We start from the raw sequence: 55,889 nt of genomic DNA on the forward strand, positions 1-55,889 counted from the left end.
TCGGTCTCTCCGTATGTGTTTCACCTTGCGAGCGGCGGCCCGGTCTTCGGGCCCGGAACCTCCACATCTGATTCCATTCCGGCGATGTTGTCGGATGGAGAGGGTGTACTTAGCGTGCGCGGTATGGCGGCGCTTGGCGGCACGCAGGTGCTGAATCGCCTCAACGAAGGCCAGTCTCTCATGGGCTGGCAACACTTCGCGACTGGCGGAGCAGTGGGGAAATCACAATCGATTGAAGTACCGCAGTCCAGCGCCGGGCCGCAGTTCAACATCACTTTCAGTGGGGCGGCGGCCGATAGCGTGTCGAGCGCCGACGTCACTGATCTCACGAAGATGCTGGACGGATGGTGGGAGCAGAAATTCGCCAAGCGAATGAGAGGGCAAGGCGGCGCGGCTTGGCAGCAGAAGTACGGGAGCGTGAGCTAATGGCTGATGTATTCGGGTGGGATCCCACTGTCGAAAACTACTCTGGCGATACGACTCTACGCACGAGATCTGCTCAGTTCGGTGACGGCTATCAGCAGAAAGTTGCCGACGGCATCAACAACCGGTCTACATCCTATTCGCTTCAGTTCAAAGGCGACGAAACAAAGATCTCCGCGATCCTTGCTTTCCTCGACGCACACGCGGGCGCCACATCCTTCTTGTGGTCGCCTCCGTTGCGCGGGCAACTGCTTTTCACCTGCGAGGCGTACACCGAGCCAACAAAAGACGGCGACGTGTACACCGTGACAGCGACGTTCAAACAAACCTTCGCACCGTAAATCTCGATGGCCTATACACCAATCAATCTAGGAACCGCTCCGAGCGGCTCCGACGGCGATCCCGTGCGCGCGGCATTCGTGAAGGTGAATTACCTTTTGAATGACATGACGTCGGGAAACGCGAGCACGCCAAACTTTGCATTGAGCGACGTGGCGGCGAACTGGCGAGGCATCAGGTGGGCTACGTCTGGTTCTACTCGTTTCGATATGGTGATAAGCGGAGGCACCGAAACAGGAAGTAATGCCAACAGCAACCTGTACCTTCGCCGATCCGACGACAAGGGTTCGTTCGTATCCGACGTATTCAACGTAAACCGCGCGACTGGTCTCATGACGTTTACGTCGCCGATAGCGCTGCTTGGGGCGCTCAACTCCTCTGCCAAGGTCAATGCTATCAATGCCGCGAATCAGGTGATCAATGGCAGCGGTGAGCTTGGAGATGCTGGCTGGAACACGGCGAATTTCGTAAGTCAAAGAATGGGCGGTTCTTTCGCCTACGATCAATTCTGCTTCAAAAACGCCGCGGCACTCTCCGCCGATACCTACGACTTTCAGCCAGTCGTGCCGTGCGCCGCTGGGGTATCTCTATATCTGCAAGCGGAGATGGCAACGTGGGGGATGACGAAAGGTAGCGTTGTGTGTGGGGTCAACTTCCTAAACTCTAGCGGTACGCAAGTGGGGAATTTGGTTGTCACATCGAACGGCTACGGAAACGATTTTGCCTATGCGACTGCCACCGGTGTCGCGCCAGCGGGCACAGTCTCCATTCAGCCTTTCAAAGGGGCATGGGGAACCCCTGCCGTCACAGCTGGAGGATGCGCGATTCGGCGCATGAAAGTTGAGAAAGGCACGCAGCCGTCCCTCTACTCGCAGGAGGCGAGCGCCGCCTATCTGGGTAGCGCGCTTCCACAAACGCTACTGCTAAGTGATCCGTCAAGCACGTCGTCTCCGGGGCCCGGAGCAACCGCAACGATTGCGCCTGCTGGATGGAATTTCACTACGAATCGGCCAAACGCAGCGGTTAGTTTGACTGCTTCAGCAACAATCGCGTCAGCTAATTCACCGCCCTCGTTCAATAACTATCTTGTTATCGATGTGCTTCTTGGGGCAACGGTTGTCCTATCTGGGCCAACCGCGGCGGCGCTTACCAACGTAGGTGCGAACAGCGCTTCGGCTGCGCCCGCAATTGCGCAAGTTGCTGGAATTCTCCCGACGCAGGGGGTCTACACCGTACGTCTTAGATGGGTCACTGGAGGTTCGGCGCCGGCGTCGGGAAGCGCGAACGCGACGGCACAAAACAAGACAGTTTCCGGTCTGGTGATGTGAGGTGAACGAATGACTATCACCGCAGACATCCAGCAGCTTGAGCCAGGTCGCCTAATCGAACTCTTCGAGGTGGACTGCACCACCATTGGCGGCGACATGATGCGCTTCCATCAGCACCTGCAGGCAGGATCGATCTGGTGGCAAGGCAACGAATATAAGCCGTGGCCAATTCAGGCGACTGGCTTTAAGCGCACGACGGACGCCCAGCAGCCCACGCCGACTCTGACCGTCAGCGACGTCAACAGCACGATCTCAGCGCTGTGCGTGTATCTCGCTGATCTGGTGGGCGCGACAGTGCGCCGGCGGCGGACGCTTGTGAAGTATCTCGACGCGGTTAATTTCGCGGGCGGGAATGCGACAGCAGACCCGACCGAGGAGATGGCGGCTGAGATCTGGCGTGTGGAACAGAAGAGCAACGAGCAGCCTGGTCTGTCGGTCGAATTCACGCTTGCGTCGCCGCTTGATTTCGGCGGCCAGCAATTGCCTGCGCGCCAGATTGTGAGCATATGCCAGTGGAAGTATCGCGACGCGAACTGTGGCTACACCGGCACCGCATATTTCGACGCGAATGATCAGCCTGTGAGCGACCCGGCGCTTGACCGCTGCAGCATGAAGACCAGTGGGTGCAATTGCCGTTTCGGCGTCAACAACGAACTCCCGTTCGGCGGGTTCCTCAGCGACACACTTTCCTGAATGAATGAATCGATCAAGGCCGCGATCGCAGCGCATGCGATCGCGGAGTACCCGCGCGAGGCGGTCGGATTCGTCACGTCTGTAGCTGGCGTCGAGACGTACATGCCGTGCGCGAACTGTGCGGCCACGCCGACCGAGCATTTTGTGATCACTGGCGAGGACTACGCGCGCGCTGAGGGCGCCGGAGACATCGTCGCGCTTGTGCATTCGCATCCGGGCGCGGCCGCTCGGCCTAGTGCTGCCGACAAGGCGATGTGCGAGCAGGGCGGAATCGCGCTCTGGGTGATCGTCTCGCTCGGCATGCAGGCCGATGGCTCGATCGCCGTGGACGACTGGTGCGAATTCGGCCCTAGCGGCTTTATCGCGCCGCTCATCGGACGGCAGTTCGCCCACGGCATCCATGATTGCTACGCGATTGTGCGCGACTGGTATCGGCTAGAGCGCGACGTCGTGCTGCCCGATTTCGAGCGGCGAGATGACTGGTGGGAAGACGGCCATTCGTCCCTCTATCTCGAAAACTACCGCGCCGCTGGCTTCGAGGACATCGGTGCGGAGGCGGACCTCGCAATCGGTGACGTGCTGCTCATGCAGATCCGCAGCCGCAACGGTGTGCCGAATCACGCGGGCATCTACATCGGTGACGGCCATTTCCTGCACCACATGCACGGGCGGCTCTCAGGGCGCGCCGTGTGGGGCGGCATGTGGGCGCAATGCCTGCGAACGGTGTTGCGCTATCGGGGTGACGAATGAACGAAAAGCTTCGAACTATCAAGCTTTATGGCGTGCTCGGTGCCCGCTTTGGGCGCGAGCATCGCCTCGCTGTCCGATCGCCGGCTGAAGCACTGCGAGCGCTTGGCGTCGTGCTGCCGGGCTTCCGTAAGTTCCTGGTGCGATCGCGCGAGCAGGGTTTGACGTTCGCAGTGTTCATCGGGAAGCAGAACCTCGCGCGCGACGAGCTCGAATACCCGTCCGGTGCGGACGAGATCCGCATTGCCCCCATGCTGGTCGGCAGCAAGCGCGGCGGTCTGTTTCAGACGATCCTGGGTGCGGCGCTCGTCGCCGTCGGCGTGTTCACGCAAATGCCAACGTTGATCGGTCTCGGTGCCTCGATGGCGCTAGGCGGCGTCGTGCAGATGTTGAGCCCGCAAACCGCTGGGCTGGCAGGCGTGGCCGACAACGGCACTTCGTACTACTTCAACGGGCCGGTCAACAGCGCAGCCCAAGGCGAGCCTGTGCCTATCGTGTACGGGCGAATGGTGGTGGGTTCGAAGGTGGTCAGTTCGGGCATATACGCAGAGGATCAAACCTGACATGCGAATTTCTGGGGCGAAGGGCAGTGGCAGCAGCACGCCGGCGGAGTCGCCGGATAGCCTGCGCTCGAATGCCTATGCGAAGCAGCTCCACGTTGTTTCAGAAGGCCCGATTTACGGGCTGGCCAACGGGCTGCAGTCAGTGCTCCTCGACGGCACGCCGATCCTGAATAGCGATGGGTCGAGCAACTTCGAAAACTACACGGTCGACACCCGCGTTGGCACGCAGGATCAGGCCTATCTTTCCGGCTTCCCGTCCGTCGAGAACGAGATTGCCGTTGGCGTGGCTCTTACGTCCGACACGCCTTGGGTGCATCAGATCGAGAACACGCAGCTTTCCGCTGTGCGGATCAGGTTCGGCCTGCCTCAGTTTCAGCAATCGAATGCGTCGACGGGCGACGTGACGGGGTATCGGGTCGAGTACGCAATCGATCTCGCTCCGGTGGGTGGCTCGTTTTCGCAGGCGGTGAGCGGCGCGTTTGATGGCAAGACCACGTCGCTCTACGAGCGTAGCGTCCGCGTTGATCTGCCCACGTCATCGACAGGCTGGGTGGTGCGCGTTCGCCGCATCACGCCGAATGCGCATAGCTCGCTGATCGCCGACACGGTCAACATCGAGGCGATCACAGAGGTAATCGATAGCAAACTGCGTTACCCGATGAGCGCGCTCGTTGGGATGACCTTTGATGCGCGCTCGTTCAGCTCCGTGCCGACGTGCTCGTTTGACATCATGGGGCGCATCATCAGCGTGCCGTCGAATTACGACCCGGTGCAACGTACGTACTCGGGCGTGTGGGACGGGACATTCAAGCAGGCATGGACAAATTGCCCGCCGTGGGTGCTGTACGACCTGGTGCTGAATGATCGCTATGGCGCAGGCAAGTTCGTTGACGCGTCGTCTCTCGACAAGTGGGCACTGTACGAAATCGCACAGTACTGCGATGTGATGGTTCCCGACGGCAAGGGCGGAACGGAGCCGCGTTTCACGTGCAATTGCGTGATCCAGTCGCAATCCGATGCGTTCAAGGTGCTGCAGGACATCGCGGGCATCTTTCGCGGGCAGGCATATTGGGGTGCTGGCCAAGTCCTCATCACTGCCGATATGCCGTTCGAAGGCCCGTACGTCTATACGCAGGCGAATGTGGTCGACGGCAAGTTTTCGTATGCCGGGTCGGAGCGGAAGTCGCGTTACACGGTCGCGCAGATCAGCTGGAACGATCCTGCGAACCAGTACAAGCAGGCAATCGAGTACGTCCCCGATGATGATGGCCTCGCGCGCTACGGCGTCGTGAAAGCCCAGATCACGGCATTCGGCACGACGTCTCAGGGGCAGGCGCATCGGCTTGGCCTTTGGACGCTGCTCACGAGCCGCTACGAGACGAACACCGTTACGTTTCAGGTCGGCCTGGACGCTCAACTTTCCGCGCCCGGTGAAGTGATTGCGGTCGCAGATTCGAACAAGGCCGGGCGTCGCATGGGCGGCCGCATTCGCTCAATGAACGGCCGAGCCGTCGTGCTTGACAAAGCACCGACTGCGTCGGCGGGCGACACGTTAACGGTGATCATGCCGTCGGGCATCGCGCAATCGCGCACGGTGCAAATGCTGGACGGCGACACGATCACGGTATCGGATGCGTTCGACGACAACGCCGTGCCCGGCGCGGTCTGGATGCTCGAGAGTGCGGACCTGGTTGCTCAGTTGTTCCGCGTCACGAGCATTGAGGAAAACGACGACAACGGCCAGATCACCTACACGGTCACGGCCGTGCAGCACGAGCCCGGCAAGTATGCCGCGATCGATACTGGTGCGCAGATCCAGCAGCGTCCGGTCACCGTCGTGCCGCCGTCGGCGCAGGTGCTTCCGACGAATGTGCGCGTCTCGACGTATTCGTACACTGATCAGGGTATCGCCAAGACGAACATGGTGATCGCGTGGGACTCGGCGTCGAGCGCGGTCAACTACATCCCGGAGTGGAGGAAGGATAACGGCGACTGGGTGCCGGCCAATCAGACGGGCGGTCTGCAGGTTGAAGTGGCTGGCATCTATCAGGGCACGTATCTGGCGCGCGTGCGCGCCGAAAACGCGATGGGCGTGACGTCTATCCCGGCATACGGCACAGACACCGTGCTCACCGGCAAGACGAGCCCGCCGCCGGCGCTCGCTTCGCTGACGGCGACGACGCAGGTGTTTGCGATCCAGCTCGACTGGACGTTCCCGGCAGATGGCTCGGCAAACGACACGCAGTATGTCGATGTCTGGTACAGCAAGACTAACGACCTCAGCACGGCGGCGCGCCTCTCGCTCTATCCGTATCCGCAGGCGCGCGCGGTGCTTCAGGGCCTGGCTGCGGGCCAGTCGTTCTTTTTCTGGGCGCGGCTCACGGACACGTCTGGAAACATCGGGCCGTGGTATCCGACCGGCGCGGGCGTGAATGGCCAGAGCAGCAGCGATTCGACGCAGATCCTGTCGTATCTCACTGGCCAGATCACGAAGACGCAACTGGGCAGCGATGTGCTCACGCCGATCAACGCGATACCGGGCATCCAGCAGGGCGTCAGCGACAACGCGTCCGCGATTTCGAAGGAGACAAGCGATCGTATAGCCGCCATTACAGACGAGGCCACGGCGCGCGCGAAGGCGATCTCCGACGAGGCGACGGCGCGAGGCGCGGCGATCACGACGGAACAGCAGGCCCGGCAGGATGCCGACTCGTCGCTGAGCACGCGCATTGACACCGTCACCGCAGCAAACGGCACGAACGCTGCAGCCATCCAGACCGAGACGACGGCGCGCACGGATGCCGACACGGCGCTCGGCCAGCGCATCGATACGGTCGTGGCCACGGCGGGCGCGAACACGACGGCTATCAGCCAGGAGGTGACCGCACGAGCCAATGCCGACACCGCTCTCGGGCAGCGCATCGACACAGTGACCGCTTCGGCCAACGGGAACGCCACGGCGATCACGCAGGAGGCGACGGCGCGTGCGAACGCCGACACGGCGCTGGGGCAGCGCATCGATTCAGTCACCGCGACGGCGAGCGGCAACACGACGGCCATCACCCAGGAGCAAACGGCCCGTGCCAGCGCAGATACAGCGTTGGGTCAGCGCATCGACTCGGTGACGGCGACGGCGAACGGCAACACGACCGCGATCACCACCGAGTCGACGGCGCGCGCCAACGCGGATTCGGCGCTCGGCACGCAGATCAGCGCGCTTTCGGCGCAGATCAACGTGCCGATGGCGGGCGACAACGGGGGGTACGCGGGCGCTACGACGGTCTACGCCGGTGTGTGGTCTGAGCAGTCGGCGCGAGCCGAAGCCGACCTCGCGCAGGCGCAAAGGACCGACGCCGTCGCAGCCCAGTTGCAGAGCACGATCAACGACGTTGTAACGACGCTGAACGCGGCGGTGCAGACCGAGTCGCAGGCCCGTGCCGATGCGGACAGCGCGCAGGCATCGCAGATCACCACGGTGCAGGCGCAGGCCAACGCGAACGCGGCGGCAGTGCAGACGGTTGCACAGTCGTACGCGGATCTCAACGGGCGCGTGAGCGCGTCGTACACGATCAAGACGCAGGTCACGAGCGGCGGCCGGACGTACATCGCCAGCATCGGCGTGGGGGTCGACAACAGCAGCGGCGTGGTCGAGTCGTCAGTGCTCGTGGCGGCGCAGCGCTTCGCGATCCTCGACAACACCGGATCGACCGTGCAGTCGCCGTTCATCGTGCAGGGCGGCCAGGTGTTTCTGGCGCAGGCCTTCATCGGCACTGGCTGGATTCAAAGCGCGAATATCGCCGACGTCATCCAGTCGACTGCGGTGGGCGCGAACGGTCAGCCGCGGTGGAGGCTCGACAAGAACGGGACGCTCACGCTCAACGGCGCGAACACCGGCAGCGGGTATCTGACGCTGTCCGACTCGACGCTGCTGGTCTACGACAACAACAACGTGCTGCGCGTACGTTTGGGGCTCTGGTAATGACGGCTGGTCTTCAGATCTTTGACGCGAGCGGAAACATCGTTCTCGATGCAACGTATCGCGTGATGCGGCTGGCTGGATTCACACAGATCTATGGCGGCACGAACGGGAGTGTTGTCGACAGTCGGTTGGCGCAGGGTGGCTGGTTTGCGTTTCAGCCAAGTTGGACGCGCGGCGACGGGTATTTGTCAGGCGGCTGCATCGTTCCGCGCTTCACGTTGAGCGGAAACACACTCTTGTGGACGTGGAGCGCAAAAAACAGCACCTATGACATTTATCAAGACGGATACATCGTCTATGGGGGGGGTTGATGACCGCTGGATTCCAGGCGTGGACGGATAGCGGACTAGTGCAGATCGACGGCACTTCGCAAAACTTCGCGCTGCGCCAGACTCTCAGTGTCACGACGGGCGCTGGATCTGTGAACGTCGGAAAGTCGAATGCTGGCATTCAATACACACTCGCCGCCAACGTCGCGAATATAACCGTGTCGGCTGTCGCTCCGCTTATTGCTCTATATAGCCCGAATGCGTACGCAACCATCCTCAAGTGCTACAACAATACGAATGGCACGTGGTCCATTCAGATCTGGTCGAGTTCAGCAACCACGGTAACGGTCTATGTGTTTGATCAGTCCGTGGCGGCCGCGCCGTCTGGCGCAGGATACGGTCTGCAGGTGTTCGATGAGAGCGGCAACCTGATCGCCGACGCGCGCCAGCGGCTCGCGCGCGTGCTGGACGTCCAGAGCGGAAACATCATGGGCGCGGGGCCTGGGTGGGGTCAGTGGAATCAGGTAGACCTGAAACAGTACTCGTTCGGACCTTACACCGGCGTGAGCAAGATCGGCGTCGCTGCGATCGCAACAGCGTGGGTTTCTGCGCCGGCGGGCGGCAACAATAGCGGCTGGTACAACGTGAGCGCCCTACAAACAGTCGGCAACACCATCAATTTTCAATACGCCTATAACGCGGTCGGCAACACAACGCATCCGGGAAACAACACGTGCTTCGGGTCGCAATACGACTGGCAGTTTCTGGCAATCGATTTGAGCAATCTTTAACTGGAGAAACACGATGCCGATTAAAAAGGATTACGAAACGCCGTCGACCGGCGCAGTCGCTAGCTATCACGTTACGGGACTGGTGACGCTCGATGCCACGGCTAAGACGACCATGGCGATGGTGTATTCGTATCTGAGCGCTGACGCGCGCGCGGCGGGCAAGGCGCCTATGTACACGCAACAGATCCCGGTGACGGGACTGCCGCCCGATGGGCAGGATGCTTTCGCATACGCGGATCAGCAACTCATCGTCGCGCCCGCGAGCGACGACTCTGCCGCACTGAACCCGGCGCGTAGCGTTTTCGTTGGTGGCGATGTCGTTACCTAAGCATCCGCAGGACAGAAATCAACGCCGCCCGCGAGGCGGCCTTTTTATTTCCGGGGGGGATAGATGCGAGTGAGCCCGACAGAAGCCGCGAGCTACGCCGGTAGTGGTGTAGCGATGGCGTCGTCTTTGACGTTGACCGATGTCGGCGTGATTGTCGGTATCGGGACTGCAGTGCTGACGTTTTCTCTCAACGCGTACTTCATGTGGCGCAAGGATCAGCGCGAACAGCGCGAGTCGGATGCACGTCTGCACGAACTGGAGGAACACGGTGGCTAGTGGAGCGAAGAAAACGCTTGTGGGTGTTGTGGGGGCCGCGACAGCGGCCCTTTTAGTTTCTGTCGTGCCGAAGTTCGAAGGGGTCGTGTTGCGCGGGTATCTCGATCCGGTAGGGATTCCCACGAAGTGCATGGGCGACACGCACGACGTCGTGGTTGGCAAGCGCTACAGCGAAGCCGAGTGCCGCGAGTCGTTGGAGGCGCAACTTATCGCTCACGCGGAGCCGGTGCTTAAGTGCACACCGTGGCTGAAGGGGCGCACGTACCAGCTCGGCGCCGCTGTGAGCTTTGCCTACAGCATCGGTACGGGTGCGTACTGTGGCAGCACGACGGCGCGTCGATTCAACGCAGGCGATTACCGCGGCGCGTGCAAGGCGATGAACGAGTCGGACGCGGGCAAGCCGCAGTGGGTGACCGCGCGCGGTCAGGTGTTGCCCGGCCTGGTGAAACGCCGCGCCGACGAGCGCGCTATCTGTGAGAGGGGGCTTTGATGCTGGCATTCCTGAAATTGACGTGGCCGTACCTGCTAGTTGCGCTGATCGGCGCGGCGATAGGCTTCGGCGCCGAACACGTGATCGCTGGTCGACAACTGGCCGTCGAGCAGGCCGCACACGCGCAAGACAACGAGAAGGCAGCGAGCGACATGCTCAACGTGTCGCGCGCGGCGCTCAATGGCGAGCAGCGCGCAATTGATTCTCACAACCAGGCCGCGTCGGCGGTCGCAGCGGCGGATGCCGCGGCCACGAAGGAGAAGGAAGCTCATGAGGCTGATAACCGCAAGTATCGCAGCGCTCTCGCTACTGGCACTGAGCGCGTGCGCGTCGCAGTGCGCAACTGCGTTCCAACCGGTCCCGGCATCGTCGCCGGATCTCCCGGCGCCGCCGGCGTGGGCGATGGTGGCGCCGCCGTCGCAGACCTCGACCCAGCGGTTGCAGAGCGCGTTTTCGGGGTCGCTGGAGACGACCAGCGCGAAATCGACAAAGTGAAGGCGCTGCAGGCATACGTCTGCGCAGTGCGCCCGAAGACGCCTGGTTGTTCGTAGGCAGATCGTAAACCAGTGTAAACTTTTGGGGCGGCTGGAGAGGGCCGCGCCAACAAAACCTAGATCCGGGGAACAAGAATGAAAAAGACGCTTCTGGCGGCCTGCCTCTTCACGGTTGGGCTCGCAGCTTGTGGAGGTGGTGGCGGGAGCAGCGATAGTGCACAGCCTGCGGCCAAGTCGCTGACGATCTCGATGTATGGCAAGCCGATCGTGTCGGCCTCGTCGGCCACGGTGGCGCATGCGCAATTCAGCCTGATCTCGGAAGCCGTGGCCGCGGACGCTGCGAACCCGGCATCGGATGCGCAGGCGACGGCCAAATCGCTGACCGATGCGCTCGCCGAACGCGGCGTGAAGGCTGACATAACGAATCAGGTGATCGACGGCACCGCTCTGCATCAGATCGTGACCACCGAGTACAACGGTAAGTCGCCGACGGCGGACCAGTTCAAGACCGACCCCAGCTCGTGGGTGATCGTGAATTTCCAGCTCGACGACATGGTGACACCTGCGAGCGATCCATCGCAGCAGGCAGCAATGAAGCAGTTCACGGCCGACCTGCTGGTCTTTTCGCAGTGGGCCGCGGTGGCTGGTAAAGCGGTGTTCGTTGTGCAGCCCATTATCACGTGCGACACAATGAATTCGGCGGCCAGTGGGCTGTATGCCGCCGAGGGCGCTGCGTTGAGTAACGGTGCGCCCATCCGCTTCATCGGATCGGTTCCGACGGGCTTCGGCTTCGATACCAACGGCAAGCCGGTTCCGAACACCGGCACGGACCTGTCGCACTACGGTGCGGACTGTCGCACGCCTGACACGTATCTGCAGAACGCGCTTGTCGACTCAATCGCGGATAGCATCGCGTTCGCTTACAAGGAGTCGAGCAGTACGGGCGCGGCGAGCGATGCTTCGGTGGCCTCTGCCGCATCGCAATAACGCGTCTCCAGCAGAAAAGAGCCGCCGCCCTGAGAGAGGCGCGGCGGACCCAAGCATAGTTGGCCTCTCGTAGCAAACTATGAGACGGGCGCCTTCCGTGCAAGTAGGCGACCGCTTTCAATGTAGGGCATGAATCGCCCTCAGTCCATGTTCCGAAACTTCGTCGCTGCGTCCATTGCTATCATGGAACCCTGCTAGTTGGGGTCGTCCTTGAAGCGGAGGGAATGTGGACGAGGAGACGAAAGCCGAGCTGCTGACGTTTCTCGTTGTCGGGCACTTGCTCGCATACGCCCGCTGCGGCGAATGGCTGCGCACTGACCACCTGATCGAGTCTTGCCAGATTTGGCTGTCGTCGAATGGAGCCCGCTGTGACTGGCTAGATAGGGCAAAGCTCGTCGGCGCAAGTCATGCCCTCGCACAACGTGCGCAACTTCTGCCATTTCCACAAGATGAAGCCGGCCTATTGCGACTATTCAATCTACAAAAGGGCTGGTTCCTCGACTATCGCTCGCCCGTCGTCCGCGAAATCCACACGATGAGCGTTGCCTATCTCACCCCCTAGATGCAGCACGGCATTCAGCGATGGCGCGCCTATTCCATTTATCGGCGCAGTGCCGCAGGGCTTCGGATTCGATACGAACGACAAGCCGATTCCGGACGTCGGGACCGACCTTTCGCGCTATGGCGCTGACTGCCGCTCGCCGGACGCCTATCTGCAAAACGCATTGCTCGACTCCGTCGCGAAGGACATCGCGGCTATCTACAAGGAGTCGCAGGGCGCCAGCGCAGCGAGCGATACCTCGGCCGTATCCGCAGCATCGGCGGCGTCCAGTTCGTAGCGCTTGGCTTCGCGTTGCTATCATGGCGGCTGTCACATGGAGCCGCATGTGCACGAACTATGAGTCAGCGCGCAGCGATCGCCTCTTCAAGCACTTCGGTATCGAGCCACCAAACTCGCCGTGGCGCGATGAGGTCTACAAGGACTATCCCGCGCCGATCATTCGCCGAATCGACGGCGCCGAGCAGGCTGACGTGGCCGCGTTCGGCATCGTGCCGCCCAAGCACATCCCGCCGGGTGTTCGCGTGTTCGACACGATGAACGCGCGCGGAGACGCATATGTTCCTACACCGTGGTCGCCGGTTATCTGACTCGGCCTACCAGCGATGCCAGATGATCATCGGAAGGAGGCGCAGAAGGCCGCAAAGGATAACAGGGGCGAGCACAACAAAGCTGATCGCCTTGATATATAGCGGCATTGCTTTCTTTCCCTTGCTGAGACGCCTCGCGGACCAGCCTTGGACATAGAAGGTGAGAGGCAGGGTGAGCAGCCCGACGATGCCCAAGGAGATCGGGTGCCGGTACATGTCGAGCCTAGTGATTGCATCTACCAACGCCTGGAAAGACGGGAATCCACGAGACGTTACCCATCCGAACAGTTCAAGCAGCAGCGTGTACACGCAGAAGCACGTGACAAGCAGGCTAACTGTTCCGCGAAACCCGAATTTGACCTGGACGCCAGCCCCAAAAGTTCTTGCTGCCCGCATTGCCTTTACGTACGCGAGGACAGGTAGCGCGAACACCACGATCAACAGGCTCCAAAAAAACTCCCCGAATGGCCCTGCGACAAAAATGCAAGCGAACAGCAGTACGATTGCCGCGAGAATAGTGCCGGCCTCAAGGGGATTCTTCCAATCCACATGTGCGAATGCCCCTTCGTAGCCGGAGGCAGACTGCCCGCGGCTCTTCGAGCTAGGCATCATGCCGGCGATAAGCCATTGTTGAAATAGGGCTGGATTCGACGGCGGGACCGGGAAAGTGCGAGGGCTGACCTCTCCTCCCATTAGCTTATGGCCCGTAAGATAGCTGTCGTAAAGGTCGGTCTTATGTTCGTTATTGTCCATTGAAGAACTTAGAATTGTTTGTCGTGAACGTTTCTGTTGAGCGAGCAGATAGCATTCTGCGCCCGGCCTTTGATAGATCGAAAACTGGCGCCCCAACACGTGTCCCTGTCATCCGCGTCAGTACGCCACGCTGGCACAATACCACGGGCGCTTGGCGTCGGCTGCATTACTGTAACCGCAAGCATGCTGTTGGCACTTCCGGTGCTATCGGCTTTCTTTCTTCTCTCTATTGCGGCGTTCAAGTATCTCGTCAACCATGGCCCACTGACGCTCTGTTGGCGGGTCTGTCAAACACGGCTCGGCATCGAGTTCGCGATTGAAGCACTCCCATACCGAATTCGGCAGCGCGCCGCCGCTCGGCTCTAAGAATCGTCGAATCTGATTAGCCCGCCTGACCGTCGATCGCAATCGGTGAATCTCCCACAGCAATTCGAGTACGCCCGGGCTTGGGTGCTCGTCCAAGGAGTAGTGGCCCGTGCTCACGGTGGGCTTGGTCCTGTATATATGTACAGTAAACTTGCGAAATTTCGAAATTTCGATAAAATGCCGTTACTATGAGCGACTACAAGACACCAGGGCAACTGATCGAAGCATTGCTGGCAGAGCGAGGTTGGACCCAGCGGCTCCTTGCTGTGGTACTGGATATGAGCGAGTCCACTACGAACAAGCTCATTTCGGGCAAGCAGGCGGTTTCTGCTGAGATTGCGTTGTTGTTGGAAGAAGTGTTTGAGACGCCTGCGGAGCGGTTTCTGTCCTTACAGAAAGACTTTGACTTGGCGCGCGCGCGCCTGGTATCGAGACCTGATCCCGGGAGGGCAACGCGTGCGGAAGTGTTTCGCGGTTTGCCGGTTGCGGAGATGATAAAAAGAAGGTGGATTGATGCAACGGACATTAAGGACATCCAGTCAGTAGAGGCCTCACTGGCAAAATTTTTCCGTGTATCGACAATCGGCGACATTGAATTTCTGCCTCACGCAGCAAAGAAAACGGCTGTCGGCGGTGAAACAACGCCAGCGCAGTTGGCATGGCTGTACCGCGTGCGCCAAATTGCTGGCGAAATGATGGTCGGCCAATTCTCTCCATTCGGCGTCCGTCGGGCAATTGAGCAATTGAAACTGCTTGTCCTGTCTGTCGAGGAGGCTCGTAAAGTGCCGCGTGTCTTGGCCGAGGCCGGAATCCGCTTTGTGATTGTGGAGTCTCTGCCGGGGGCGAAGATTGACGGCGTCTGTTTCTGGTTAGACGATCAGTCGCCCGTGATAGGGATGTCTTTCAGGCATGACCGCATCGACAATTTTTGGTTTGTACTGCGCCACGAGTTGGAACATGTTCTTCGGGGGCATGGCAAAGAGTTGATCGAAATCGACTCAGAGCTTGAAGGAAGTCGGGCGGGAGTGGGGAACGATATTTCGGAGCAGGAAAGACAGGCGAACGCTGCCGCTGCGGAATTTTGCATTCCCGCGAAGACGTTGGACGCCTTTATCGCGAGGAAGGCTCCCTTTTTTGCGGAGCGAGATATTCAGAGCCTTGCTGCTGCACTGAAGATTCACCCGGGATTAGTGGCAGGTCAGTTACAACATCGAACGGGGCGCTACGACAGATTTCGCGATCATTTGGTGAAGGTTCGTTCCATCATAGCCCCAGGGGCATCCGTGGACGGTTGGGGTGATGTGGCACCAGTGGGCATCTGAAAGGAGTTCGAATGCAAACGAAAGCTCAGCAATATCAGGCAATTGTTCGGTGGTACAAGGAAGAAACTGGCAAACAGTCGGTCGACATGCACGATGTTGCGCGTTTCGCGATCAGCAAAGGAGTCAAGCCACCGACGCCAAAAACTCCGGAAGCTTTGCTTGCGGAAAAGCTCTCGGCGGCCTCACGGGAAGAAACGGCTGTAGATAGCGCAACTGGGCGTCCCTATCGTGTCAACTTTGCTGTAACGCAGTGGAGTGGCAAGGACCAGATGACGCTTTGGCACACGCTGGATGAGGCGCCGCGGAATGTTGCACACAAAGGGCTTATGCAACGGCGAGAGCAAATGGTCGGCGATGCGGTCTCACTGTCTGATGATGCAGACCATTGGAACCGCGTTCACCCCGAAGACGAAGCGATTCAAATCCCGCTCGACTTCGAGTTCGACGTGATGCTCAGGCGCAACGCTCCCCCAGACGAGGACGAACAGAAGGCTGCGTGATTGACGTCAACAAAGGCCCCGCTTCAAGCGGGGTTTTTTGTATTTCGTAGACATCGCGACAAGCAACTTCGAATCATTTCACGAAACGTTAGGAGCGGCTGTCAATACGGAGGATTTTGATGATATATGAAAAATTTCATGATCGGGCTCTAATTTAATAATCAATGCGCGTCTGCCTTGCTTCAATGTATTGGCAGGTAGTTTGATAAGTAGATTTCGGAAAAATCTTCGTTCAAAACCCCTATGTAAGTGACTGATTTTATTGAGTTGCATCTGTAGGTGTTTGCACGCAAATTCAGCTGAAATTTTCCATGTAACTCTTTGATTAATATATTTAATTCGTAAAAAGAAGGGCTCTAACACTTCGACATGCGCCGTCAAATCGTCACGGTGCGCGGCAATGCGGTCGAGTTGTCGAGTACGCAGTACCGGCTCGCGTCGCTGTTCTTCGCCAACGTCGGCCGGGTCCTGTCGCGCGACCACATCTACGCGATGGTCTGGGGCCGCGAACTGCACACGCTCACGCGCACGATCGACAGCCATGTTTCGCGCCTGCGCGTGCTGCTCGACATCGAGGAGCCGAACGGCTTTCGCCTGCAGCCGGTTTATAAGAGCGGCTACCGGCTGTTGCGCCTTCAGGATGAAACGCCGCAAGAGCGCGAAGCGGCCTGAACGCACCGTAGCGGAGGGGGGCGATAAAAAAGCGGCGGCACGCCAATGCGTGCCGCCGCTTTGCTATTCATGCCGCTATCCGTGCCGACGCCGGCAGGGCCGCGCGTGGCTTCCACTTCCGTCAACTTGCTCCGTCAACGTGCGAGGCCGAGCCCCTGCAAGACCGCGTTGCCTTCAGGCGTCAGGCGGATCTGCGCGGCGCCCGCGGCGACGTCGCCGGGCACCTGCTCGACGAGACCCGCTTCCTGCAGTGACGAAATCTCCGGCTTTGCGTGCGCGTCGATGGGCGCGTGCAGCAGCACCAGCAGCGTGGCCAGCTCGTGATGGCTCAGCAGGCGGCGCAGGATCGTGCGCTTAACGGGCTTCGAGGAACTGGCGGTATTCTCGCTGCTTATTTCTTTTGCTGCCGATGGCTTTGAACCTGTCCAGTACACGGGCACCTCCTGCTGCGTTTCTTATGGGTGACGCGATGATGCGGACGAAGACTTAAACGATTCTTAAAACCCGCTCGCGAAAATGTGTCGCCGTACTACATGACGTTACGGCACGTACGTCGATGCAATCGGACTGCGCCGCCGCAGCTTACGCGCGGCGCAAAGCCTTGATTACAGAAGACAAACGGTAAGCGCGACAAAGAACGCGGCGCCGCGATCAGGGCGCGCAGGTCTTGCTCGCGCCCTCGATCCAGAGGTTCGCGGCGTGGCGCTTGCCCGCGTAGAAGCGGTAGGTGGTGGCGCCATTGTCCGCGCGCACCTTGATGACGTTCGAGTCACCAAAGTCGAGCATTTCGCCCTGCGGCAGCGAGGTGGTGCTGAAGCTGGAGTTATGCCGCGTGGCTTCCACGGTCAGACACGAAATCACATCGCGAACCGAACGGTTGGTCGTCGAATCGATGACGGGCTGGCCTGAGTCCGGATTGCTTTGAAACCAGGCGCAAGCGCCGAGCGTGAGCGAAAAGGCAAGGGGCACGACTAGCTTCTTCATATGGCTCCTGATGCATGGGCCGCTGGCGGCCGGGGGACCGAAGATTATATCGGCAGCACGTCACATGCCGGCGTTGGTTCGACCACATTGGCGGCGCGCCGATTGCCTGCCTGGTGGTTGAAGGCGGATAGATGGCGATTGCACGCGCATGTGTTCCGGATCACCCAGGCACGGCTGTTGCGGACATGCGACTGTTGCGCTTGCGGTGCGTCACAAGCGCACACGAACACGCATGAGGCGAGATAGACTATCTTCCAGAGGTGTACTCCGCGATCTGACGCGACGTCAGGGAGAATAACCATGAGCCGCCCGTCGGTCCGTTTTCCTGTTCGCGCCACCGGTGCCGGTTCGATCTGGCGGTGGATCAAATGGGGTTTTATTGTCGCGTTTCTGGCCGCCATAGTCATAGTGGCGCGCATCGTCCAGATCGAGATCGACACCTCGCGGCTCCAGGCGCGCTATCTCTCCGAACTCACGCGCGATATCGGCTTCACCGTCGAAAGCGGGCCGAGTCACAACATCCAGTTCCCCACGACCAACGGTCCTTACGACGTGCGGCTCGGTTATGCGCAACTGCCGTCGTTCACCGAGCGGCTCACGCAGCGCGGCTTCACCATCGCGGCCCAGGCGCGTGATTCGGAACGCATGATCCAGCTCGCCGAGGACGGTCTTTTTCTGCCCTACGAGGAAAAAGACCAGGCCGGCATCGTGCTGCGCGACGCCAACGGCGGGACGCTGTTCCACACGCGTTATCCGCAGCGCGCCTATGAAGGTTTTGACGCCGTGCCGCCGCTCGTGCGCGACTCGCTGCTCTTCATCGAAGACAAATATCTGCTGGCCGCGGACCAGCCCAATCGCAATCCGGCCCTCGACTGGGGACGCTTCAGCCGCGCGCTCGTCGATCAGGGCGCGCGCATCGTCAACCGCCATCAGCAGACGCCGGGCGGCAGCACGCTCGCCACGCAGATCGAGAAGTTCCGCCACTCGGCGGGCGGGCGCACCGCCACGCCGCCCGAAAAGCTGCGCCAGATCGCATCGGCTTCGGTGCGCGCGTATCTCGACGGCCCGCAGACGATGCCCGCGCGCCAGCAGATTCTTGTCCACTACCTGAATTCCGTGCCGCTTTCGGCGAAGGCGGGTATCGGCGAAGTGAGCGGGATTGGCGATGGCCTCGCGGCCTGGTACGGGCGCGATTTTCGCGACGTGAACCGCATCCTGCGCGAACCGGTGTCGAGCGCGACGCTCGACGAACAGGCGCTCGCGTTCCGTCAGGTGCTCTCGCTGCTGATCGCGCAGCGGGCGCCCTCGTATTTCCTGCAGAAGAATAACGACGCGCTCGCGAAGCTCACCGATAGTTACCTGCGTCTGCTCGCCAGCGGCGGTGTCATCTCGCCCGCGCTGCGCGACGCCGCGCTCGCGACCCAGCTCACGCTCGACCGCTCGAAGCCCGCGCCGCGTCCGCCGGCTTCCTATGTCGACCGCAAGGCGGTGCTGACGTTGCGCACGCAGTTGATGCAGGCGCTGGGCCTCAAGACGCTTTACGATCTCGATCGTCTCGATCTCACGGCCACGGCCACGCTCGACGATTCCGTGCAGCAGGCCGTGAGCGACCGGCTCGCCGATGCCGCGACCAAGGACGGCGCGCGCGAGGCGGGTCTGGTCGGCTTCGAGATGCTGCGCCCGTCCGACGATCCCTCTAAGATCGCGTATAGCTTCACGCTGTTCGAGCGCAGCAACGGCGAAAACCTCGTGCGCGTGCAGACCGACAGCGTGAACCAGCCGTTCGACATCAATTCGGGTGCGCGCCTGAATCTGGGTTCGACGGCGAAGCTGCGCACGGTCATCACGTATCTGCAGATCGTCACTGCGTTGCACGACAAGTACGCGAGCGAAGATGCAAAGACGCTGCGCGCGATGCTGCCGCAGGTCGATCCGAGCGATGCGCTCACGCGCTGGGCGATCGACTATTTGTCGAAGACGCAGGACCGTTCGCTCGATGCGATGCTCGAAGAGGCGGTGCAGCGCAAATATTCCGCGAACCCGGGCGAGACTTTCTACACGGGCGGCGGCGCGCAGAGCTTCAACAACTTCGAGTCCAGCGACAACGCGCAGATCCTCACGGTACAGCGCGCCTTCCAGCATTCGGTGAATCTGGTGTTCGTGCGGCTGATGCGCGACATCGTGCACTACGAGATGATTCAGACTTCGGGGCAGCCTTCGACGTGGCTCGACGATCCGGTCGCGCGTAACCGCTATCTCACGCAATTCGTCGATGGCGAGAGCCAGGTGTATATGAAGCGCTTCTACACGCGCTATCAGGGCAAGAGCAACGACGAGGCGATGGCGCTGCTGCTGCAGCACACGCGCAAGGGGCCGGCGCGCATCGCGACAGTGCTGCGCAGCGTGGACCCCGACATCAAGCCTGCCGAGTTCAATGCGCAGATGCGCGCGCAGCTCAAGAACACCAAATTCCAGTGGCTCGACGACGAGGATCTGGCGAAGTACTACGACAAGTACGCGATCGACAAATTCAACCTCAACGATCGCGGCTATATCTCGGGGATTCATCCGCTCGAACTGTGGCTGCTCAACTATCTGCGCGCGCATCCGGATGCAACGCTCGCCCAGGTCCAGCAGCAAAGCCGCGATGTGCGTCTCTACACTTACAAGTGGCTCTTCAAGACGCGCTATCACGCGACCCAGGATCGCCGTATCCGCCGCATGATCGAACTGCAGGCCTATGACGCGATCGGCAAGTCGTGGCGCGCGCTTGGCTATCCGTTCGACAGCATCACGCCGTCGTATGGCGCGGCGATCGGCGCATCGGGCGACCGTCCGGCGGCGCTGGCCTATCTGATCGGGCTGGTATCGAGCGATGGCGAAAAACTGCCGACGCATAGTTTCGAATCGCTCGACTTCGCGCGCGGCACGCCTTATGAAACGCGTTTCGTGCATGCGTCCACGCCGCCGCAGCCGCTGATCTCGCCGCAGATCGCCAAGGTGACGCGCGAGTTGTTGAATTCGGTGGTGGAGGGCGGCACGGCCAAGCGTCTCGCCGACGGCATGCCGATGCCCGACGGCAAGATGCTGCCGGTCTACGGCAAGACGGGGACGGGCGACCAGCGCTTCAACGTGTATGCGCCAGGCGCGCGTCTGATTGAATCGCGCAAGGTGAACCGCAGCGCGACTTTCGTGTTCGTGATCGGTAATCGCTTCTACGGCACGCTGACTGCATGGGTGCATGAGCCCTATGCGGCGCGCTACACCTTCACGAGCGCGCTGTCGGTGCAACTGCTGAAGTCGCTCGCGCCGGTGCTGCAACCGCTGCTGGAGGATAAAAGCGCGCCGGACGGCAAGCTCAAGACCGCAGCCCAACCGCCGCAGGTGACGTTGATCGACACCGAAACGGGCGCGACGCAGCAGGTGAGCTGGACGCAGCTCACGCGGGCGAGCACGCCCGGGTGGAGCAGCACGGTGCCCGGATTTTATTCGGATGCCGAATCATCGATAAAGGTGTCGGCCGGGAAGTGATTGGCGTTTGAGCGGATTATTCGACGCGATAGCAAAAGGCCTGAACCGCTGTAAAACGCGTTCAGGCCTTTTTCGTTACTTTTTCGTCAGTAAGCGCCTGCAGGCGGCGGGGGGGCCGATCCCGGCGGCGGAGGCGGCAGATAGCGCTGTTGCGGCTGGTAAGTCTGATACGGCTGCTGCGTCTGCATATGTCCCGCGACCGGAATGCGGTTGCCGTTGGCGTACATGCACTGGAGATACGCATTGTCGTAGTTGCGTTGCACCTGGTACGCCGAACCCTGTGCGTTGCCCATACCCACGGCGCTGCCGGCCAGCAGGCCCGCGCCCGCGCCGATGGCCGCGCCCTGGCCGCCGCCGAACGCCGCGCCCGCAGCCGCGCCGAGCGCCGTACCGACCACGGCGCTACCCACTGCCGAATTGGTCGCCGCCTGATTGGTGGAGACGCCACCCGACTGCTGGAAGGCGAACTGGCGGCAGTTGTAATCGTCGTTGCGGAACTGGTCGTAAGTCTTGCCGGTGCCCGGCAGGGCCATCACGCTCGGCCCGGTCGGCACCACGGCGCACGCGCTCAGGAGGCCCGCGGCAGCGAGCAGCGCGAAATAAGTCGTTTTCATGTGCGGCTCGATCTCGTCAAAAATCAATTCGAAGGCGCCGGTTGGGCCGGCACGGCGCGCCAGCCCGACGAGCACTGCTTCACGTACGGGTAATAGGTTTTCGATGCGTCGCAGTAGTACCAGGTGTCGCCGTTGTCGCTGGCGCCCGGACCATCTGCGGGGCCAGGCTGGTAGTTTCCTGCGGCCGCTTGCGGCTGGCCCTGTTCGATATAGTCAGGAGCGTCCGGCGGCGGCGCAACGATCACGGGCGGCGGCGGCCCCCAGTAGTACGGCGCGGGCGCGACCGGATAGTAATAGGGCACGCCGCCGCCAATGTAGACGCCGACGTGCGCCGCCTGCGCCGCACCGCTTGCACAGGCGATGGCCGCGACGGCGGCTCCAAGTATCAATTTCGACCTTCTCACAACGTTCTCCAGGACGGATGGGTTCGGGCAGCCGGCTGGCGGGACCTTGTCCCGCACGAGCGCGCCCTCGCATCTTCCAACGCTAAGTCATCGTAGTGCGCAAGGCAATTACCGGAATTGCACCGTTTTTTCGAGTTGTTACAAAGGAAAGGGCGCGTGGGCGACCCAGTGCTTCGTTATGTCCCTATCGGCGTGCAAGCTGCGGCTTCATGGCGCGATCCATCGGCTTCGCGCGTCGGGATACCGCGCAGGGGCCTGTTCGTGCGGGGATGCCTTGTAATAATTGGACATCGGTGGGGACATGGTGCTGGGGCGATCTGGCAGCACGATCTTTTATTGAAACCACGAGCGCGCGTATTTCAATGCCCCTATGAAATTAATTGCGGCGCAGGATATTTTCGACCCTATATTTTCATCGCGTGCCATTTTTCCTGAATAATTTGAAAGAAAATAAAAATCGCTGCGCCCTCAATGCCCGTAAACACGGAAAAGAAAACGTTTGCCTTGGAGAAAACCCTAGTCAAGCCTCGCACTATCTGGGACGTTATAGCGCTGGTAGGGAAAGCCAGTTTGCCGTTGGTGGATTCGCCACGCATTAAAGCGATTCGGCTAAGCCGAACGTTAATAAACACATTACAAAAGCCATTGAGAGAGCGCCTGCAATATGAGAAAGGGGTTGCCGGCACTACGCGGGATTGCGCCTGAAAAGCCAGGTCTCGCGGACCACAAAACTACGAGGGAAAACGATGGAACATTCGACGCCGGACCGTGAGCTCGAACTGGTCGAGTTGAGCGCGGTAAGCGCCGCACTCAACCGGGTGCAGGCCGTGATCGAGTTCGATCTGCAGGGCATCATCCTGCACGCCAACGACAATTTTCTGAAGACGCTTGGCTACACGCTGGAAGAAGTGCGCGGCAAGCACCACCGGATGTTCTGTGATCCTGAATATGCGCGTAGCGATGCTTATCGTGCGTTCTGGGATCGTCTCGGCCGTGGCGAGCTGGACCGCGGCGAATACCGGCGCCTTGGGCGCGACGGCCGCGAGATCTGGATCAACGCCTCGTATAACCCGGTGCTCGATAAGCAAGGCCGCCCGTACAAGATCATCAAGTTTGCCACCGACATCACGCAAGCCAAGCAGGAGCATGCCGAATCAGCAGGGCGTCTGCGCGCGATCGACAAGGCCCAGGCCGTGATCGAGTTCGATACCGCGGGTATCGTGCTGCACGCGAACCAGAACTTCCTCGACACGCTCGGCTACCGTCTCGACGAAATCCAGGGCAAGCATCACCGCATGTTCTGCGAAGAAGCGTACGCGGCCGCGCCCGAATATCGCGAGTTCTGGGCCAAGCTCAACCGCGGCGAGTACGACATGGGCCGCTACAAGCGCATTGGCAAGGGCGGGCGCGTCGTGTGGATCCAGGCGACCTATAACCCGATCTTCGACGTGAACGGCCGTCTCTACAAGGTCGTGAAGTTCGCCAACGACGTGACTGCACAGGTCGAGTTGGAAGAGAGCGTGAAGCACCGCGCCGAAGACGATCAGCGCAAGGTTGAAAAGCTGCTGGAAACCGTGCGCAAAGCGGCGTCGGGCGATCTGAGCGGCGAAGTGAACGTGCAAGGCGACGAGCCGATCGACCAGCTTGCCGGCGGCATCAAGAGCATGATGAGCGACCTCGCGGGCGTGATCGGCAAGGTGGTGGAATCGGCGGGCACGTTCAAGGATTCGTCGCAGGACATCGCGGCGCGTGCCGATACCGTCGCGGGCGGCGCGCAGTTGCTCGGCGCGACCGTCGAGGAAATGAACGCGTCGATCGAGGAGCTGACCGCGTCGATCAATTCAATCGCCGACAACTCGCGCGGCGCCGATCAACTCGCCAAGGACACGCAGCAGGAAGCGGAACGCGGCTCGAAGGCCGTTACGCGCTCGATCGAAGCGATGGAGCTGATCAACCGTTCGTCGGAAGACATCGGCGAAATCATCAAGGTAATTGGCGAGATCGCGAGCCAGACCAATCTGCTCGCCTTCAACGCGGCGATCGAAGCGGCGCGCGCGGGTGAGCACGGCCTGGGCTTTTCGGTGGTGGCCGACGAAGTGCGCAAACTCGCGGAACGCTCGTCGCAGGCGACCAAGGAAATCTCCAAGCTGATCAACGAGTCGGTCAAGCGCGTCGCGCAAGGCAGCGAGATTTCGAAGCAGGCTGGCGAGGCATTCGAGCGCATCCTGAGCGGCGTGAGCCGCACCACCCAGGCGATTTCTGAAATCTCCTGCGGCGCCGACGAACAGCTGGTCGCCGCGCGCGAAGTGGCCGCCGCGATCCAGCAGGTCGCCGAGGAGACCGAAAAGTCGGCCGGCGCCTGCGACACCATTGCCCGTGCGGCGGCCTCCCTCAAGGGCGGCGCCGAAGGCCTCGACAAGACGGTGGCGCGCTTTGTCGTCTGACGCGCGGGGGCAACGGCAATGGATATCGATAAGGATGTCGAAGCATCGGTGCAGCGTGCGCTGATCGAAAAGGTGCGCCGTCATACGGGCATCGCCATGAACGAGCGCAAGTGGACCATGCTCAAGGGGCGCTTGCGCCGGCGCGTGATGGCGCTCGGTTTGCCGGACTATCGCGACTATCTTCAGGTGCTCGATGCGAGCAGCGAGGAAGTGCGCGATTTCATCGATCTCGTGACGACGAACGAGACCTCGTTCTTTCGCACGCCGCGCATCTGGGAATATTTCGCCCAGTCGTATCTGCCGCAATGGCACGCGGCGCACGCGGGCACGCCGCTGCGCATCTGGTCGGCGGCGGCGTCGAGCGGCGAGGAAGCATGGACCACGGCCATGCTGTGCGAAGAGTTTCGCGCCAGTGAACCGGCGTTTCGCTACGCCGTCGTCGGCACGGACATTTCGGACGGCATTCTGGCGAGCGCGCGCTCGGGCCGCTATCAGGGCCGCAATATCGAAGGCCTGCGTGCCAGCCATCCGGCGCTGTTGCAGAAGTGGTTTCGCAGCGAGGGCGCGCAGGCCACCGTCAACGACGCGCTGCGCGCGCACGTTTCGTTTCGTCAACACAACCTCTATGCGTTGCCGCGCGATCTGGGCCAGTTCGATCTGGTTCTGTTGCGCAATGTGCTGATCTATTTCGACCTCGACGGGCAGCATGCCGTGCTGTCCAACGTGCGCCGCGCGATGAAGCCCGATGCCGTGCTGATCGTGGGCGAGTCGGAGTCGCTCAGCCGTGTGTCGACGGGCTTCACGTTCGAGCAGCCGCTGATTTATCGCAACGGCCGTCCTCGTGAGGAGCGCGACCATGAGCACGCGTGACCTGCAGGTGAAGATGTGCGAGATCGCGGTCAGCAGCGGCAGCGATGCCCGCGTCCTGCGCGCGACGCTGGGATCATGCGTGGGCATCGGGTTGCTGTGGCGCGCGCGAGACACCTATGGCCTGGCGCACTGCTTGTTGCCGCAACCGGTTGGCCATACGCGCTACGCGGTGCCCGGCGCGCAACTCGGCAACGGCGCCAAGTACGTGATCGACGCGCTGCCTGCGCTGATTTCGATGATGGGTGCAGGGTCCGCGCCGGATGGCGAGATCGAAGCCGTGCTCGCGGGCGGAGCCAACATGATGCAGCACCGCACCACGCTGCACGAGCCAATCGGCGAACTCAACGTACGCATGGCGCAGCAAGTGCTGGCGGGTGCGGGCATGCGTGTCGTCCACATGGATGTGGGCGGCGAGTGCGGGCGGCAACTCACCATCGACTGCGAGCAGCCGCACTATGCGGTGCGCCGCTTTTCGCGCCCGGCTTAGGCGGGGCGAGCATAACGCAAATGCGCGCAACGCACGCAACGTAAGCGGCGACATCCGCATCACAACGCTCATATCAAACGGAGCTTGACGATGAATCATCGTTCGCTGGCCGGTAGTGGCCAGCTTGAGCTATACGGGTCGTTTCACCTGGCCGGGACGGAGCTGGCGCTGCCCGTCACCTCGCTCCAGGAAGTGGTCAATCATCCCGGCACGCTCACACCTGTACCGCTTGCGCCGTCCTATCTGCTTGGGTTTTTCAATCTGCGCGGCACGCTCATTCCGGTGGTCGATCTGCGCCAGTTGTTGAATCTGCCACCCGAGGGCGCGACGGGCGTGCGCAAGATCGCCATCGTCGAAACGGCGAATGCGCGCGTGGGTCTGCAATTCGACGCCACGGGCGAGATCCTGCGGGTGCCCAAGGATCAGGTGGTCGCCATTGGGACGGTGGAGGGCAGCGCGCCTTCGGCGATCGGCGCGGTACTGAAGCTCGATGGCGGCGAGCGCATTCTGCAGGTGCTTTCCGCCGCCGCGCTGCTGCAATTGCGCGATGTGCCGCATCTGGCCGAACCGGTTGTGCGTACAACGGAGCGGCGTGCGCAGCAAGGCCTGCGACGTCAGAACGTGTCGTTCAAGGTCGGCGGCACGGCGCTCGCGCTGCCAATGGACGCGATTCAGGAGATCATCCGCGTGCCGGCGCTTCAACACTCGCCGTTTGCCGACGACGTCTGCATCGGCATGCTCAATCTGCGTGGCGCGACGGTGCCGGTGCTCGATTTCGGACGGTTCCTGGGCTTCGCGCGTGCATCCGATTACGAAGTTTCAGCCGATGAGCGGCGCATCGTCGTACTGCGTCGCGATGAACTTTACTTCGGACTGCTGGTGGATGAGGTGGCGAGCATCGTCGCGTATCGTGACGATCAGATTCTACCGATGCCGTCCTATGGCGCAGCGCACCGCTCGCTGTTCGCCGGCTACCTGGCCGCCGACGGCGTGGCGGGCGTGTTGCTCGTGAGCGCCGACGCGCTCTATGAGAACGCGCGCATCGCGGCGGTGGCGGCGGGTCATCGCGATCTCTATCGCAAGGCTACGGAGACTGCCACCGCCGCGCAGAAGCGCGGCAACGGCACGCGTCAAACGATCGTGACGTTCCGCATCGGTCAACTGGTCGGCGTTCGTATCGCCGAATTGCGCGAGGTGATCGACTATCGCGACGACATCGTGAAGACGCCGGGGCTGCCCGCCTTTGTGCGGGGCGTGCTGAATCTGCGCGGCGTGATCGTGACGGTGATCGACGTGCGGGCGATGTACGCGATGCCGCCCTATGAAGACCTCGCGCACGCGAAGATCCTGATCGTCGAGCATCATGGCGAGAAGTATGGCCTGCTGGTCGATTCGGTCGAGGACATCGTCACGCTCAAGGGCGGCACGCAACTGACCATGCCCACGATGCTCACGCGCGGGGCTGGCGTGAACGTGCGCAGTGACATGCGTGAGGCGGTGGAATTGCCGGGGCTGGGCACGCTGATGCTGCTCGACCCTGTATCGCTGTGCGAACGCGTCGCGCTGGAAGCGGCGGCGGCCTGAAGCGGATTTCGTGACTTCCGGCCATCAGGCTTCCAGCGCGAGCGTCGCGAAGGAGGCGAGCCAGTGCTCGCCCATATAGTCGCCGGCTACGTGCGCCCGCGCGGCGTTCAGGTGCGTCTGCGCCGCGTCTTGCAGGACCCCGGCGCGCGCATCGCCTTGGGGCAATACGCGTGCAAGTGTGCGCTGGCACCACGCGCGGCTCAGATTCAATCCATCCAGATGCGCAATCTTGCCGTCGCTGCGATCGGTGACCGTGGCGGGCACGAATAGCGTGACGGGTTCGCGCGCGGCGAGGGCCGGCAGAAAGCGCGTGAACCATGCGTTGAATTCGTCGGCGCTCATCACGCGGCTCATCAAGACCGCTTCCATCAGCGCGGGAGAGAGGAATTCATCGCCCGACGGCTCCCAGGCCTGGCAATAGGCATCGTCCTCGTGCCAGCGGCGCGCCGTACTTTCAATCAGGATTGCTAATGAATTGAGCGATGTTTGCCGCGCGAAATCCAGTGTAAGCGTCAGCGCGAATGCGGTGTTGAAATGCGTGCCCACACGCAGCGGATAAGTCGCCTTCGGCAAGAACTCCTCGAAACGCTCGACGAAAGCCTCCGTAAGCGGCGCGAGTGCGCGCGACCAGCGCAGCGCTTGCGGCGACGCCATGCCGTGCAACTGCCCCGCGAGCGCAAGCAGCCACGCCCAGCCATACGGGCGCTCGAAGTTGCGGTTGTGCGGCAAGTCGAGATAGGCACGCTCGGCGGCCATCTTCTCTTCGGTGAAATGCCCGTCGATCACGGCGACAATGCGCGGCGCTTCGGGCAAATCGGGAAAGCGCGCCAGCAGATGCGCGGCGAGCCAGTAGCCATGCACGCACGAGTGCCAGTCGTAGCTGCCGTAGAACACGGGATGCAACGCGCGCGGCCCCTGCACGTCCTGCGGCCCGGCGAGCGAATGCGTGAGCCTGTTCGGATATTCGCGCGTGAGATGCGCGAGCGCGAGCGAGGCAAAGCGTGAGGCAAGCGTAGCGGTGAGGGTGCTGTGCATGGCGTCGGAGGCGTGGAGGAAGACGCCCGCCAGCTTAGCGCGAAATCCATCCGGGTCGCCGGCGCGCTGCCTCAGTCATATGCGATCGGCCGGTCCGTCTTGCGCGGCGCACGTTCGCGCGCGAGCCGCTGCATCGCTTCGCCCACGTCCTGACTGAATTGCGCGAGCGCGGCGAGTTCGAGATTGGGCGGTTGCAGCGCGCTCCAGAGCACGTCGGCGAGCTGCTCTGCTGTAGCGTCGATATCGGTGCGGCGATTGGCGAGCGTCGCGTCCCACAGCACATGTTCCATCGGCCCGAACACGAGCGAGCGCAACAGGCGCAACGGCATGTCGTTGCGGATTTGCCCGCATTCCTGTCCGCGCGCGAGCACGCGCATGAGCGGCGCGGTGTAGCGCCGCTGCATTTCCATGAGGGCTTCGCTCAGATCGTGATGGCGCGTGCGCCCTTCGGACAGCACCAGTTCGCAGATGCCGGTGCCGCTCTCCAGCATCAATTGCAGATGCATGCGCACGATGAAGTCGAATTGTTGGCGTACCGTGCCGCCGCGCGGTAAGCCGGACTCGATGGCTTCGATCGATTCGTCATACCAGTCGCCGATCACGCGCGCGCACAGCTCGCGCTTGCCACGGAAATAGCTGAACACCGTGGCCTCGGAAATGCCCAGCCGTTGCGCGATCTCGGCCGTCGTCGCGCGGGTGTAGCCCTTTTCGGAGAACACCTCGCGGCCGGCTTCGAGAATTTCCTTCACGCGCTGTTGGGACTTGCGCCCGGCGGGTTCGCGGCGCGAGGCGGGCAGGAGGGTATGAGGGGCGGCTGACATTCTGAGTGCTGTTCATTTAAAGGCGGGATTCGTGCCGATTATGCACGATGTTTCTGGCGTTGCAAGGCATTTGGTAAAGGCTTCGATGGCCTGAAGGAGAAAATATGAGCGACACTCAAAAATACCTATTGACGTTAACGTAAATGTGGCGTGAAATGTGTCCCCGAAGGGCAGCCGCAAGCCGTCATGCAGTCACGGCTTGCGTGCCCAGGCCCGAGCCGACAAAGGAGACACAAGATGAGCAACGTACCCGGTTTGCAGTTCCCGCTTGGCGAAGAAGTCGAAATGCTGCGCGATAGCATCGCGAATTTTGCGGCGAAGGAAATCGCGCCACGCGCGGGCGAGATCGACCGCACCGACCAGTTCCCCATGGATCTGTGGCGCAAGTTCGGCGATCTGGGCGTGCTCGGCATGACGGTCTCGGAGGAGTACGGCGGCACCGGCATGGGTTACACGGCGCATATGGTGGCGATGGAGGAAATCTCGCGCGCCTCGGCGTCCGTGGGCCTGTCGTACGGCGCGCATTCAAACCTGTGCGTGAACCAGATCCATCGCAACGGCACCGAAGCGCAAAAGCGCAAATACCTGCCCAAGCTGGTCTCCGGCGAACACGTGGGCGCCCTCGCGATGAGCGAGCCGAACGCGGGGTCGGACGTCGTCAGCATGAAGCTGCGCGCCGATAAAAAGGGCGACAAATACGTGCTCAACGGCACGAAGATGTGGATCACCAATGGCCCGGATTGCGACACGCTGGTGGTCTACGCGAAGACCGACATCGAAGCGGGCCCGAGGGGCATCACGGCCTTTATCGTCGAAAAGGGTATGAAGGGATTTTCCGTCGCGCAGAAGCTCGACAAGCTGGGCATGCGCGGCTCGCACACGGGCGAACTCGTGTTTCAGGACGTGGAAGTGCCGGAAGAAAACATCCTCGGGCAGCTCAACGGCGGCGTGAGGGTGTTGATGAGCGGCCTCGACTACGAGCGCGCGGTGCTCGCGGGCGGTCCTACGGGCATCATGGCCGCGGTGATGGACGCCGTTGTGCCGTATATCCACGAACGCAAGCAGTTCGGTCAGGCCATCGGCGAATTCCAGCTCATTCAGGGCAAGGTTGCCGACCTCTACACCACGTATCAGGCGTGTCGCGCGTACCTCTACGCGGTGGGTCGCCAACTGGACACGCTCGGCAAGGAACACGTGCGCCAGGTGCGCAAGGATTGCGCCGGCGTGATTCTCTATACCGCCGAAAAAGCCACATGGATGGCAGGCGAAGCGATCCAGATTCTGGGCGGCAACGGCTATATCAACGAGTACCCTGTGGGACGTCTCTGGCGCGACGCGAAGCTCTACGAAATCGGCGCAGGCACGAGCGAGATTCGCCGCATGTTGATCGGCCGCGAACTGTTCGCGGAAACCGCTTAATCATAGTACGCGCCCACAAGCACGAACGTTGCGAGAACAACGAAATGCCGATCATCGAAACGAAACTCAACCCGCGCTCGGACGACTTCAAGGCCAACGCCGCCGCGCTTGAAGCCCTGGTTGCCGATCTGCGCGAGAAAATCCAGAAGCTTTCGCTGGGCGGCGGCGAGGCCGCGCGCGACAAGCACGTCTCGCGCGGCAAACTGCTGCCGCGCGATCGCATCGCGCAACTGCTCGATCCGGGTACGCCATTTCTGGAGCTTTCCCAGCTTGCGGCCTACGGCATGTATAACGACGATGCGCCGGGCGCGGGCGTCATCACGGGCATCGGGCGCATTGCGGGCCAGGAGTGCGTGATCGTCTGCAACGACGCCACCGTGAAGGGCGGCACCTACTATCCCGTCACGGTGAAGAAGCACGTGCGCGCGCAGGAAATCGCCCAGGAAAATCATCTTCCGTGTGTGTATCTGGTCGATTCGGGCGGCGCGAACCTGCCGAATCAAGATGACGTGTTTCCCGACCGCGATCACTTCGGCCGCATTTTCTACAACCAGGCGAATCTCTCCGCGCAAGGCATTCCGCAGATCGCCGTGGTGATGGGGTCGTGTACGGCGGGCGGAGCCTACGTGCCGGCGATGAGCGACGAATCGATCATCGTGAAGAACCAGGGCACGATTTTCCTCGGTGGCCCGCCGCTCGTGAAGGCCGCGACGGGCGAGGAAGTGAGCGCCGAAGACCTCGGCGGCGGCGACGTGCACACGCGACTTTCCGGCGTGGCCGATCATCTCGCGCAGAACGATGCGCACGCGCTAGGCATCGCGCGTTCGATCGTCGGCAATTTGAATCGCACGAAGGTGCCGCCTGTCGCGCTGCGCGAACCGCTGCCGCCGCGTTATGACGCGAAGAGCCTGTACGGCGTGATTCCTGTCGATACGCGCAAGCCTTTCGACGTGCGCGAAGTGATCGCGCGCATCGTCGACGATTCCGCCTTCGACGAATTCAAGGCGCGCTACGGCACCACGCTCGTGACGGGATTCGCGCATATCTGGGGCCATCCGGTCGGCATCGTCGCGAACAACGGCATTCTGTTTTCCGAATCGGCCCTGAAGGGCGCGCACTTCATTGAGTTGTGCGCGCAACGAAAAATTCCCTTGGTGTTCCTGCAGAACATTACGGGCTTCATGGTGGGCCGCAAGTACGAGAACGAAGGCATCGCGCGCAACGGCGCGAAGATGGTGACGGCGGTAGCCACGGCGAAGGTGCCTAAATTCACGGTCATCATTGGCGGCTCGTTCGGTGCGGGCAACTACGGCATGTGCGGGCGCGCCTATTCGCCGCGCTTCCTGTGGATGTGGCCCAACGCGCGCATTTCGGTGATGGGCGGCGAGCAGGCCGCATCGGTGCTCGCCACGGTGCGCCGCGACGGCATCGAGGCCAGGGGCGGCAACTGGAGCGCCGAGGAAGAAGAAGCGTTCAAGCAGCCGATCCGCGACCAGTACGAGCTTCAAGGGCACCCGTACTACGCCAGCGCGCGCCTGTGGGACGACGGCGTGATCGATCCCGCGCAGACTCGCGACGTGCTGGGCCTCGGCTTGTCAGCCACGATGAATGCGCCGATCGAGGATACGCGCTTCGGCGTGTTCCGCATGTAAGCGCCGGCGAGGAGGAGACATCACCATGAACCACGCAATGCGCTATGAAGCGCTCACCGTCGAATTCGCCGGGCATGTGGCGACCGTCACGCTCAATCGGCCGGACGTGCGCAACGCGTTCAACGAGACGATGATCGCCGATCTGACCTCCGCCTTTACCGCGCTCGGCACGCGTGACGACGTGCGTGCGATCGTGCTCGCGGGCAACGGCAAGGCCTTCTGCGCCGGTGCGGATCTGAACTGGATGCGCAAGATGGCGGGTTATTCCGACGAGGAGAATCGTGCCGATGCGCTGCGCCTCGCGCATATGCTGTCGGCGATTTATCGCTGTCCTAAACCCGTGATCGCACGCGTGCATGGCGACGCGTACGCGGGCGGCATGGGTTTGATCTGTGCGGCGGATATCGTGGTGGCGGCCGATACGGTGCACTTCTGTTTGTCCGAGGCGCGCCTGGGTCTGATGCCCGCCACCATCGCGCCGTATGTCATCCGCGCGCTGGGCGAGCAGGCTTCGCGGCGCTACTTCGTCACGGCGGAAGTCTTCGATTGCGCGACCGCGCTGCGTCTGGGCCTCGTGAGCGAAGCCGTGAGCGCTGGCGAACTCGATGATACCGTGCGCCGGATTGCCGACACGCTCTGCGCCAATAGCCCGAATGCGGTGCGTGAATGCAAGCAGCTTGTGCAGGATGTGGCGAATGTGACGATCGACGATACGTTGATCGACGATACGGCGTTGCGTATCGCGCGCATCCGCGCGAGTGAGGAAGGGTGCGACGGCGTGTCGTCGTTCCTCGAAAAGCGCATGCCGCGCTGGCGCGCCTAAGAATCCCTAGCGAGACCCCCCATGTTCAACAAGATTCTGATCGCCAACCGGGGCGAGATTGCCTGCCGCGTCGCGGCTACCTGCCGTCGGCTTGGCGTGAAAAGCGTGGCCGTCTATTCGGATGCCGACGCCAACGCCAAGCACGTCGCCGCTTGCGACGAGGCCGTCCATATCGGCGAAGCGAGCGCGCAGCAGAGCTATCTGCGCATCGAGCGCATCATCGCCGCCGCGAAAGCGACCGGCGCCGAAGCGATTCACCCCGGCTACGGATTTCTTTCGGAAAACGAAGAATTTGGCCGCGCCTGCGAAGCGGCCGGCATTGTCTTCATCGGACCGCCGGTTGACGCGATCGCGGCGATGGGATCGAAGGCCGCCGCGAAGGCGCTGATGCACGCGGCGGCGGTGCCGCTCGTGCCCGGCTATCACGGCGACGACCAGGACGCCGCGCTGCTGCAACGCGAAGCCGACGCAATGGGCTATCCCGTGCTCCTCAAGGCAAGCGCGGGTGGCGGCGGCAAAGGCATGCGTGTGGTCGAGCGCAGCGAGGACTTCGCCGCGGCGCTGGCGTCGTGCAAGCGCGAAGCCGCAAGCAGCTTCGGCAATGATCGCGTGCTGATCGAGAAATACCTCACGCGTCCGCGCCACGTCGAAGTACAGGTGTTCGCAGACAAGCTCGGCGGCGCGGTCTATCTGTTCGACCGCGATTGCTCGGTGCAGCGCCGCCACCAGAAGGTGCTGGAAGAAGCGCCGGCGCCAGGACTCGCCGACGACGTGCGGCGCGCGATGGGCGAAGCCGCGGTGGCCGCCGCGCGCGCGGTGCAGTACGTGGGCGCGGGCACGGTCGAATTCATCATGACGGGCGCGGACTTCTACTTCATGGAGATGAACACGCGCCTGCAGGTCGAGCATCCGGTGACGGAAATGGTCACGGGCCTGGACCTGGTCGAATGGCAGCTGCGCGTGGCGGCGGGCGAGCCGCTGCCGCTCGAACAGTCGCAACTCACGGTGACGGGCCACGCGCTCGAAGCGCGTATCTACGCGGAAAATCCGGCGCGCGGCTTCCTGCCTTCGACCGGCACGCTCAAGCATCTGCGTATGCCGGAGGGCGTCGAATTCCGGCTCGGCGATGCGGGGCAGCGCGCGAGCGTGCGCATCGACAGCGGCGTGCGCGAAGGCGACACCATCACGCCGTTCTACGATCCGATGATCGCCAAGCTCATCGTGCACGGTGCGACGCGCGCGGACGCGCTCGCGCGCATGCGCCGCGCGCTGGAGGAATGCGAGATCGTCGGGCCGCACACGAACGTCGAATTCCTGCATCGGCTGGTGACGTGCGAGCCGTTCGCGAACGCCGATCTCGATACGGGACTCATCGAGCGTCATCACGACGCGCTGTTCGCGGCGCAGAACAAACCGGTGCGCGAGGCGATCGCGCTGGCGTGCGCGGCGCTGATCGGACGCGAAGGCGGCGCGTCGCACAGTGGCTCGCCATGGCAGGCGCTGGCCCATTGGCGCTTGAATAGCGGCTTCACGCAGACGTTTTCGTGGCGCGATGTCGAAAGCGATAGCGCATTGTCCGTGGCGTTCTCGCACGACGGCGGCGCGCAGACGATCAACAGCGCGGGCAGCGACGAACCCTATGCATGGTGGCGCGGCGCGCAAGCGACCGAATACGGCGCGACGATCGGCAATACGCGCGTGACGGGCCGCGTATTTATCGACGGTGACGTGTTCCACGTGTTTTGCCTTGGCACGGCGATGTCATTCGAGTGGCAGAACCTGCTGGCGCACGCAGCCGACGCGGAGCACGGCGAGGGCCGCCTCACGGCGCCGATGCCGGGCAAGGTGATCGCCGTGCTGGTGGAACCCGGTTCGATCGTGGAAAAGGGCACGCCGCTGATCGTCATGGAGGCGATGAAAATGGAGCACACGATTGGCGCGCCGACGGCGGGCAAGGTCACCGAAGTGCTGTACGGCGTGGGCGACCAGGTCGCGGACGGCGCGCAATTGCTGATGCTGGAAGCCGGCTAAAGATCCAGCGCGGGCCTGTTCGCGCAATGCAGCAGGCCCGCATCGATTACCGCTTAAGCCTTGACGGGCGGCGCAAACCGCAGCGCCACGCCAATACGATTCCACGCATTGATATTGGCGATGGCCGTGGTCAGAAACGCCATCTGCTCGCCGGGAAACTGCTCGGCCACCTTCCTATAGAGCGCTTCGCTCACACCCTCATGCAGCTTCGCCGTGAGCTCTTCCGTATAGGCCAGCGCGGCCTGTTCGCGTTCGCTGAAGAACGAACGCGCCTCGTGCCACGCGGACACCAGATCGAGCTTCTCACGCGCAATCGGCAGGTTGCGTGCGATGTTCAGGTGGTACTGGATGCAGAACGCGCAGCCGTTGATTTGCGAAGCGCGAATCTTCAGCAGTTCGGTCAGTGACTTTTCCAGGCCGGAGGCGTCCACGGCCTTGCTCATCGTTACGAGTCCCGCGACCACTTGCGGTGCATCGTGCGAAAACGTTTCATAGGAAATGCGCTGCGACATGACTGGACCTCGCGTCGGTTGGGAGATAATATCAGAGCACGAACATCATATTCGAACACTGACATCATGCGCAATATGACGAAGCGTATACAAAAAATCGGGTCTGGAGACGAATCCGGCCGCGCGCCGGACATTCCCGCGCCAGGCGTTGGCAAACGCGGCGAAAGCGGTTATGTCGGCTATCTGCTGCGCCAGGCGGGCGCCACCCAGCGCCTGCGCATGGAGCGCGCACTCGACGATCTGGGCGTGACGCCGCCGCAATTTGTCGTGTTGACGATGCTCGCGGCTTATCCGGGCGTGTCGGGCGCCGATCTCGCTCGGCTCGCAGCGCTCACGCCGCAAACGGTCAGCGTGATCGTCGCGAACCTCACGCGCAATGCCTTGATCGAGCGCCGGCCGCATCCCGTGCACGGGCGCATTCAGCAGATCGAGGTGACGCAGGCGGGGCAGGGCCTGCTCAAGCAATGCCGCGCGCGCGTGAGGAAGCTCGAAACGCAGATGCTCGAAGGCTTCAGCGCGGACGAAGAACAGGTGATCCGCCGCTGGCTAGCGGCGCTCGCCCGCGAGGACGGCGCCGTTTGAACAACTCAGGGCGTTCTATTGCGCCTTGGCCAGTGCGCAGGAATGGTCGAGCAGGCCTTCGGCCGTGCCCGTGCCGCCCTCCATATCCTGGGCGCTGTTGACGACGAGCCAGCCGTCGCGCGCCGTGTCGGGACCGGCGCCGGTCACGAGAATCGTCTGCGTGGCCATGGCCTGCTGCGGGTCGAGGCCGCGCTCGACCACACGGAAGGGATTGCTGCGATCGGTCAGGCTCGTCACGCGCGTGACGCGATAGCGCTTGCCATCGAGCGTGGCCCAGCGCCATGAACCCGGTGCATCGTGACGATAAGGCGCGAGCGCATCGGCAATATCGTTGCGCATGCAATCGACGTGAATATGCAACTGGTTCTGCGAACGCTGCTGCGACGAGTTGATTTCGAGGCCCAGTTGCGTGGGCGCGAGCGTCATCTTGAGCTTGTCGTCCACATAGCGCCCGGCGGACCATGCCCCCGCCCAATATTCGGGCGAACCGGCGTAGAGAATGTCGGGGCTTTCGATGCCGGAGACGCGATCGGTGGGAATCAGCAGATATTGCGCGCGGCCGCTGATGTCCTTGAGCACCGCGTAGCGCTTCTGGAAATCGACCGTGGTGCACGGCCCCGGCTGGCCCTTGTCGCGCGCGTTCGGCACGCATTGGTCGCCGACGACCTTCCAGAGGCCGTTCGCGTCGAAGGTGGAAAGCCGCACGCATCCTGTAACGGCGAGCGCCGCAATCAGCGCAGCGCCTAAACCGGCGGTCAGCGATGCGAGGCGAAGGCGCCTGAAAGGACGCGACGAATTAGCGTGACGGGTTCGAGACATCGGCGCAGAAAGGGCTGGTGAGGTGAGAACCGCGCGATGCCGCGCGGGCTTGCCTTGCTGCGGGGAGTGTAGCCGAAACTCTGTGACGCGCGCTTGAGGCGCGGTGAAGCCGCGTTGGGGAATCTCTGTTTTTGAAAGCACAACAGCGCCGATCTCGCGGGAGATCGGCGCTGTCGATGCGGCGAGGATCGATGCCTGCGCTTATTGCGCGATCGGCACGGTCACGTCGCTGCCGAACCAATGCATCGAGATCTTCTTGAGCGTGCCGTCCTGCTTCAATTGCGTCAGTGCGTCGTTGATCGCTTTTTCGAACTTCGGATTGCCCTTGCGGAACGGGATGCCCATTTCCTGGTTCGCCCCCTTGAGCACTGCGCCGGGACGCAGCGGCAACTGCGAATTCTTGATGATGTACGGCAGCATCAAACGGTCGTCGATGGTCGCGTCGATGCGCTTCGCGGCCAGGTCGCGCAGCTTCTCGGGCGCGCCGGGGTACGTTTGCACGTTGATGCCGGGCACCGCGCGCGCCATCTGGTCGTAATTGGTGCCGAGCGTCACGCCGATCTTCTGTTCGCCCTTGAACTGATCGAGCGAGGTGAACGTGCGTTTGTCATCGGCGCGCTGGATCAGTTGCGCTGCCGAATACGTATAGGGCTGGCTGAAATCGAGCGCCTGCTGACGTTGCGGCGTGATGGTCACCTGATTGACGATCACGTCGAACTTGCCGGCCTGCAGCGCCGCGATGATGCCGCTCCATTCGGTAGGGATGTATTCGGGCTTGACGCCGAGCTTCGCGGCCACGGCCTTCGCGACGTCGACGTCGAATCCTTCCAGTTCGCCCGCGCTATTGCGCGAGTCGAACGGCGGGTAAGTGCCTTCCAGGCCGATCTTGAGCACGCCCGCCTGCTTCACGCTGTCCAGCAGGTCTTCGGCGTGCGCGGCCACGGCAGTGAAGCCGAGGGACGATAGCGCGAGTGCGCCTGCGAGAAAGAGCTTCGATACCTTCATCACCTGTCTCCTGATCGTTTGTGTAAGAACTACGTTGTGATGGTGCTGCGTGTTACAAAATCGGATTGATTCGGTATCCTGCATTGATGATCGGAATCAGATGCCCGGCGCGGGGAGCGTGCCGAGAATTTCCTCGAAGGCAAGGCCGATGGCGAGCAGCCGGCGGTCGCTTCCCGTGGGGCCGTCGAGTTCGAGTCCGACCGGCAGGTTCGCATCGGTGAGTCCGGCGGGCAGCGCCAGGCCCGGGATGCCGGCATTGCTCGCGGGATCGGTGTTGCGTAGATAGGCTTCCAGTTCGTCGATGGGCACGCCGCCGTCGATCGACACGCTCGACGAGCCGTTCAGTTCGTCGATCTTCACGGCGGCGAGGCGGGTGGTGGGAAATAGCAGCGCGTCGAGGCCATTGGCGGCGAAGGTCTGCGCGTAAAGCTGCTGCAGGCGCGGGCGCCATACGGTCATGGCGGTTTGATAGTCGCTGCCGCGCGTGTCGGCAAGGATCGCATCGTAGGCGGCGCGTACATCCGGGCTCGCAATGCGTGCGGCTACGTCGGCCACGGTTTGCACGGGGGTCTGGTTGGCGGTGAGCCAGGCCTGCAGATCGTCGATCGGTTCGTGCAGCGCGATGGCCATGCTCACGCGGTCGTTGAGCGCGAAGATGTCGTTCATCTCCACCGGCACGAGGGTGACGCCCGCCGCTGCGAGTTTCGCGAGCGCGGCGCGCGCCACCGCCTCGGTCGCGGCTTCGAGTCCGGCCCAGAACGGCGCGGGCAGGCCGATGCGCAGATTCGTGACGGGCGCCTGGGAGAGCGGGCCGAGCCCGGTAATCACGCCGTCGAGCAGCGCGACATCGGCGACCGTGCGCCCCATCGGCCCGACCGTGTCGCGCGTATGGCTGATCGGCACGACGGCCTGCGGGTCGTGGTAGCGGCGCTGCGTGCCGCCGTCGCCCACGCTCGGACGCAGGCCGACAATGCCGCACAGCGCGGCGGGAATGCGCGTGGAGCCGCCGGTATCGGAGCCAAGACCCGAGGGCGCGATGCGCGCCGCGATCGCCGCGGCGGTGCCGCCCGAAGAGCCGCCGGGAATCCGTTCGGGGTCCCAGGGGTTGCGCACGGGGCCCGCATGGGGCGCGAGGTTCGTGCTGGTGATGCCGAACGCCAGTTCGTGCATGTTGGCCTTGCCCAGCACGATGGCGCCTGCGTCCACGAGGCGTTGCACCGACGGCGCGTGGCGCGCGGCCACGAAGCCTTCGAGCGCGGGCGTGCCCGCCGAGGTGGGCAGGACGCGGGTGTTGATGTTGTCCTTCACGACCACGGGCAGACCCGCGAGCGGCAGATGCGCGCGTTCGTTGGCGCTGAGCCCATCGATACGCTGCGCGGCGGCGAGCGCGCCTTCCACGTCGAGCGCGGTGAGCGCATTGAGATTGGCGAGCGCCTCGGCGCGCGCGATCAGCGTGGCGACATAGTCGGCGGCCTTGAGCCGTCCGGCGCGAATCGCTTCGACGGCCTGCGTCGAGGTCAGTTCCAGCTGCTGGTCGACAGTCCAGGTCATGCAGTCTTCTCCTCGTGCAGCCGTGATGTAGCTTTGTTGTGATCGTGATTGCGCCTGCCGTGTCCGGTGCGCTTACTTCTTCATGAATCGCAGCGCGAGGCGCGCGAGCCCTGGCACGACGCGCGGGCGCAACAGGCGCGGATCGTAGCCGCTCATGCGCTCCTGGTCTTCCTTGAGGCAGAGTTCGATCATCTCACGCGGCTTGAGCGAATCGCCCAGCACTTCGCGGTTGGCGGGCAGGAAATTCGAATCGTGCGCAACGCCGTCCGCGTCGATGCCGCGTGCGATCGCCACGCGGTCCCACACCAGTTTGATCCAGATTGCGCCGACGCGCAGCGAGTGCCAGGGGCGGCGCCACCATGGCAGATTCTTGCGATACCACGCCACCCAGTTCACGAAGAACAGGATATGGCGGGCTTCCTCCTGGATCACGGGTTCGAAGGTTTCGACGAGTGCGGCGGGGAAAAATCCCGAGCGCTGCGCGGAGCGGAACAGGCCGAACGCGAAGAAGCTGTCGATGCATTCGCTGTAGCCCGTGAACATCCATGCCCATTCGGGATCTTTCGGCGGCGGGTAGCTGGGTTCGGGCGCGAGTTCGATGCCGTAGGCCTGCACGAGATGCGAGAGCACGACCTTGTGGCGCGCTTCTTCGTCGCCGTCCATTTCGATGGCTTCGCGCAGCAGCGGATCGCGCACGGTTTTCGCGTAGGTTTTCACGCGGATCGACGCGCGGCCTTCGGTCTGCACGGCGATGTCCCAGATCGGCAGCGAGGTCAGCCGCCGCAGCGCGTCAGGTTCGAGCCGCGGCCAGTCGAGCACGGCGGGACGGTACGGATCATGGGTGTCGAGCAACATCCGGCTGAACATCTTGAGATGTTCGTCCGATCCGATCCTGATGGGCCCTGGCGTGTCGTGAGTCCAGTGACGCAGCGCGGCGTCCTGGGCGGCGAGGGCGGCGGCGCCGACGTCGTCGATTGGCGTCAGGGTTTCAGACATGGAGCGTAAAGGATGACGGTAATGTGACTCCTATTCTGTCATAACCGTAAGGCGACCCGCTCGATCACGCGCAGCGCCGCTGCTCGTCGATCCACATGCGCGCCCAGCGGCACGCGTACGCCAGCGCGTGGCGTTCGTCGAAGAAATAGTCCAGTGCGTCGAATGAAACGATCTTCCGGCTCGCGCCGCCGCGCGCGCCCGGGGATGACGTGCCGGATTGATTGCCGGCTTGGCTGCCTGAAGGCGCGCCGGATGTGCCGATCGTCAGATTGGCCGCGTACAGCCCGTTGGGCAATGCCTGCGCGCTGGGCGCGACCTCGTAGCCTTTGTAGCGGATGGGTGCGTTCATGGCCTCCAACTCCTGCTGCGTTCTGCTCGTATGCGAATTGCGCATGTGTACCTCGCCTGTGCGTTTGCCAGTACGAACCCAGCGTAGGGGCTGCCATGCGCGAGGGGAACCAATCTTTCGTCGCAAGCAAATCACGGGCGGACTGGAACGGTCAGCAGAATGATCGCGATGAGGCGAGCTGGTGTGCCCGGCTCCACTGTGGATCGCGCAATACGCGGCGTCTGTGGGATGGCCGACGCAAGGCGAGCGCATCTGTGCGCTGGCGCTCGCAAGGGGAGCGGTCGATCGGGGAAGTTGCCGCTGCGGGTGGCAACAGCGGCTGAGCGAGACGAGGCGCGCGGCGCCTCGTCGTTCGTTGCTTGTTTCGGGCGCGGCGTTAAACCGCGACGCTCAAGCGGTCTTCATTGCGCGCGGAAGCGGCGCTCGTCGAAATCGTGTGCGCGGGGTGCGCCGCACGTTGCGTATTGAAAGCGAGCGCGAATTGCGCGGCCTGCTGACCCACCGTCGAGAGCTGATCGACGACCTTGGGATCCGAGCACTGATGCGCGCTTTCGAAGCGCGTTTCCAGCGTGTTGATGCCCGCGCCGAACGGCGTCGGCCAGCCGCGCAGCGCATGCACGATCGAGCGCAGCGAAGTCAGCACGGAACCCGCGGCCTGCCAGCCATAGGCCGTCACGATGCAGCCCACGGCGCGGCCGTCGAGATAGGGGCGTTCGTCGGCGCGCAGTTCTTCCAGCGTGTCGAGCGCGTTCTTGACGAGGCCGGACACGCCGCCGTGATAGCCCGGCGTCGCGATGATGACGGCATCCGCGGCGCGTACGGCTTCGATCAGTTCGAGCTGGGCGTCGGTGCGGGTCGCGGCTTCGGGGGCGTAGTGCGGCAGGCTGTGCAGGAAGGTGCCGCCGAACAGTTGCGTGCGCGCGCCGGCCTGCTCCGCGCCGCGCAGCGCGAAAGCGAGCGCGCGTTCGGTGGAGGACGCTTCGCGCGTCGTGCCGCCGATGCCGACGACGAGCGGGCGGTGTCTGGAATCGGGAATGCTCAAGGGGTGCTCCTCGGGTAAGCGGTGGGGCCCGTGTCCGGAATACGTCGCCGCGGGCGCGCGGCAACGCGTCTGGCGGCTACGGGCCGGCGCAAAGAATGCGTTCACGTCGGAACTGCCATCTTAGTGACCGCGCCATGTCGCGCGAAACGACTTTTTGTTCTAACGATATGCGCCGGACAAGGGTTCCGCTCTGCGCACCCCGCGCCATATACATAGATGAAAGCATTGGTTGGTCGGGCGTGCGGGCATCGTTACGATGAAACCGTCTCCTCCATGAGCATCTCCTTGACATGGGTTCGGCCCCGCACCGCAAGGTGGCGGGGCCGCTTTTTTTCTGGATTTCTGGAGACGTTGGGGCGGGAGAGGCCGATAGCCGGGCCGCGCGGGCCGATTGAGGCCGATTGAGGCTGATCGAGTCTTATTGCGCGCGAGCGACAGGCACGTTGGGCAGGGTTTTGAGCGCGGGGATCGACTGGCGCTGCTGGCGGTGTGCCGGGACGGCGTAGCTCACCTGCAGGACGTTGCCGTCCGGGCCGATCTGCGGCGAAATTTCGGGCAGACCGTCGCTTTTGGACTTCACACGGCCGGACGCGCCGCCCTGGCCGGCTGTGCCGTTCGGCAGCATCGGCACGGTCGGCGCCGGAGCGCGCATGGCAGGTTCGGCGATCTTGCGCGTGTCCGGGCGCTCGACACTTGCGAGCTTCTTCTTCGTGTGATGCGCGTGTGCCTTCTTGTCGGGCGAAGCCGGATGGACGCCGGGCGTGCGCGCCTCGGGCGGATTCCAGATCTCGGTGTAGTGTTCCCCGGCGAGCGCGGTGGACGCGAGGACGCACAGCACCGTCCCCGTCAAAATGAATCGCACGTCGTGATCTCCGTTTTGATGAGCAGGGCCGCCCGGCCGCGTCGGCCGCGCACGGTGCGCGGGCTGGCGGGCACGCCCGCAGGCGGCGAAGCCCGGTACGGCAACCGGGCTGCACGCACTGTACATTCGTACAGCGGTGAATGCAAACGTTTGACGGCGCAGCGCGTGCGAGTGTTGCGCGGACGCGGCGTCGCGCCTTGAAGGTGGCCTGTGTTACTGGCGTATGTGGCGACGGATCAAACGTCGAGCGCGGCGCTCCCATGCAGGCCGAGCCAGCGCCCGTAGCTGCGCGGCGAGAAGGCCAGCGTGAGCGCGATCATCGCCGAAATCGACACGGCCAGCATGACCCACGCAGCGGTAAATCCGCCCGTGAGGTCGCGCACGCGCCCGGCGACGACCGGCGCCAGCGCGGCGATCACGAAGCCCAGCCCCTGCACGAACGCGACGAGCCGCGCCGCGATGCGGTGGTCGCCCGAATGATCGAGCGCGGTCACCAGCGTGACGGAGAACGTGCCGCCCAGGCCCGCGCCCGCCGCCGCGACCCACAGCAGCGGCGCGGCCTCGGGCCAGGCCGCGAGGCCCACGACGCCGATCCATTGCAGACACAGCCCGGCGATCAGCCAGGGGCGGCGATCCGTGAAACGCGCGGCCGCGAGCGGCAGCAGCAGGGCGCAGGCGGCCTGGAAGACCGTCATGGCGGCCAGCAGCGAACCGCTGGCCGCGACGCTCGCGCCGTGCTGCTGGTAGTACGCGGGCAGCCAGGCCACGAGACTCGTATAACCGCCGTTGACCAGACCGAAGTGCAGGCCGAGCGTCCACGCCCGGCGCTTCCTCCAGACCGGCACCGCGGCGTGATGGGCCTGGCCTTGCGCCGCCCTCGTGTTTGCCGTTGTCCGCGCGCTGCCGTTTTCACGGCCGCTTTCACGGTAATTCAGCCAGATCCACAGCGCGAGCGCCAGCAGAGCGGGCACGGCCCAGACGGCCAGCGCTATATGCCACGAGCCGCCCAGACGCGCCGCGAGCGGACTCAGGCTTGCGCCCAGACCGCCGCCGCCCATGATCGACGCCGAGAACAGTCCCATCGCCAGCGGCACCCGCTGCGCGAAGCGCTGTTTCATCACCGCCGGCAGCAGCGCCTGGATGGCGGCGACGCCGGCGCCCGCCGCCGTGGCGGTGAGCATGAGCGCGCCGCCCGTCGCGGCGAACGCACGTGCGCCGCACGCCGCCGCGATCGCGGTGAGGCCGAGCGCAACGCCGCGCGTCTCGCCCAGCCGCCGCGCCAGCATTCCCGTGCCGAACGCGCCCAGCCCCATTGCCACCACGGGCAGGCTGGTCAGCAGTGACGCGCCGTAGAAAGACAGGCCGGTTGCGTCGCGGATCGTCGTCATGAGCGGGCTGATCGACGTGAGCAGCGGCCGCAGATTCAGCCCGATGGCGACGATGATGGCGTACCAGACGAGAGCGCTGGCGTCCGCTGTCCGGGCATTTTCGGGGTCGGATGAAACATGCATTTGGTCAACCTTTCAATGCTAATTTGGTTGACCATTATACCGATTGATTGTCAACAATCAGGGTGGCCGGCAGCTATGCCGTGTATAGCGCTCGCGTGTTCTCACGGTGGATTACGCGCGCCTGGCGGCATCGCTACAATGCTGGCTGGTCCTTTCACGCGCATGGCTTCATGGCTTCTTCGACCCGATCCTCACGCACCGCTCACTCAACCGAAGCGCCGCCCACCGTCGCCGGCGACGATGACGACGTCGAAGCGCAGGTCTATGCCGCAATCAATTCGGCGCTGTTGCAAGGCAAGCTCGCGCCGGGTCAGCAACTGGTCGAGCGCGAACTCGCCGCGGCGTTTGGCTGCACGCGCGGCGCGCTGCGCAAGGTGCTGGCGCGGCTGGGTTTCGAAGGCAAGCTGGTGCTCGCGCCGAATCGCGGCGCGTTCGTGCCGTCGCCGTCCGAAGAAGACATTCGTGCTGCCTTTCGGGCGCGTCAGGTGGTGGAGGCGGGCGTGGTCGTGAGTCTGTGCGGTACGCTCGACGCGGGCATGCGCCGCAAGCTCGCCGCGCACGTGCGCAGCGAAAAGAAAGCGCTGCGCGAAGGCCGCGTGGACGAAGCGGTGCGGCTCGCGGGCCAGTTCCATCTGCTGCTGACCGAACTGGCGGGCGGCGCCGCATTGGTGGCGGCGCTCGCGCAACTGGTCGCGAAGACGGAGCTTTATAAGGCGCTGTTCGATCCGTCGAAGGGCACCTCATGCGCACCCGACGAGCACGCGCAGATCAGCGCGGCGCTGGAGAGCGGCGAGCAGGCCGCGGCGCTTGCGGCCATGCGCGAGCACCTCGACGAAATCGAAGAGCGCATCGTGCGTCAGTCGCGCTTGCGCTCAGGGCACGACCTCAAGGCGGTATTCGCCGCGCGGGCGGAGTGAAGGCTCGCGCCTAGCTGACTTCCGCGACCCGCCGTTTCAATTCTTTCGACGCCGCTAACGGAATACGTGCGTCGTCCCAGGTCGAGAGCCATTCGACTTCTTTGGAAGCGAAAATCTGGCCGTGATTGCGCAGCGCATATTGCAGCGAATCGATGATGTGATTGCGGATGATCTCGGGCGTATGCGGATCGTCGAGTACGGTGCGGAAGGCTTCGAGCGTGGCCATCGCGTGGCTCCAGCGAGTGTGATAACGGATAGAGTTATTGCACGACAAAAAGCCTTGCGCCAGCGCGAAAAAAATATCGGTATGCGGGTGAGCGCAGGTTTGTACGCAGTTGATCCGGACTGCGTATTAAAACGTGCCGCCGATTCTCTACGGCGGCATGGCGCGGACCGGCCAGCCACACGCCACGCGAACGTCATTGCTACACTAACGCATTCTGCAAGACGGTCTTGCGCAATCGACGAGGTAAACACAATGGTGCGCTATCGGCACTACAAGGGCGGATTTTATGAACTCGTTTGCGAAGCGACGCTCGAATCGGACCCTTCCGTCACGATGATCGTGTACCGCGCGGCAAACGGTACGATCTGGACGCGGCCGGCTTCCGTATTCTTCGAACTGGTCGAATTCGAAGGCTCACTCGTGCCGCGTTTCGCGCCAGTCAACTGATTTTTCTTTCTCCCGCACCGTTTGCGAGGTTCTGCCCAAGATGCGTCTTCTGATTGCGCTCATCGTCCCCTGGTTGCTGTTCTTCACAATTGGCCGGCCGATCGCCGGCATCATCTGCCTGGTCCTGCAGATCACGCTGATCGGCTGGATTCCCGCCGCCATCTGGGCCGTTTACTCGCTCAGCCAGTATCAGACCGATCGCAAGATCAACGACGCTTTTGGCCGCCGCAATTGAGCGCTCGCGGTTACATTCGTAATCCGCGCTCACAATTCAGCGAGAACTTCATAACGGTTCCCCTTTCCTACATAGGGAAAGGAGACACGTCATGTTCAAGATTGCGCTGATACTCGGCGCCATCACCCTGCTCGCTGGGTGTGCGGTGGCGCCAGGCTATGGCTATGGATACAGCCAACCGGGTTATTACGATGACGGCTACGCGCCGGGTTACGTCGCGCCTGCTTATGGCAGCGTCAATATCGGTGTCTGGGGCGGCGGAGGTGGGGATCGCTGGCACAGTGGGGATCACTGGCACGGCGGCGATCACGGCAGGCCATGGGGCGGCGGCTATGGCGGCTCGCATGGCGGTGGCGGTCATGGCGGCCCGTGGGGCCCGTCGGGTGGCGGTCACGGCGGCGGAGGCCGGGGCAGTGGCGGCCATGGTGGCGGCGGCCACGGCGGTGGTGGCCGCTAACCGCAGTTGCCGTTTGCTAGCCGTTTAGAGGAAAAGCTCGGCAAAGCAGGGCGGCAGAGTGGTGCCGGAATATAGGCACAAAGCATCAGGCCCGCGGCTCGAGAGAGCGGCGGGCCTGATGCTTTGGGCGCTGCCAAAAAATAAAGGCCGCAAATCTGCGGCCCTCATTTCGTACCAGCGTTTACTGACCGGACTGCGAGGTCGTGCCAGTCGACGAGCCGTAGGCGGTGTTGGCCTTCTCGGCGGCAACCTTTTGCTCAGCAGCCTGAATGTTTTGCGGATAGTGCATCCAGTCGCTCGGATCGTAACCGGCAGCGCGGAGCTGGGCCAGATCGGCGCGAACTTCGGCGCGCGTGAGCGGTTGTTGCGACTGAGCGTACGAAACGCCCGGGACGGCGACTACTGCGGCGAGGAGCGCTGCTCCAAGAAGCGATTTCATTTCCACTACCTCCGATTTCTTTTTTGAGGGGTTCACGCGATGGCGTAACCCATGGCAGCAATGTAGACGTTCGGAGGCCTAGGGTAAATACTTAGAAAACGAATTCAGTGTTCTCCTGGCGACAACAATTGATAGAGCAATTTGTCTGATTATTTCGCAGAGATAGACAGCGTACGCAAGAGATTTAGGGTCATATTATTGCGCCGCGGTAAATCGATTATTGCGAAATCCGCAACTGGAATTCGCCGACTTCACCATATATCCGGATCAGGCGCTTGCCTAGAATTCAGGCAACGCTCGAACACGCGCATCGCGATGCAGCATGTCGGGCGATTCAAACAATTCCGGAGGTCACCATCATGAAGTCGCTGATTCGAGCTGTCGTCATTGCCACTGCCTGCGCCGCGCCGCTGGCCGCTTTTGCCCAGACCGATCAGGGTCTCACGCGCGATCAGGTGCGCGCCCAACTCGTCGAATTCCAGCAAACGAGCCGTAATCAGAACGTCGTTGCCGCAGGCACCGGTGCAGCCGTCACCCAGGACAGCGCCTACGGCGGCGTGAGCAGCGCGTCGGCGGCTGGCGCCGGTTATGTCTCGGAAGCGGCTCGCCGTGGTCCGCAGTCGGTGTACTTCGGCGGTCAATAGTCAATAAGCAGCCAGCTCACCACGACCGGCAGGCGTCCAGCGCCTGAGCAGGAAACAAACGGCCCGCGAGACCAGATCGCGGGCCGTTTTTGCGTTTACTACCGGCTCAAGAAAATTCCGCGTCGGGCACGTCGAGCACCAGATCCGTGCGCGCGACGGCCACGCAGGTCAGCACATAGCCTTCGGCTTTTTCCTCGCGCGAAAGACCTGGCCATTCGATCGTGTAGCCGATTTCACCGCTCACCACGCGGCATAAACAGGTGCGGCAGGTGCCGTTGCGGCACAGGCGCGGCAGGCGGATACCCGCAAAACTGGCGGCTTCGAGCAGGGTGAGTTCGGGCGGCGCGTCGAATTCGCCGCCCAGCGGCTCCACGCGCACGACCGGTACATGGGTTTCGGCGTGTTCGCCTGGGAGGGGTTCGGGTGCGTCGGGGTTCATGGGCGGGCGATCGGTAAAGCGTCGCCGCGAAGCTTAACCTGGAACCCGGCTGGAACCTGGCGACGCCCCGCCGCGTTCCTCATCGCCGCCGCAAATGGCGATAAACCGTATTGCGCGCCAGCCCCAGCTCGCGTGCCGCCGCCGAGACATTGCCGCCGTGGCGCGAGAGCGTGTCGTCGATCAGGCGCGCCTGCCAGTCGGCGAGACGCGCGGGCGACGCCTCCGGCACGGCGGTTGACGGATCGACAGCCAGATCGGGCGCTTGCGCGTCGTCGGCGCTGTCGCAATCGTCCATCAGGTCTTCGGGCAGATGGGCGAGTTCGATCGCGTCCTCGCCTTCGGCCATGATCGCGGCGGTGCGCAGCACATTGGCCAACTGGCGCAGGTTGCCGGGCCAGCGACAACGCATGAAGCAGGCGCGCACCTCGGGCGCGATACGCGCGGGCGCTGCGGGAATTTCGCGGCGCGCGAGCGTCAGCACGCGCGCGACGAGCGCATCCAGATCGGTGCGCGCGGCCAGCGGCGGCAGCGTCACGGCGAGTCCGTTGATGCGGTAATAGAGATCCTCGCGGAAGGTGCCTTCGGCGATCATCGCGCGCAGGTCGCGGTGCGTCGCGCAGACGATGCGCAGATCGACCGGCACCGCGCGCGTGCCACCGAGCGGCGTCACGGCGCGTTCCTGCAACACGCGCATGAGCCTGACCTGCTGCGCCAGCGGCATGTCGCCGATTTCGTCGAGAAAGAGCGTGCCGCCGTGCGCCTGCTGGATCTTGCCGGGGCTGCCGCGCCGTTTCGCGCCGGTGAACGCGCCGTCCTCGTAGCCGAACAATTCGGCTTCGATCAGCGAATCGGGCAGCGCCGCGCAGTTGAGCGCGACGAAGGGCGCGTCACGGCGCGGCGAATCCTGGTGCAGCGCCCGCGCGAGCCATTCCTTGCCGGTGCCGGTGCGGCCCAGCACGAGCACGGGGATGTCGCGCCCGCGCACCCGCGCGACGCGCTCCAGCACGGCGGCCACGCGGGCGTCGCCGGTGTCGAGATCGGCGAGCGTGGGCTGCCAGTCGGCGGAATTCGTGCGCGCGCTTTTACTTTCGCTGCGTGCGGTTGGCGGCGCAGCGGCCGCAGGCGCGGGCCATGCCGTCTGCGCGCGCGAAACCGCCGCGCCAGGCGTGCCTTGCGCGACCACGCGCACGCCGCTCGGCAACGTGAGCGTGAGCGGCGTATTCGGGTTGGCGTGCGCCTGCACGAGGCGCTGGAGGAAGGCCGCGAACGAGATGCCGAACAGCGTGTCGAAGCCGCGCTGCTGCAGCGTCGCGAGCGGCGCGCCGAACTGGAACAGCGCGCTGCGGTTCGCGCACAACAGCGTGCCGTCGGGCGCGAATGCCGCGAGTCCTTCGTACAGCGTACCGATGAACTCCGCGCGCGCGTGAAACTGCAGACGCACGGCATCGGCGAACTCGGTGTTGAAGAGATGGTTCTCGATCATCTGCGCCGACATTCTCACCAGCGCGAGCGTGTGCTTGTGAAAACCGTGCGATTCGCCGCTCACGTCGAGCGCGCCTAGCGTGCGGCCCCATGGATCGGCGATCGGCGCGCACGAGCAGGTGAGGATGTGATTCGCGCGCAGGAAGTGCTCGCCGGCGTGGATGGTCGTCGGCTGCCCCTCGACCAGCGCCGTGCCGATGGCATTGGTGCCACGGTCGCGCTCGGCCCACGACACGCCGGGGCGCAGCGCCACGCGGCGAGCCTTTTCGACGAAATCGGTGTCGCCCAGGCTGTGCAGGATCACGCCGTTGCGGTCGGTGAGCAGCACCATGCTTTCGGTATCGACGATCTGCGCATGCAGCGCGTCCATCACGGGCCGCGCCTGATGGTAGAGCGTGTGATTCGCGTCGATCAGATTGCGCAGGTCGGCGGCCGCGAGCGCGTCGAACTCGGGTGTCGCGTTCGCACGCAGGCCAAGCGAGCGCGAGCGCGCGTGCGCCTGGGCGATCGCATCCGCGCGGGCCGCGTCGGGTGGCTTGACGGTGACGGATGGGCGTCGGGTCACGCGTGTCTCCATGTTCTGGCCGGCTGGCGACGCGTTCGGATACGTTCCAATACGTTCGCGCTGGCTGCTCGTGTCTGCCGGGAGCGCACGCTGACGTCCGATTTCGCCGCTGCGTTGCAGCATGACGAATCCCGGTGACGGCCCGTGCGCGCGGGGCAGGTAATCGACCCATGGTACAGGAACGCGAGAGCGCGCCACATCCGGGCAATTGCTGCCCGGCGAGCCGGCCTGCAACTACGGCTTGCCTTTCCGCGCATGGGTGCCAGGATGAAGACAGGGACGCGCAACGGCGTCCCGGCGGCGGCGCCAACAGGCAGTACGGGTTTTCAGGGCCGTCGCGGCTCCCTTGCGGAGTGCATCATGGTCCATGGCGAATTGAGGATCCTGGTGGCGGCGCTAGCCGTCTTTGCCGCGCTGGCGGGTCTCGCGCTGGCCATCCACGGCCTGCTCTTCGACGAGCACATCTACGTGGATTACGGCATGGCGATCGTGGCGGGCGGAATCGCCGCCTTCGTCGCGATGCTGACGGTCCATCCCAAAGACGTCGAAATCGAACATCGCCGGCATCGCGAATCCTGAGCTTTCCGGCTCGATGCAAGTGCTTGCGCGACGCTGCATTGCGTCATGTCCTGCGTGACGATGGCGTGGTGCGAATTGCGCTTGCGCGCACAACGTCCGCGGGATTCAACGCTTTAGCAGACGCTGAAAAACAGGGCCGCGAGGAACATTTCGCTCGTGTGACAAAGTCGACCTTGCCAGCCGCGCGAAGTGTCCTAAAGTGAATCAAATCGACCGCCGCAACGGGTTCGCGAAGCGAGACGTGCGGCGGTCGACGTTTTGAACCGCGTGCATGCCGAGGAGGTGCATCGAAGGCGCGGCCCCGCTCACTCCCAACCCTAAGGCGACTCCCATGAAGATCCTGTTTCCGAACGAGGCCCCTGAATACTCAGGGCGCGAACTGACCTTGGCGTTCCCGGCAATGATCGATGGAGAGAGGGTGGAATGTACGATCACGGCGGCGGCGCTGGAGGATCATTTTGGCGCCGCATCGCCGCGTGCCGAGGATGTGCTGGACGCCTTCGATCATCATCGTGAGCGCATCGAGGCGGTCGCGCGCCGCCTGCTTTCTGAAACGCGTGCGCAGTGCCTGACGCTGCGCAGCGGCTACGTGCGCTTCGTGCAGGCGCACGCGTCCTGAAGTCTTGCTTTCTAGCGTCAGCCTGATCCAGATGGATCAAGCCGGATCGGTCTGCTGGCCTGAATCCCCGGCCCGACCTTGCGGCCCGACCGACAAATAATCCCAGCGAATCCCAGCGACGCCCCGCAACGCATTGCGCGTTGCGGGGCTTTTGCTTTGGCGGCGCTCAAATCATCCGCCGCGACGCCTCGCTGCCGGCTTAGCCGCCGGCCAGATAGAAGTAGCGGAACAGGAACACTGCCGCGATGATCCAGACGATCAGGCGCACCTGACGCGCACGGCCCGTCAGCAGCTTCAGTCCCGCATACGAAATGAAACCGAATGCAACGCCGTTGGCGATCGAGTACGTGAACGGCATCGCCAGCGCGGTGAGCGCGGCGGGCACGACTTCGGTGGCGTCGTCCCACGGCAGGTCGGCGAGTTCGCGCAGCATCAGGCACGAGACGTACAGCAGCGCCGGCGCGGTCGCGTAGGCGGGCACCACGCCCGCGAGCGGGGCGATGAACAGACAGGCGAGGAACAGCACGGCGACGGTCAGCGCGGTCATGCCGGTGCGGCCGCCCGCCTGGACGCCCGAGGCGCTTTCGATATAAGCCGTGGTCGACGAGGTGCCGAGCACCGAGCCCGCGAGAATCGCGGTGCTGTCGGCCAGCAGGGCGCGGTTCAGACGGTGCATCTTGCCGTGCACGAGCAGGCCCGCGCGGTTCGCGACGCCCATCAGCGTGCCGGTGGCGTCGAACAGCTCGACGAGGAAGAACACCAGCACCACGTTCAGGATGCCGCCCGAGAGCGCGCCCTTGATGTCGAGCTGGCCGAAGGTCGGCGCAATCGACGGCGGCATCGCGAAGACGCCGTGGAACTGGTTGCCGCCAAAGAAGAACGACAGGATGGTCACGCCCACGATGCCGATCAGGATCGCGCCGCGCACTTTCAGCACGTCGAGCGTGACGATCGCAAAGAAGCCGATGATCGCGAGGATCGTGTGCGGATCGTGCAGATTGCCGAGTTCGACGAGCGTGGCCGGGCTGCCGACGATCACGCCCGAGGTCTTGAGCGAGATGATCGCGAGGAACAGGCCGATACCGGAGGTGATCGCCACCCGCAGCGAATGCGGAATCCCGTTGATGATGGCCTCGCGCACGCGCAGCAGCGTGACGACGAAGAACAGGCAGCCCGAGATGAACACGGCGCCGAGCGCGGCCTGCCACGTGAAGCCCATGCCTTTGACCACGGCATAGGCGAAGTACGCGTTCAGGCCCATGCCGGGCGCGAGCGCGATCGGATAGTTCGCATAAAGGCCCATGACGATCGACGCCAGCGCCGCGACGATGCAGGTGGCGACGAAGACGGCTTCCTTGGGCATACCGGCATCGCCGAGAATCGACGGATTCACGAAGATGATGTAGGCCATCGTAAGGAAGGTCGTGAAACCGGCGAGGACTTCGGTGCGCAGGTTGGTACCTGCTTCCTCGAAGCCGAAATAGCGTTTGATGGCGTCCATGAAGATCGGGCCCTTGAGAGTCGAGCGGGTTAGTTTGTTGTTGAGATCGGCGTCGGCGGGCGGGCGACGGAGGGCGTCGCGGATGCCGGGTCACGCTGCTACGGGCGGGATTGTAAACAATTGTCCGGGCTGAACAGAAATGGTGCAGCGAACGCGTGGAACCGCTGCAACAATTTGGGCCAGGCGCGCAGCGATCGGGAGGGACGATGTGCGCGTAATCGGGTTTCAAGCGGGCGGGAATGAAAACAGACAAAGCGGCAGCCCCGGTCCGCCTCAAAACGCGGATCGACGCTCCCGCTCCGGGAGACGCGCCAACAAGCGGCGCTTATTGCATCGGCTGCGACATGCCGCCAGCGCCGTGCGCCGCGCGCCGAGCCGCGACGATCGCGCCGGCGCGCTGGGCGTTTTCGGGGTAGTCGATCCAGTCGAGCGGATCGTAGCCTGCCGCGCGCCATTCCGCGAGGTCGGCGCGCACCTGGGCGCGCGTCATCGGTGCCGAGGGATCGTACGGCTGCGCGAGTGCCGAAGCCGAGGCGACGCAGCAGGCCGCTGCGAACACGCCAAGCGCGATACGTGAAAGGGAAGTCATGACACGACCTTTCGTATTAGGGATAACCCTTAAAAGTATAGGCGCTATCTCGTTAACTGAAAGGCAAGTTTAAGTAAGGCCTGCTGCCGGGTTTTAGGCTGCTCGCGTTCCTCGATCGCGAACTCACCGCGCCTTCGCCGCCGCCCGCTCGCGCATCTGGCGGTACTCGGTCGGGCGCAGCCCGGTCCATTTGCGAAAGGCGCGATGGAACGCGCTCGGCTCCGCGAAGCCCACGGCCGCCGCCACATCCGCGACTGCGCGCGCGGGGTCTTGCAACGCGGCCACGGCCAGATCCCGGCGCAGTTCGTCCTTGATCGACTGGCAGCTATGGCCTTCCTGATGCAGGCGCCTCCGCAGCGTCGCGGGCGCGACGTTCAGGCGGTGCGCGATGGCGTCGGCGTCCGGCCACGCGTGGGCGGGCAGCGCGCGCAGCGTGCGCCGCACCCGCGCCGCGAACGAGCCGGGATTGTGGTATTTCACGACGAAGTTGCCCGGCGCGTTGCGCAGAAAGGCCCGCGCCGAGGCGGCCGTCTGCATCACGGGCAAATCGAGAAACGCGGGCGCGAGTTCGAACCACGATTCGTCCTGATCGAAGGCGATGTCGTCGCAGATCATCGTCTGGTATTCCTCTGCCGCAGCCGGCGCCGTGCAGCGAAAGCGCGCGGCGATCACCGGAATGCGCCGCCCCACCAGCCAGCTCAGCAGCCCGTAGACGAGGATGAACCAGGTCGCATAGGCGAACATCGTCGGCGTTGCCGTGCCCGCGCGATGACGCAGCGCGATGCGCACGCGCGCCGGGTCGATGTCGATTTCGCCCGCCAGGTCGTCGAGTACGAGCCGCATGAAATGCACCGTGCGCTGCAGGGCCTGGCGGCCGGTGCGCGCGCCGAGCGCCGCATGCGTCATGGCGATGAAGCTGCCGCTTTTCATCGCGTGCGAGTCCTGGCCGAAAAACTCGTCGTCGAGCGCGCGCGCGATGCCCGCCCACAGCGCGCCGTAGTGCGCGGCGCACACGCGCGTCTGGGCGTCGGTGGCGATGCCCGCTGCCTGTGCGATCGGCGTCACGTCCAGCCCGCGCGCACGCGCGAGCGCGATCGTCTCGTGCACGAGGCTCATGGCGATCGTGCCTTTTTCGCTCACCTTACTGGTTTTCCCTGGCTGCATGGATAGGCCTTCGGCGCGCTTGTCGAAGCACTCATGGTAAATCAGCTCAGTCTATTTGAGCGTGGCGGGCATCGAATACACGCTCGCTCATGCCTACACTTTTCAGGAGCCTTGCGGCAGGCGCCGCGCCGCGCGACAGTGGCTGATAGTGGCTATCAGGCAGGAAAAGATTCCAGGAAAGGGCGAGGAAGGAGACACAGATGGACGAGTTCTACACCGACGATCAGCGCATGATCCGCGACGCCGCGCGCGATTTCTCGAGCAAGCGCCTCGCGCCCAACGCGGCGCAATGGGACCGCGAGGGCAAGCTGCCCGACGAGGTCGTGGCGCAACTGGGCGAGCTGGGCTTTCTCGGCATGATCGTGCCGCAGGAGCAGGGCGGCTCCTACACCGACTACGTGGCCTACGCGCTCGCGATGGAGGAAATCGCCGCGGGCTGCGCGTCGTGCGCGACGCTCGTGAGCGTGCACAACTCGGTGGGCTGCGGCCCGATCCTCCAGTACGGCAGCGACGCGCAGAAGGACCGCTGGCTCGCGAAGCTCGCGAGCGGCGAGATGATCGGCGCGTTTTGCCTGACCGAGCCGCAGGCCGGTTCCGAGGCCAACAATCTGCGCACGCGCGCCGAGTTGCGCGACGGCAAATGGGTGCTCAACGGCAACAAGCAGTTCGTGACCAACGGCTCGCGCGCGAGCCTTGCGATCGTGTTCGCCGTGACCGATGCCGATGCGGGCAAGCGGGGTTTGTCGGCCTTCGTCGTGCCGACCGATACGCCGGGGTTCAACGTGGGGCCGCCTGAGAAGAAGATGGGCATCCGCGCCTCGGACACCTGCCCGATTTCACTGGTCGATTGCGCGATCCCCGAGGCGAATCTGCTCGGCCAGCGCGGCGAAGGCCTCAAGATCGCGCTGTCGAATCTGGAGGGCGGGCGCATCGGCATCGCGGCGCAGGCGCTTGGCATCGCGCGCGCGGCCTTCGATGCGGCGCGCGCCTACGCGCACGAGCGCGTGCAGTTCGGCGAGGCGATCATCGGCCATCAGAGCGTCGCGAACATGCTGGCGGACATGCACACGCGCATCAACGCCGCGCGCCATCTGGTGCATCACGCGGCGCGCCTGCGCTCGCTCGGCAAGCCTTGTCTTTCGGAAGCTTCGCAGGCCAAGCTTTACGCCTCCGAAATGGCCGAGGAAGT

At 63.3% G+C, this 55,889-nt stretch carries 59 protein-coding genes and 2 pseudogenes (2 of these 61 only partly in view); 38 read left to right on the top strand and 23 right to left on the bottom strand.

The annotated features are described in order from the left end of the window. From B0G62_RS05245 to B0G62_RS05320, 17 genes are all read left to right on the top strand, one after another. Positions 1-426: the 3' portion of a phage tail tape measure protein gene (locus tag B0G62_RS05245; protein WP_103703126.1), read on the top strand. It extends 621 nt beyond the left edge of the window; 426 of the gene's 1,047 nt are visible here — the last part of the coding sequence; its start codon lies beyond the left edge, outside the window; the stop codon is at positions 424-426. Further along, entirely contained in the window at positions 426-764 is a 339-nt protein-coding gene (locus B0G62_RS05250) for a phage tail protein (RefSeq protein WP_103703127.1), read from the top strand. The genes B0G62_RS05245 and B0G62_RS05250 overlap by 1 nt, the downstream gene beginning before the upstream one ends. Positions 765-770: 6 nt before the next feature. Beyond that, positions 771-2,090, top strand: a complete 1,320-nt coding sequence (locus B0G62_RS31065) for a hypothetical protein (protein ID WP_146055204.1) — start codon at positions 771-773, stop codon at positions 2,088-2,090. A gap of 9 nt (positions 2,091-2,099) precedes the next feature. Next, entirely contained in the window at positions 2,100-2,783 is a 684-nt protein-coding gene (locus B0G62_RS05255) for a phage minor tail protein L (protein ID WP_103703128.1), read from the top strand. Further along, complete coding sequence (locus B0G62_RS05260; RefSeq protein WP_103703129.1) at positions 2,784-3,533, top strand: C40 family peptidase; 750 nt, start codon at positions 2,784-2,786, stop codon at positions 3,531-3,533. Further along, positions 3,530-4,093 carry a tail assembly protein gene (locus B0G62_RS05265; RefSeq protein ID WP_103703130.1) on the top strand — a complete coding sequence of 188 codons (564 nt, stop codon included), beginning with the start codon at positions 3,530-3,532 and terminating at the stop codon, positions 4,091-4,093. The genes B0G62_RS05260 and B0G62_RS05265 overlap by 4 nt, the downstream gene beginning before the upstream one ends. A gap of 1 nt (position 4,094) precedes the next feature. Then, positions 4,095-8,072 (top strand): TipJ family phage tail tip protein, encoded by a 3,978-nt coding sequence (locus B0G62_RS05270; RefSeq protein ID WP_103703131.1) that lies wholly within the window; start codon positions 4,095-4,097, stop codon positions 8,070-8,072. Further along, entirely contained in the window at positions 8,072-8,383 is a 312-nt protein-coding gene (locus B0G62_RS05275) for a hypothetical protein (RefSeq protein WP_103703132.1), read from the top strand. Before B0G62_RS05270 ends, B0G62_RS05275 begins: the two co-directional genes overlap by 1 nt. Before the next feature lie 38 nt (positions 8,384-8,421). Continuing rightward, positions 8,422-9,132 (top strand): hypothetical protein, encoded by a 711-nt coding sequence (locus B0G62_RS05280; RefSeq protein ID WP_103703133.1) that lies wholly within the window; start codon positions 8,422-8,424, stop codon positions 9,130-9,132. 13 nt (positions 9,133-9,145) lie between these two features. Then, complete coding sequence (locus B0G62_RS05285) at positions 9,146-9,460, top strand: hypothetical protein (protein ID WP_103703134.1); 315 nt, start codon at positions 9,146-9,148, stop codon at positions 9,458-9,460. 63 nt (positions 9,461-9,523) lie between these two features. Continuing rightward, positions 9,524-9,736, top strand: a complete 213-nt coding sequence (locus B0G62_RS05290; protein WP_103703135.1) for a phage holin family protein — start codon at positions 9,524-9,526, stop codon at positions 9,734-9,736. Then, positions 9,729-10,226, top strand: coding sequence for a lysozyme (locus B0G62_RS05295; protein ID WP_167401186.1), 498 nt, complete (start codon positions 9,729-9,731; stop codon positions 10,224-10,226). Before B0G62_RS05290 ends, B0G62_RS05295 begins: the two co-directional genes overlap by 8 nt. Beyond that, complete coding sequence (locus B0G62_RS05300) at positions 10,226-10,777, top strand: lysis system i-spanin subunit Rz (RefSeq protein ID WP_103703137.1); 552 nt, start codon at positions 10,226-10,228, stop codon at positions 10,775-10,777. The genes B0G62_RS05295 and B0G62_RS05300 overlap by 1 nt, the downstream gene beginning before the upstream one ends. Positions 10,778-10,855: 78 nt before the next feature. After that, positions 10,856-11,707 carry a hypothetical protein gene (locus B0G62_RS05305; RefSeq protein WP_146055205.1) on the top strand — a complete coding sequence of 284 codons (852 nt, stop codon included), beginning with the start codon at positions 10,856-10,858 and terminating at the stop codon, positions 11,705-11,707. A 226-nt stretch (positions 11,708-11,933) separates the two neighbouring features. After that, entirely contained in the window at positions 11,934-12,269 is a 336-nt protein-coding gene (locus B0G62_RS05310) for a hypothetical protein (protein WP_103703139.1), read from the top strand. A 49-nt stretch (positions 12,270-12,318) separates the two neighbouring features. Beyond that, positions 12,319-12,546 (top strand): hypothetical protein, encoded by a 228-nt coding sequence (locus B0G62_RS05315; RefSeq protein ID WP_103703140.1) that lies wholly within the window; start codon positions 12,319-12,321, stop codon positions 12,544-12,546. Positions 12,547-12,592: 46 nt separating this feature from the next. After that, a complete protein-coding gene (locus B0G62_RS05320) occupies positions 12,593-12,856 on the top strand; it encodes a hypothetical protein (protein ID WP_103703141.1) in 264 nt (87 codons plus the stop codon). A gap of 6 nt (positions 12,857-12,862) precedes the next feature. Here the strand turns inward: B0G62_RS05320 and B0G62_RS05325 are convergent, their stop codons facing one another. After that, the gene (locus tag B0G62_RS05325; protein ID WP_103703142.1) at positions 12,863-13,609 is read right to left on the bottom strand and encodes a hypothetical protein; all 747 of its coding nucleotides are present in this window, start codon (positions 13,607-13,609) and stop codon (positions 12,863-12,865) included. A 554-nt stretch (positions 13,610-14,163) separates the two neighbouring features. On the opposite strand from B0G62_RS05325, the gene B0G62_RS05330 reads away from it, so the two are divergent. The 3 genes and pseudogenes from B0G62_RS05330 to B0G62_RS05340 all read left to right on the top strand — a co-directional run. Beyond that, entirely contained in the window at positions 14,164-15,297 is a 1,134-nt protein-coding gene (locus B0G62_RS05330) for a HigA family addiction module antitoxin (RefSeq protein ID WP_103703143.1), read from the top strand. 11 nt (positions 15,298-15,308) lie between these two features. Continuing rightward, a complete protein-coding gene (locus tag B0G62_RS05335; protein ID WP_103703144.1) occupies positions 15,309-15,797 on the top strand; it encodes a hypothetical protein in 489 nt (162 codons plus the stop codon). A gap of 363 nt (positions 15,798-16,160) precedes the next feature. Then, a pseudogene (locus tag B0G62_RS05340) lies at positions 16,161-16,469 on the top strand (winged helix-turn-helix domain-containing protein); the annotation flags it as partial. A 134-nt stretch (positions 16,470-16,603) separates the two neighbouring features. On the opposite strand, the gene B0G62_RS05345 reads toward B0G62_RS05340, so the two are convergent. After that, on the bottom strand, positions 16,604-16,864 hold the full coding sequence (locus B0G62_RS05345; RefSeq protein WP_103703631.1) for a hypothetical protein: 261 nt from the start codon (positions 16,862-16,864) through the stop codon (positions 16,604-16,606). Between the two features lie 256 nt (positions 16,865-17,120). After that, positions 17,121-17,453 carry a hypothetical protein gene (locus B0G62_RS05350; protein ID WP_103703146.1) on the bottom strand — a complete coding sequence of 111 codons (333 nt, stop codon included), beginning with the start codon at positions 17,451-17,453 and terminating at the stop codon, positions 17,121-17,123. A gap of 300 nt (positions 17,454-17,753) precedes the next feature. Between B0G62_RS05350 and B0G62_RS05355 the strand changes: the two are divergent. Next, positions 17,754-20,837: pseudogene (locus tag B0G62_RS05355) on the top strand (transglycosylase domain-containing protein); the annotation flags it as partial. Positions 20,838-21,070: 233 nt separating this feature from the next. On the opposite strand, the gene B0G62_RS05360 reads toward B0G62_RS05355, so the two are convergent. Next, positions 21,071-21,598, bottom strand: a complete 528-nt coding sequence (locus B0G62_RS05360) for a YMGG-like glycine zipper-containing protein (protein ID WP_103703632.1) — start codon at positions 21,596-21,598, stop codon at positions 21,071-21,073. A gap of 23 nt (positions 21,599-21,621) precedes the next feature. Then, a complete protein-coding gene (locus B0G62_RS05365; RefSeq protein WP_103703148.1) occupies positions 21,622-22,002 on the bottom strand; it encodes a hypothetical protein in 381 nt (126 codons plus the stop codon). A 746-nt stretch (positions 22,003-22,748) separates the two neighbouring features. Here B0G62_RS05365 and B0G62_RS05375 point away from each other — a divergent pair. The 4 genes from B0G62_RS05375 to B0G62_RS05390 all read left to right on the top strand — a co-directional run bounded on the left by B0G62_RS05375 (position 22,749) and on the right by B0G62_RS05390 (position 27,387). Beyond that, positions 22,749-24,446: a methyl-accepting chemotaxis protein gene (locus B0G62_RS05375; RefSeq protein WP_103703150.1), complete on the top strand. Its 1,698-nt coding sequence runs from the start codon at positions 22,749-22,751 to the stop codon at positions 24,444-24,446. Between the two features lie 18 nt (positions 24,447-24,464). Beyond that, entirely contained in the window at positions 24,465-25,316 is an 852-nt protein-coding gene (locus tag B0G62_RS05380) for a CheR family methyltransferase (protein ID WP_103703151.1), read from the top strand. Then, positions 25,303-25,803: a chemotaxis protein CheD gene (locus B0G62_RS05385; protein ID WP_103703152.1), complete on the top strand. Its 501-nt coding sequence runs from the start codon at positions 25,303-25,305 to the stop codon at positions 25,801-25,803. Before B0G62_RS05380 ends, B0G62_RS05385 begins: the two co-directional genes overlap by 14 nt. 90 nt (positions 25,804-25,893) lie before the next feature. Next, positions 25,894-27,387, top strand: a complete 1,494-nt coding sequence (locus tag B0G62_RS05390; protein ID WP_103703153.1) for a chemotaxis protein CheW — start codon at positions 25,894-25,896, stop codon at positions 27,385-27,387. A 24-nt stretch (positions 27,388-27,411) separates the two neighbouring features. Here B0G62_RS05390 and B0G62_RS05395 read toward each other — a convergent pair whose 3' ends face one another. Both B0G62_RS05395 and B0G62_RS05400 read right to left on the bottom strand, forming a co-directional pair. Beyond that, complete coding sequence (locus B0G62_RS05395) at positions 27,412-28,422, bottom strand: DUF2891 domain-containing protein (RefSeq protein ID WP_103703154.1); 1,011 nt, start codon at positions 28,420-28,422, stop codon at positions 27,412-27,414. A 71-nt stretch (positions 28,423-28,493) separates the two neighbouring features. After that, positions 28,494-29,243: a TetR/AcrR family transcriptional regulator gene (locus B0G62_RS05400; RefSeq protein WP_103703155.1), complete on the bottom strand. Its 750-nt coding sequence runs from the start codon at positions 29,241-29,243 to the stop codon at positions 28,494-28,496. A gap of 237 nt (positions 29,244-29,480) precedes the next feature. Between B0G62_RS05400 and B0G62_RS05405 the strand changes: the two genes are divergently transcribed. From B0G62_RS05405 to B0G62_RS05420, 4 genes are read left to right on the top strand one after another with little or no spacing between them, the layout of a single operon-like run. Beyond that, on the top strand, positions 29,481-30,662 hold the full coding sequence (locus B0G62_RS05405; protein WP_103703156.1) for an isovaleryl-CoA dehydrogenase: 1,182 nt from the start codon (positions 29,481-29,483) through the stop codon (positions 30,660-30,662). A gap of 44 nt (positions 30,663-30,706) precedes the next feature. Beyond that, positions 30,707-32,314, top strand: coding sequence for a carboxyl transferase domain-containing protein (locus B0G62_RS05410; RefSeq protein ID WP_103703157.1), 1,608 nt, complete (start codon positions 30,707-30,709; stop codon positions 32,312-32,314). Between the two features lie 37 nt (positions 32,315-32,351). Further along, positions 32,352-33,137 (top strand): enoyl-CoA hydratase/isomerase family protein, encoded by a 786-nt coding sequence (locus tag B0G62_RS05415; RefSeq protein ID WP_103703158.1) that lies wholly within the window; start codon positions 32,352-32,354, stop codon positions 33,135-33,137. 21 nt (positions 33,138-33,158) lie between these two features. After that, positions 33,159-35,168: an acetyl/propionyl/methylcrotonyl-CoA carboxylase subunit alpha gene (locus tag B0G62_RS05420; RefSeq protein ID WP_103703159.1), complete on the top strand. Its 2,010-nt coding sequence runs from the start codon at positions 33,159-33,161 to the stop codon at positions 35,166-35,168. 53 nt (positions 35,169-35,221) lie between these two features. Here the strand turns inward: B0G62_RS05420 and B0G62_RS05425 are convergent, their stop codons facing one another. Continuing rightward, entirely contained in the window at positions 35,222-35,680 is a 459-nt protein-coding gene (locus B0G62_RS05425; RefSeq protein ID WP_103703160.1) for a carboxymuconolactone decarboxylase family protein, read from the bottom strand. A gap of 75 nt (positions 35,681-35,755) precedes the next feature. Between B0G62_RS05425 and B0G62_RS05430 the strand changes: the two genes are divergently transcribed. Next, positions 35,756-36,262 (top strand): MarR family winged helix-turn-helix transcriptional regulator, encoded by a 507-nt coding sequence (locus B0G62_RS05430; protein WP_103703633.1) that lies wholly within the window; start codon positions 35,756-35,758, stop codon positions 36,260-36,262. A gap of 15 nt (positions 36,263-36,277) precedes the next feature. Here B0G62_RS05430 and B0G62_RS05435 read toward each other — a convergent pair whose 3' ends face one another. The 8 genes from B0G62_RS05435 to B0G62_RS05470 all read right to left on the bottom strand — a co-directional run bounded on the left by B0G62_RS05435 (position 36,278) and on the right by B0G62_RS05470 (position 44,397). After that, the gene (locus tag B0G62_RS05435) at positions 36,278-36,967 is read right to left on the bottom strand and encodes a CDP-diacylglycerol diphosphatase (protein WP_322789229.1); all 690 of its coding nucleotides are present in this window, start codon (positions 36,965-36,967) and stop codon (positions 36,278-36,280) included. Between the two features lie 315 nt (positions 36,968-37,282). Next, positions 37,283-38,086: a transporter substrate-binding domain-containing protein gene (locus B0G62_RS05440; RefSeq protein ID WP_103703162.1), complete on the bottom strand. Its 804-nt coding sequence runs from the start codon at positions 38,084-38,086 to the stop codon at positions 37,283-37,285. Between the two features lie 96 nt (positions 38,087-38,182). Beyond that, entirely contained in the window at positions 38,183-39,637 is a 1,455-nt protein-coding gene (iaaH, locus tag B0G62_RS05445) for an indoleacetamide hydrolase (RefSeq protein WP_103703163.1), read from the bottom strand. 72 nt (positions 39,638-39,709) lie between these two features. Beyond that, positions 39,710-40,633, bottom strand: coding sequence for an aminomethyltransferase (locus tag B0G62_RS05450; RefSeq protein WP_103703164.1), 924 nt, complete (start codon positions 40,631-40,633; stop codon positions 39,710-39,712). Positions 40,634-40,697: 64 nt separating this feature from the next. Then, entirely contained in the window at positions 40,698-40,982 is a 285-nt protein-coding gene (locus B0G62_RS05455) for a transcriptional regulator (RefSeq protein ID WP_103703634.1), read from the bottom strand. A 376-nt stretch (positions 40,983-41,358) separates the two neighbouring features. After that, positions 41,359-42,024 (bottom strand): NADPH-dependent FMN reductase, encoded by a 666-nt coding sequence (locus B0G62_RS05460; RefSeq protein ID WP_103703165.1) that lies wholly within the window; start codon positions 42,022-42,024, stop codon positions 41,359-41,361. A gap of 418 nt (positions 42,025-42,442) precedes the next feature. Next, positions 42,443-42,886, bottom strand: coding sequence for a hypothetical protein (locus tag B0G62_RS05465; RefSeq protein WP_103703166.1), 444 nt, complete (start codon positions 42,884-42,886; stop codon positions 42,443-42,445). Positions 42,887-43,122: 236 nt separating this feature from the next. Further along, a complete protein-coding gene (locus B0G62_RS05470) occupies positions 43,123-44,397 on the bottom strand; it encodes a cyanate transporter (RefSeq protein ID WP_103703167.1) in 1,275 nt (424 codons plus the stop codon). A 170-nt stretch (positions 44,398-44,567) separates the two neighbouring features. On the opposite strand from B0G62_RS05470, the gene B0G62_RS05475 reads away from it, so the two are divergent. After that, complete coding sequence (locus B0G62_RS05475; protein ID WP_103703635.1) at positions 44,568-45,314, top strand: GntR family transcriptional regulator; 747 nt, start codon at positions 44,568-44,570, stop codon at positions 45,312-45,314. Between the two features lie 10 nt (positions 45,315-45,324). On the opposite strand, the gene B0G62_RS05480 is transcribed toward B0G62_RS05475, so the two are convergent. Next, on the bottom strand, positions 45,325-45,540 hold the full coding sequence (locus B0G62_RS05480) for a hypothetical protein (protein ID WP_103703168.1): 216 nt from the start codon (positions 45,538-45,540) through the stop codon (positions 45,325-45,327). A gap of 252 nt (positions 45,541-45,792) precedes the next feature. Between B0G62_RS05480 and B0G62_RS05485 the strand changes: the two genes are divergently transcribed. The 3 genes from B0G62_RS05485 to B0G62_RS05495 all read left to right on the top strand — a co-directional run bounded on the left by B0G62_RS05485 (position 45,793) and on the right by B0G62_RS05495 (position 46,679). Next, positions 45,793-45,987, top strand: coding sequence for a DUF1653 domain-containing protein (locus B0G62_RS05485; protein ID WP_103703169.1), 195 nt, complete (start codon positions 45,793-45,795; stop codon positions 45,985-45,987). 40 nt (positions 45,988-46,027) lie between these two features. Then, the gene (locus tag B0G62_RS05490; RefSeq protein WP_103703170.1) at positions 46,028-46,222 is read left to right on the top strand and encodes a YqaE/Pmp3 family membrane protein; all 195 of its coding nucleotides are present in this window, start codon (positions 46,028-46,030) and stop codon (positions 46,220-46,222) included. A gap of 91 nt (positions 46,223-46,313) precedes the next feature. Then, positions 46,314-46,679, top strand: a complete 366-nt coding sequence (locus B0G62_RS05495) for a hypothetical protein (protein WP_103703171.1) — start codon at positions 46,314-46,316, stop codon at positions 46,677-46,679. Between the two features lie 181 nt (positions 46,680-46,860). Here B0G62_RS05495 and B0G62_RS05500 read toward each other — a convergent pair whose 3' ends face one another. Beyond that, positions 46,861-47,118, bottom strand: coding sequence for a DUF4148 domain-containing protein (locus B0G62_RS05500; RefSeq protein WP_103703172.1), 258 nt, complete (start codon positions 47,116-47,118; stop codon positions 46,861-46,863). A 359-nt stretch (positions 47,119-47,477) separates the two neighbouring features. Between B0G62_RS05500 and B0G62_RS05505 the strand changes: the two genes are divergently transcribed. After that, complete coding sequence (locus B0G62_RS05505; RefSeq protein WP_103703173.1) at positions 47,478-47,762, top strand: DUF4148 domain-containing protein; 285 nt, start codon at positions 47,478-47,480, stop codon at positions 47,760-47,762. A gap of 106 nt (positions 47,763-47,868) precedes the next feature. Here B0G62_RS05505 and B0G62_RS05510 read toward each other — a convergent pair whose 3' ends face one another. Together B0G62_RS05510 and B0G62_RS05515 are read right to left on the bottom strand one after the other, a co-directional pair. Next, on the bottom strand, positions 47,869-48,201 hold the full coding sequence (locus B0G62_RS05510) for a 2Fe-2S iron-sulfur cluster-binding protein (RefSeq protein WP_103703174.1): 333 nt from the start codon (positions 48,199-48,201) through the stop codon (positions 47,869-47,871). A 79-nt stretch (positions 48,202-48,280) separates the two neighbouring features. Then, positions 48,281-50,260 (bottom strand): sigma-54-dependent Fis family transcriptional regulator, encoded by a 1,980-nt coding sequence (locus B0G62_RS05515; RefSeq protein ID WP_103703636.1) that lies wholly within the window; start codon positions 50,258-50,260, stop codon positions 48,281-48,283. A gap of 348 nt (positions 50,261-50,608) precedes the next feature. Here B0G62_RS05515 and B0G62_RS05520 point away from each other — a divergent pair, with 348 nt between their 5' ends. Further along, positions 50,609-50,827: a DUF2964 family protein gene (locus B0G62_RS05520; RefSeq protein WP_103703175.1), complete on the top strand. Its 219-nt coding sequence runs from the start codon at positions 50,609-50,611 to the stop codon at positions 50,825-50,827. A gap of 331 nt (positions 50,828-51,158) precedes the next feature. Further along, positions 51,159-51,446, top strand: coding sequence for a DUF1488 family protein (locus B0G62_RS05525; RefSeq protein ID WP_103703176.1), 288 nt, complete (start codon positions 51,159-51,161; stop codon positions 51,444-51,446). Between the two features lie 199 nt (positions 51,447-51,645). Here the strand turns inward: B0G62_RS05525 and B0G62_RS05530 are convergent, their stop codons facing one another. The 3 genes from B0G62_RS05530 to B0G62_RS05540 form a co-directional block, all read right to left on the bottom strand. Next, positions 51,646-52,947, bottom strand: a complete 1,302-nt coding sequence (locus B0G62_RS05530; protein ID WP_103703177.1) for an NCS2 family permease — start codon at positions 52,945-52,947, stop codon at positions 51,646-51,648. A gap of 325 nt (positions 52,948-53,272) precedes the next feature. Continuing rightward, positions 53,273-53,536 (bottom strand): DUF4148 domain-containing protein, encoded by a 264-nt coding sequence (locus tag B0G62_RS05535; RefSeq protein WP_103703178.1) that lies wholly within the window; start codon positions 53,534-53,536, stop codon positions 53,273-53,275. Between the two features lie 123 nt (positions 53,537-53,659). After that, entirely contained in the window at positions 53,660-54,700 is a 1,041-nt protein-coding gene (locus tag B0G62_RS05540; protein WP_103703179.1) for an AraC family transcriptional regulator, read from the bottom strand. A 200-nt stretch (positions 54,701-54,900) separates the two neighbouring features. Between B0G62_RS05540 and B0G62_RS05545 the strand changes: the two genes are divergently transcribed. Beyond that, positions 54,901-55,889, top strand: partial view of an acyl-CoA dehydrogenase family protein gene (locus tag B0G62_RS05545; RefSeq protein WP_103703180.1) — the 5' portion only. 145 nt of this gene lie beyond the right edge of the window; 989 of the gene's 1,134 nt are visible here — the first part of the coding sequence; its start codon is at positions 54,901-54,903; the stop codon falls past the right edge of the window.

It is taken from the genome of Paraburkholderia eburnea (genome assembly GCF_002917095.1).
GTDB classification, from domain to species: Bacteria; Pseudomonadota; Gammaproteobacteria; order Burkholderiales; family Burkholderiaceae; genus Paraburkholderia; species Paraburkholderia eburnea.

Coding starts and splice junctions, on each gene's coding strand:
- B0G62_RS05250 (WP_103703127.1), top strand. CDS start 426: ATGGCTGATGTATTCGGGTGGGATCCCACTGTCGAAAACTACTCTGGC.
- B0G62_RS31065 (WP_146055204.1), top strand. CDS start 771: ATGGCCTATACACCAATCAATCTAGGAACCGCTCCGAGCGGCTCCGAC.
- B0G62_RS05255 (WP_103703128.1), top strand. CDS start 2,100: ATGACTATCACCGCAGACATCCAGCAGCTTGAGCCAGGTCGCCTAATC.
- B0G62_RS05260 (WP_103703129.1), top strand. CDS start 2,784: ATGAATGAATCGATCAAGGCCGCGATCGCAGCGCATGCGATCGCGGAG.
- B0G62_RS05265 (WP_103703130.1), top strand. CDS start 3,530: ATGAACGAAAAGCTTCGAACTATCAAGCTTTATGGCGTGCTCGGTGCC.
- B0G62_RS05270 (WP_103703131.1), top strand. CDS start 4,095: ATGCGAATTTCTGGGGCGAAGGGCAGTGGCAGCAGCACGCCGGCGGAG.
- B0G62_RS05275 (WP_103703132.1), top strand. CDS start 8,072: ATGACGGCTGGTCTTCAGATCTTTGACGCGAGCGGAAACATCGTTCTC.
- B0G62_RS05285 (WP_103703134.1), top strand. CDS start 9,146: ATGCCGATTAAAAAGGATTACGAAACGCCGTCGACCGGCGCAGTCGCT.
- B0G62_RS05290 (WP_103703135.1), top strand. CDS start 9,524: ATGCGAGTGAGCCCGACAGAAGCCGCGAGCTACGCCGGTAGTGGTGTA.
- B0G62_RS05300 (WP_103703137.1), top strand. CDS start 10,226: ATGCTGGCATTCCTGAAATTGACGTGGCCGTACCTGCTAGTTGCGCTG.
- B0G62_RS05305 (WP_146055205.1), top strand. CDS start 10,856: ATGAAAAAGACGCTTCTGGCGGCCTGCCTCTTCACGGTTGGGCTCGCA.
- B0G62_RS05320 (WP_103703141.1), top strand. CDS start 12,593: ATGTGCACGAACTATGAGTCAGCGCGCAGCGATCGCCTCTTCAAGCAC.
- B0G62_RS05325 (WP_103703142.1), bottom strand. CDS start 13,609: ATGGACAATAACGAACATAAGACCGACCTTTACGACAGCTATCTTACG.
- B0G62_RS05330 (WP_103703143.1), top strand. CDS start 14,164: ATGAGCGACTACAAGACACCAGGGCAACTGATCGAAGCATTGCTGGCA.
- B0G62_RS05335 (WP_103703144.1), top strand. CDS start 15,309: ATGCAAACGAAAGCTCAGCAATATCAGGCAATTGTTCGGTGGTACAAG.
- B0G62_RS05350 (WP_103703146.1), bottom strand. CDS start 17,453: ATGAAGAAGCTAGTCGTGCCCCTTGCCTTTTCGCTCACGCTCGGCGCT.
- B0G62_RS05360 (WP_103703632.1), bottom strand. CDS start 21,598: ATGAAAACGACTTATTTCGCGCTGCTCGCTGCCGCGGGCCTCCTGAGC.
- B0G62_RS05375 (WP_103703150.1), top strand. CDS start 22,749: ATGGAACATTCGACGCCGGACCGTGAGCTCGAACTGGTCGAGTTGAGC.
- B0G62_RS05380 (WP_103703151.1), top strand. CDS start 24,465: ATGGATATCGATAAGGATGTCGAAGCATCGGTGCAGCGTGCGCTGATC.
- B0G62_RS05385 (WP_103703152.1), top strand. CDS start 25,303: ATGAGCACGCGTGACCTGCAGGTGAAGATGTGCGAGATCGCGGTCAGC.
- B0G62_RS05390 (WP_103703153.1), top strand. CDS start 25,894: ATGAATCATCGTTCGCTGGCCGGTAGTGGCCAGCTTGAGCTATACGGG.
- B0G62_RS05395 (WP_103703154.1), bottom strand. CDS start 28,422: ATGCACAGCACCCTCACCGCTACGCTTGCCTCACGCTTTGCCTCGCTC.
- B0G62_RS05400 (WP_103703155.1), bottom strand. CDS start 29,243: ATGTCAGCCGCCCCTCATACCCTCCTGCCCGCCTCGCGCCGCGAACCC.
- B0G62_RS05405 (WP_103703156.1), top strand. CDS start 29,481: ATGAGCAACGTACCCGGTTTGCAGTTCCCGCTTGGCGAAGAAGTCGAA.
- B0G62_RS05410 (WP_103703157.1), top strand. CDS start 30,707: ATGCCGATCATCGAAACGAAACTCAACCCGCGCTCGGACGACTTCAAG.
- B0G62_RS05415 (WP_103703158.1), top strand. CDS start 32,352: ATGCGCTATGAAGCGCTCACCGTCGAATTCGCCGGGCATGTGGCGACC.
- B0G62_RS05420 (WP_103703159.1), top strand. CDS start 33,159: ATGTTCAACAAGATTCTGATCGCCAACCGGGGCGAGATTGCCTGCCGC.
- B0G62_RS05425 (WP_103703160.1), bottom strand. CDS start 35,680: ATGTCGCAGCGCATTTCCTATGAAACGTTTTCGCACGATGCACCGCAA.
- B0G62_RS05430 (WP_103703633.1), top strand. CDS start 35,756: ATGACGAAGCGTATACAAAAAATCGGGTCTGGAGACGAATCCGGCCGC.
- B0G62_RS05440 (WP_103703162.1), bottom strand. CDS start 38,086: ATGAAGGTATCGAAGCTCTTTCTCGCAGGCGCACTCGCGCTATCGTCC.
- iaaH (WP_103703163.1), bottom strand. CDS start 39,637: ATGACCTGGACTGTCGACCAGCAGCTGGAACTGACCTCGACGCAGGCC.
- B0G62_RS05450 (WP_103703164.1), bottom strand. CDS start 40,633: ATGTCTGAAACCCTGACGCCAATCGACGACGTCGGCGCCGCCGCCCTC.
- B0G62_RS05455 (WP_103703634.1), bottom strand. CDS start 40,982: ATGAACGCACCCATCCGCTACAAAGGCTACGAGGTCGCGCCCAGCGCG.
- B0G62_RS05470 (WP_103703167.1), bottom strand. CDS start 44,397: ATGCATGTTTCATCCGACCCCGAAAATGCCCGGACAGCGGACGCCAGC.
- B0G62_RS05475 (WP_103703635.1), top strand. CDS start 44,568: ATGGCTTCTTCGACCCGATCCTCACGCACCGCTCACTCAACCGAAGCG.
- B0G62_RS05480 (WP_103703168.1), bottom strand. CDS start 45,540: ATGGCCACGCTCGAAGCCTTCCGCACCGTACTCGACGATCCGCATACG.
- B0G62_RS05485 (WP_103703169.1), top strand. CDS start 45,793: ATGGTGCGCTATCGGCACTACAAGGGCGGATTTTATGAACTCGTTTGC.
- B0G62_RS05490 (WP_103703170.1), top strand. CDS start 46,028: ATGCGTCTTCTGATTGCGCTCATCGTCCCCTGGTTGCTGTTCTTCACA.
- B0G62_RS05495 (WP_103703171.1), top strand. CDS start 46,314: ATGTTCAAGATTGCGCTGATACTCGGCGCCATCACCCTGCTCGCTGGG.
- B0G62_RS05500 (WP_103703172.1), bottom strand. CDS start 47,118: ATGAAATCGCTTCTTGGAGCAGCGCTCCTCGCCGCAGTAGTCGCCGTC.
- B0G62_RS05505 (WP_103703173.1), top strand. CDS start 47,478: ATGAAGTCGCTGATTCGAGCTGTCGTCATTGCCACTGCCTGCGCCGCG.
- B0G62_RS05510 (WP_103703174.1), bottom strand. CDS start 48,201: ATGAACCCCGACGCACCCGAACCCCTCCCAGGCGAACACGCCGAAACC.
- B0G62_RS05515 (WP_103703636.1), bottom strand. CDS start 50,260: ATGGAGACACGCGTGACCCGACGCCCATCCGTCACCGTCAAGCCACCC.
- B0G62_RS05520 (WP_103703175.1), top strand. CDS start 50,609: ATGGTCCATGGCGAATTGAGGATCCTGGTGGCGGCGCTAGCCGTCTTT.
- B0G62_RS05525 (WP_103703176.1), top strand. CDS start 51,159: ATGAAGATCCTGTTTCCGAACGAGGCCCCTGAATACTCAGGGCGCGAA.
- B0G62_RS05530 (WP_103703177.1), bottom strand. CDS start 52,947: ATGGACGCCATCAAACGCTATTTCGGCTTCGAGGAAGCAGGTACCAAC.
- B0G62_RS05535 (WP_103703178.1), bottom strand. CDS start 53,536: ATGACTTCCCTTTCACGTATCGCGCTTGGCGTGTTCGCAGCGGCCTGC.
- B0G62_RS05540 (WP_103703179.1), bottom strand. CDS start 54,700: ATGCAGCCAGGGAAAACCAGTAAGGTGAGCGAAAAAGGCACGATCGCC.